This window comes from Hoyosella levis (assembly GCF_026008515.1).
Taxonomy (GTDB): domain Bacteria; phylum Actinomycetota; class Actinomycetes; order Mycobacteriales; family Mycobacteriaceae; genus Lolliginicoccus; species Lolliginicoccus levis.
This window is the reverse complement of sequence record NZ_BQYM01000004.1, coordinates 229,078-285,334: the sequence shown is the minus strand read 5'-3', so window position 1 is coordinate 285,334 and position 56,257 is coordinate 229,078. Positions and strand designations below refer to the sequence as shown.

At 68.1% G+C, this 56,257-nt stretch carries 57 protein-coding genes and 1 pseudogene (2 of these 58 running past the window's edge); 35 read left to right on the top strand and 23 right to left on the bottom strand.

The features are described 5' to 3' along the window. Positions 1–950 carry the 5' portion of an amidase gene (locus QC765_RS06705; protein WP_278313642.1) on the bottom strand. Its footprint begins 508 nt before the window's first position, so only the first 950 of its 1,458 coding nucleotides appear in the window; the start codon lies at positions 948–950; its stop codon lies off the left edge, out of view. Between the two features lie 139 nt (positions 951–1,089). On the opposite strand from QC765_RS06705, the gene lpdA reads away from it, so the two are divergent. After that, a complete protein-coding gene (gene lpdA, locus QC765_RS06700) occupies positions 1,090–2,493 on the top strand; it encodes a dihydrolipoyl dehydrogenase (protein WP_278313641.1) in 1,404 nt (467 codons plus the stop codon). A gap of 203 nt (positions 2,494–2,696) precedes the next feature. On the opposite strand, the gene QC765_RS06695 is transcribed toward lpdA, so the two are convergent. The 9 genes from QC765_RS06695 to ramB form a co-directional block, all read right to left on the bottom strand. Continuing rightward, entirely contained in the window at positions 2,697–3,263 is a 567-nt protein-coding gene (locus tag QC765_RS06695; protein WP_278313640.1) for a carboxymuconolactone decarboxylase family protein, read from the bottom strand. After that, a complete protein-coding gene (locus tag QC765_RS06690; protein WP_278313639.1) occupies positions 3,260–4,141 on the bottom strand; it encodes an SDR family NAD(P)-dependent oxidoreductase in 882 nt (293 codons plus the stop codon). Before QC765_RS06690 ends, QC765_RS06695 begins: the two co-directional genes overlap by 4 nt. A gap of 75 nt (positions 4,142–4,216) precedes the next feature. Then, a complete protein-coding gene (gene urtE, locus QC765_RS06685; RefSeq protein ID WP_278313638.1) occupies positions 4,217–4,909 on the bottom strand; it encodes an urea ABC transporter ATP-binding subunit UrtE in 693 nt (230 codons plus the stop codon). Continuing rightward, entirely contained in the window at positions 4,902–5,699 is a 798-nt protein-coding gene (urtD, locus tag QC765_RS06680) for an urea ABC transporter ATP-binding protein UrtD (protein WP_278313637.1), read from the bottom strand. Before urtD ends, urtE begins: the two co-directional genes overlap by 8 nt. Beyond that, positions 5,696–6,811, bottom strand: coding sequence for an urea ABC transporter permease subunit UrtC (gene urtC, locus QC765_RS06675; RefSeq protein WP_373876699.1), 1,116 nt, complete (start codon positions 6,809–6,811; stop codon positions 5,696–5,698). The genes urtD and urtC overlap by 4 nt, the downstream gene beginning before the upstream one ends. Before the next feature lie 8 nt (positions 6,812–6,819). Next, positions 6,820–7,704, bottom strand: a complete 885-nt coding sequence (urtB, locus tag QC765_RS06670; protein ID WP_278313636.1) for an urea ABC transporter permease subunit UrtB — start codon at positions 7,702–7,704, stop codon at positions 6,820–6,822. 84 nt (positions 7,705–7,788) lie between these two features. Next, a complete protein-coding gene (urtA, locus tag QC765_RS06665) occupies positions 7,789–9,045 on the bottom strand; it encodes an urea ABC transporter substrate-binding protein (protein ID WP_278313635.1) in 1,257 nt (418 codons plus the stop codon). 265 nt (positions 9,046–9,310) lie between these two features. Next, positions 9,311–9,445: a hypothetical protein gene (locus QC765_RS06660; RefSeq protein WP_278313634.1), complete on the bottom strand. Its 135-nt coding sequence runs from the start codon at positions 9,443–9,445 to the stop codon at positions 9,311–9,313. Positions 9,446–9,601: 156 nt separating this feature from the next. Further along, a complete protein-coding gene (ramB, locus tag QC765_RS06655; protein ID WP_278313633.1) occupies positions 9,602–11,074 on the bottom strand; it encodes an acetate metabolism transcriptional regulator RamB in 1,473 nt (490 codons plus the stop codon). 407 nt (positions 11,075–11,481) lie between these two features. Here ramB and aceA point away from each other — a divergent pair, with 407 nt between their 5' ends. The 9 genes and pseudogenes from aceA (at position 11,482) to QC765_RS06610 (ending at position 22,166) form a co-directional block, all read left to right on the top strand. Next, positions 11,482–12,768, top strand: a complete 1,287-nt coding sequence (gene aceA / locus QC765_RS06650; protein WP_278313632.1) for an isocitrate lyase — start codon at positions 11,482–11,484, stop codon at positions 12,766–12,768. Next, positions 12,768–13,694, top strand: coding sequence for a 3-hydroxybutyryl-CoA dehydrogenase (locus QC765_RS06645; protein WP_278313631.1), 927 nt, complete (start codon positions 12,768–12,770; stop codon positions 13,692–13,694). The genes aceA and QC765_RS06645 overlap by 1 nt, the downstream gene beginning before the upstream one ends. 165 nt (positions 13,695–13,859) lie before the next feature. Further along, the gene (gene metE, locus QC765_RS06640) at positions 13,860–16,172 is read left to right on the top strand and encodes a 5-methyltetrahydropteroyltriglutamate--homocysteine S-methyltransferase (RefSeq protein ID WP_278313630.1); all 2,313 of its coding nucleotides are present in this window, start codon (positions 13,860–13,862) and stop codon (positions 16,170–16,172) included. A 368-nt stretch (positions 16,173–16,540) separates the two neighbouring features. Continuing rightward, entirely contained in the window at positions 16,541–17,815 is a 1,275-nt protein-coding gene (locus QC765_RS06635; protein ID WP_278313629.1) for a DUF445 domain-containing protein, read from the top strand. Between the two features lie 126 nt (positions 17,816–17,941). Then, on the top strand, positions 17,942–18,517 hold the full coding sequence (locus tag QC765_RS16480) for a helix-turn-helix domain-containing protein (RefSeq protein WP_373876696.1): 576 nt from the start codon (positions 17,942–17,944) through the stop codon (positions 18,515–18,517). Between the two features lie 75 nt (positions 18,518–18,592). Then, the gene (locus tag QC765_RS06625; RefSeq protein ID WP_278313628.1) at positions 18,593–19,378 is read left to right on the top strand and encodes a hypothetical protein; all 786 of its coding nucleotides are present in this window, start codon (positions 18,593–18,595) and stop codon (positions 19,376–19,378) included. 121 nt (positions 19,379–19,499) lie between these two features. After that, positions 19,500–19,775 (top strand): DUF2516 family protein, encoded by a 276-nt coding sequence (locus QC765_RS06620; protein ID WP_278313627.1) that lies wholly within the window; start codon positions 19,500–19,502, stop codon positions 19,773–19,775. 415 nt (positions 19,776–20,190) lie between these two features. Beyond that, positions 20,191–20,388 (top strand): annotated as a pseudogene (locus QC765_RS16475) (MerR family transcriptional regulator); the annotation flags it as partial. A gap of 740 nt (positions 20,389–21,128) precedes the next feature. Further along, positions 21,129–22,166 (top strand): alpha/beta fold hydrolase, encoded by a 1,038-nt coding sequence (locus tag QC765_RS06610; protein WP_278313625.1) that lies wholly within the window; start codon positions 21,129–21,131, stop codon positions 22,164–22,166. Between the two features lie 37 nt (positions 22,167–22,203). Here the strand turns inward: QC765_RS06610 and purU are convergent, their stop codons facing one another. Continuing rightward, positions 22,204–23,073, bottom strand: a complete 870-nt coding sequence (gene purU / locus QC765_RS06605) for a formyltetrahydrofolate deformylase (RefSeq protein WP_278313663.1) — start codon at positions 23,071–23,073, stop codon at positions 22,204–22,206. A gap of 112 nt (positions 23,074–23,185) precedes the next feature. Between purU and deoC the strand changes: the two genes are divergently transcribed. After that, positions 23,186–23,854 (top strand): deoxyribose-phosphate aldolase, encoded by a 669-nt coding sequence (gene deoC / locus QC765_RS06600; protein ID WP_278313624.1) that lies wholly within the window; start codon positions 23,186–23,188, stop codon positions 23,852–23,854. Between the two features lie 12 nt (positions 23,855–23,866). Here the strand turns inward: deoC and QC765_RS06595 are convergent, their stop codons facing one another. Both QC765_RS06595 and QC765_RS06590 read right to left on the bottom strand, forming a co-directional pair. After that, on the bottom strand, positions 23,867–24,649 hold the full coding sequence (locus QC765_RS06595; protein ID WP_278313623.1) for an LmeA family phospholipid-binding protein: 783 nt from the start codon (positions 24,647–24,649) through the stop codon (positions 23,867–23,869). Between the two features lie 129 nt (positions 24,650–24,778). Beyond that, complete coding sequence (locus tag QC765_RS06590; RefSeq protein ID WP_278313622.1) at positions 24,779–25,282, bottom strand: DUF2505 domain-containing protein; 504 nt, start codon at positions 25,280–25,282, stop codon at positions 24,779–24,781. 83 nt (positions 25,283–25,365) lie between these two features. Here QC765_RS06590 and QC765_RS06585 point away from each other — a divergent pair, with 83 nt between their 5' ends. Beyond that, complete coding sequence (locus QC765_RS06585) at positions 25,366–26,415, top strand: UDP-N-acetylmuramate dehydrogenase (RefSeq protein ID WP_278313621.1); 1,050 nt, start codon at positions 25,366–25,368, stop codon at positions 26,413–26,415. 200 nt (positions 26,416–26,615) lie between these two features. Here the strand turns inward: QC765_RS06585 and QC765_RS06580 are convergent, their stop codons facing one another. After that, positions 26,616–27,362, bottom strand: a complete 747-nt coding sequence (locus QC765_RS06580; protein WP_278313620.1) for an SDR family NAD(P)-dependent oxidoreductase — start codon at positions 27,360–27,362, stop codon at positions 26,616–26,618. Here QC765_RS06580 and QC765_RS06575 point away from each other — a divergent pair. The 7 genes from QC765_RS06575 (at position 27,361) to QC765_RS06545 (ending at position 34,947) form a co-directional block, all read left to right on the top strand. Continuing rightward, a complete protein-coding gene (locus tag QC765_RS06575) occupies positions 27,361–28,245 on the top strand; it encodes an alpha/beta fold hydrolase (RefSeq protein WP_278313619.1) in 885 nt (294 codons plus the stop codon). The two genes, QC765_RS06580 and QC765_RS06575, sit on opposite strands and share 2 nt — an antisense overlap. 130 nt (positions 28,246–28,375) lie before the next feature. Beyond that, positions 28,376–29,689: a D-inositol-3-phosphate glycosyltransferase gene (mshA, locus tag QC765_RS06570; protein WP_278313662.1), complete on the top strand. Its 1,314-nt coding sequence runs from the start codon at positions 28,376–28,378 to the stop codon at positions 29,687–29,689. Positions 29,690–29,773: 84 nt separating this feature from the next. After that, positions 29,774–30,349 (top strand): type III secretion system chaperone family protein, encoded by a 576-nt coding sequence (locus QC765_RS06565; protein WP_278313618.1) that lies wholly within the window; start codon positions 29,774–29,776, stop codon positions 30,347–30,349. A gap of 87 nt (positions 30,350–30,436) precedes the next feature. Then, positions 30,437–32,026: an AMP-binding protein gene (locus tag QC765_RS06560; RefSeq protein WP_278313617.1), complete on the top strand. Its 1,590-nt coding sequence runs from the start codon at positions 30,437–30,439 to the stop codon at positions 32,024–32,026. 108 nt (positions 32,027–32,134) lie between these two features. Further along, positions 32,135–32,881 carry a phosphoglyceromutase gene (locus tag QC765_RS06555; protein ID WP_278313616.1) on the top strand — a complete coding sequence of 249 codons (747 nt, stop codon included), beginning with the start codon at positions 32,135–32,137 and terminating at the stop codon, positions 32,879–32,881. Between the two features lie 180 nt (positions 32,882–33,061). After that, the gene (locus QC765_RS06550; protein WP_278313615.1) at positions 33,062–34,264 is read left to right on the top strand and encodes a sensor histidine kinase; all 1,203 of its coding nucleotides are present in this window, start codon (positions 33,062–33,064) and stop codon (positions 34,262–34,264) included. Continuing rightward, positions 34,261–34,947 carry a response regulator gene (locus tag QC765_RS06545; protein ID WP_192038382.1) on the top strand — a complete coding sequence of 229 codons (687 nt, stop codon included), beginning with the start codon at positions 34,261–34,263 and terminating at the stop codon, positions 34,945–34,947. The genes QC765_RS06550 and QC765_RS06545 overlap by 4 nt, the downstream gene beginning before the upstream one ends. Before the next feature lie 25 nt (positions 34,948–34,972). Here the strand turns inward: QC765_RS06545 and QC765_RS06540 are convergent, their stop codons facing one another. Then, on the bottom strand, positions 34,973–35,809 hold the full coding sequence (locus QC765_RS06540; protein WP_278313614.1) for a DUF3109 family protein: 837 nt from the start codon (positions 35,807–35,809) through the stop codon (positions 34,973–34,975). 33 nt (positions 35,810–35,842) lie between these two features. On the opposite strand from QC765_RS06540, the gene QC765_RS06535 reads away from it, so the two are divergent. From QC765_RS06535 to QC765_RS06505, 7 genes are all read left to right on the top strand, one after another. Continuing rightward, positions 35,843–36,790 (top strand): Ppx/GppA family phosphatase, encoded by a 948-nt coding sequence (locus tag QC765_RS06535; RefSeq protein WP_278313613.1) that lies wholly within the window; start codon positions 35,843–35,845, stop codon positions 36,788–36,790. Further along, positions 36,787–37,686: a sugar phosphate isomerase/epimerase family protein gene (locus QC765_RS06530; protein WP_373876695.1), complete on the top strand. Its 900-nt coding sequence runs from the start codon at positions 36,787–36,789 to the stop codon at positions 37,684–37,686. The genes QC765_RS06535 and QC765_RS06530 overlap by 4 nt, the downstream gene beginning before the upstream one ends. 45 nt (positions 37,687–37,731) lie before the next feature. Then, on the top strand, positions 37,732–38,568 hold the full coding sequence (gene proC / locus QC765_RS06525; protein WP_278313612.1) for a pyrroline-5-carboxylate reductase: 837 nt from the start codon (positions 37,732–37,734) through the stop codon (positions 38,566–38,568). Between the two features lie 233 nt (positions 38,569–38,801). After that, on the top strand, positions 38,802–38,987 hold the full coding sequence (locus tag QC765_RS06520) for a helix-turn-helix domain-containing protein (RefSeq protein WP_278313660.1): 186 nt from the start codon (positions 38,802–38,804) through the stop codon (positions 38,985–38,987). Positions 38,988–39,213: 226 nt separating this feature from the next. Further along, complete coding sequence (locus QC765_RS06515; protein ID WP_003402602.1) at positions 39,214–39,315, top strand: 30S ribosomal protein bS22; 102 nt, start codon at positions 39,214–39,216, stop codon at positions 39,313–39,315. A gap of 180 nt (positions 39,316–39,495) precedes the next feature. Then, entirely contained in the window at positions 39,496–40,653 is a 1,158-nt protein-coding gene (locus QC765_RS06510; RefSeq protein ID WP_373876694.1) for an NAD-dependent epimerase/dehydratase family protein, read from the top strand. Positions 40,654–40,673: 20 nt separating this feature from the next. Then, positions 40,674–41,792, top strand: coding sequence for a lysophospholipid acyltransferase family protein (locus QC765_RS06505; RefSeq protein ID WP_278313611.1), 1,119 nt, complete (start codon positions 40,674–40,676; stop codon positions 41,790–41,792). Positions 41,793–41,848: 56 nt separating this feature from the next. Here QC765_RS06505 and QC765_RS06500 read toward each other — a convergent pair whose 3' ends face one another. Next, a complete protein-coding gene (locus QC765_RS06500) occupies positions 41,849–42,760 on the bottom strand; it encodes an HAD family hydrolase (RefSeq protein ID WP_278313658.1) in 912 nt (303 codons plus the stop codon). A gap of 157 nt (positions 42,761–42,917) precedes the next feature. Here QC765_RS06500 and QC765_RS06495 point away from each other — a divergent pair, with 157 nt between their 5' ends. From QC765_RS06495 to mce1N, 8 genes are all read left to right on the top strand, one after another. Next, positions 42,918–43,208, top strand: a complete 291-nt coding sequence (locus QC765_RS06495) for a glutaredoxin family protein (RefSeq protein ID WP_278313610.1) — start codon at positions 42,918–42,920, stop codon at positions 43,206–43,208. Positions 43,209–43,486: 278 nt separating this feature from the next. Then, positions 43,487–44,845, top strand: a complete 1,359-nt coding sequence (locus tag QC765_RS06490; protein ID WP_278313609.1) for a glutamyl-tRNA reductase — start codon at positions 43,487–43,489, stop codon at positions 44,843–44,845. Next, entirely contained in the window at positions 44,838–45,809 is a 972-nt protein-coding gene (hemC, locus tag QC765_RS06485; protein ID WP_278313608.1) for a hydroxymethylbilane synthase, read from the top strand. The genes QC765_RS06490 and hemC overlap by 8 nt, the downstream gene beginning before the upstream one ends. 53 nt (positions 45,810–45,862) lie before the next feature. Further along, positions 45,863–47,425 (top strand): bifunctional uroporphyrinogen-III C-methyltransferase/uroporphyrinogen-III synthase, encoded by a 1,563-nt coding sequence (locus QC765_RS06480; protein ID WP_278313607.1) that lies wholly within the window; start codon positions 45,863–45,865, stop codon positions 47,423–47,425. 62 nt (positions 47,426–47,487) lie between these two features. Then, positions 47,488–48,468, top strand: a complete 981-nt coding sequence (gene hemB / locus QC765_RS06475) for a porphobilinogen synthase (RefSeq protein WP_278313606.1) — start codon at positions 47,488–47,490, stop codon at positions 48,466–48,468. Further along, positions 48,465–49,079, top strand: a complete 615-nt coding sequence (locus QC765_RS06470) for a hypothetical protein (RefSeq protein ID WP_278313605.1) — start codon at positions 48,465–48,467, stop codon at positions 49,077–49,079. Before hemB ends, QC765_RS06470 begins: the two co-directional genes overlap by 4 nt. Further along, a complete protein-coding gene (locus QC765_RS06465; RefSeq protein WP_278313604.1) occupies positions 49,072–49,482 on the top strand; it encodes a hypothetical protein in 411 nt (136 codons plus the stop codon). Before QC765_RS06470 ends, QC765_RS06465 begins: the two co-directional genes overlap by 8 nt. Beyond that, positions 49,479–49,931, top strand: a complete 453-nt coding sequence (mce1N, locus tag QC765_RS06460) for a transport-regulating membrane protein Mce1N (protein ID WP_278313603.1) — start codon at positions 49,479–49,481, stop codon at positions 49,929–49,931. Before QC765_RS06465 ends, mce1N begins: the two co-directional genes overlap by 4 nt. Here the strand turns inward: mce1N and QC765_RS06455 are convergent. Genes QC765_RS06455 through QC765_RS06430 form a run of 6 tightly spaced genes read right to left on the bottom strand, consistent with a single transcriptional unit; the run spans position 49,899 to position 55,003 of the window. Then, positions 49,899–50,819 carry a 5-oxoprolinase subunit C family protein gene (locus tag QC765_RS06455; RefSeq protein ID WP_278313602.1) on the bottom strand — a complete coding sequence of 307 codons (921 nt, stop codon included), beginning with the start codon at positions 50,817–50,819 and terminating at the stop codon, positions 49,899–49,901. The genes mce1N and QC765_RS06455 overlap by 33 nt on opposite strands. Continuing rightward, entirely contained in the window at positions 50,816–51,442 is a 627-nt protein-coding gene (locus QC765_RS06450; protein ID WP_278313601.1) for a 5-oxoprolinase subunit B family protein, read from the bottom strand. The genes QC765_RS06455 and QC765_RS06450 overlap by 4 nt, the downstream gene beginning before the upstream one ends. 4 nt (positions 51,443–51,446) lie before the next feature. After that, on the bottom strand, positions 51,447–52,205 hold the full coding sequence (locus QC765_RS06445; RefSeq protein WP_278313600.1) for a LamB/YcsF family protein: 759 nt from the start codon (positions 52,203–52,205) through the stop codon (positions 51,447–51,449). A 28-nt stretch (positions 52,206–52,233) separates the two neighbouring features. Further along, positions 52,234–53,085 (bottom strand): metal ABC transporter permease, encoded by an 852-nt coding sequence (locus QC765_RS06440; protein ID WP_278313599.1) that lies wholly within the window; start codon positions 53,083–53,085, stop codon positions 52,234–52,236. Further along, a complete protein-coding gene (locus QC765_RS06435; RefSeq protein WP_278313598.1) occupies positions 53,082–53,918 on the bottom strand; it encodes a metal ABC transporter ATP-binding protein in 837 nt (278 codons plus the stop codon). The genes QC765_RS06440 and QC765_RS06435 overlap by 4 nt, the downstream gene beginning before the upstream one ends. Continuing rightward, entirely contained in the window at positions 53,915–55,003 is a 1,089-nt protein-coding gene (locus QC765_RS06430; RefSeq protein WP_278313597.1) for a metal ABC transporter solute-binding protein, Zn/Mn family, read from the bottom strand. Before QC765_RS06430 ends, QC765_RS06435 begins: the two co-directional genes overlap by 4 nt. A 118-nt stretch (positions 55,004–55,121) precedes the next feature. On the opposite strand from QC765_RS06430, the gene QC765_RS06425 reads away from it, so the two are divergent. Beyond that, positions 55,122–56,210: a LacI family DNA-binding transcriptional regulator gene (locus tag QC765_RS06425; protein WP_278313596.1), complete on the top strand. Its 1,089-nt coding sequence runs from the start codon at positions 55,122–55,124 to the stop codon at positions 56,208–56,210. 11 nt (positions 56,211–56,221) lie between these two features. Here QC765_RS06425 and otsB read toward each other — a convergent pair whose 3' ends face one another. Further along, on the bottom strand, positions 56,222–56,257 hold the 3' end of the coding sequence (otsB, locus tag QC765_RS06420) for a trehalose-phosphatase (protein WP_278313595.1). The gene runs 2,511 nt beyond the window's last position; the window shows 36 of its 2,547 coding nt (coding positions 2,512–2,547); its start codon lies beyond the right edge, outside the window; the stop codon is at positions 56,222–56,224.

Below are 56,257 nucleotides of genomic sequence, written 5' to 3'. Positions count from 1 at the left end.
GGCAGCGACGTCTCGGTCACGATCGCGCCACGCGCTTCGAGGACATTGGCAGCGAGGTAGCGGGCGGTCTCGAGCTCGATCCCAGGCTTCGTGATGGTGGAGTCGATCGCGAGGATGACAGGCATGCCCGCGAGGCCGGCTTGAGCGGGATCGCGCAGCGGCATCAGCCGTGAATGCGGATCATCCCCATCGGGGCCGGCCATCACGGAAAGCGCGGCATGGAGGTCCGTGGCACGCCGGGCCATTGGTCCGAGGAAGAGGTTCCGGCGGGCCTCGCCGTGCGCCATGGGGAAATGGCCGGTGTTGGGCACGAGCCCCACCGATGGCAGGTGGGCGAACACGCCGTTGAAGAACGCGGGTATGCGCAGCGAGCCGCCGAGGTCCGAACCAACGGAGAGCGGGGAGCCGCCACAGCCCACCGCCGCACCATCGCCGCCGGAGGAACCCCCGGCGGTGCGGGTGGGGTCGTAGGGGTTGCTGACGCGTCCGTACAGGGGGTTGTAGGTCTCCATCCAGAAGATGGGGCCAGCGGAATTAGTGACGCCGAGGGGGATCGCTCCGGCCGCGCGGAGCCGGGCGACCGCGGGGGCATCACGCCGCGCCCGGTGGTGCCGGCGATGGGGGAAGCCCGCGGTGTTCGGCATGCCCTCGACGGCGATGAACTCCTTCACCGTGAAGGGCACGCCGAGCAGGGGAGCCGGGCGGGTCACGGCGCTCGCGTCTATCCGGTCGGCCTCGAGCCGGGCCTGGCCGTAGCGGTCGGCGGCGATCGCGTTGAGCGAGCGGTTCCGGTCGAGCACAGTGATGTGCTGGTCAAGCACAGACCGGGCAGCGATGCTGCCGTCAGCAATGGCGGCCGCGATGCGCGTGGCCGACCATTCCGTGGTGCTGGGGGCGGGGTCTCCAGCATCGTGCTCCGCCGCGGTCGGGTTTTGGGCAAGATCGGTCATTGGCCCAGCTCCTCGTCGTTGAGTACTGGTCGTTCCCGGTTTCGCCAGTATGCGCCGCGGGGTACCGGGGAGCGCCGGATTCCGGGGATTCGGCCCCAACGGAGGACAGACCGCGAGCACAGGACTAGGCTCGTACACCGTGGCTGCACATTACGACGTTGTTGTTCTCGGAGCTGGACCTGGTGGATATGTCGCGGCGATCCGCTGCGCCCAGCTAGGTCTCAAGACTGCGATCGTGGAGGAGAAGTACTGGGGCGGAGTGTGCCTGAACGTGGGCTGCATCCCCTCCAAGGCGTTGCTGCGCAATGCGGAGCTCGCGCACCTCCTCGCGAAGGAAGCGAAGCTGTTTGGCATCGAGGGCAACCCCTCGATGGGCTACGGCGCCGCCTTCGACCGGAGCCGCAAGGTGGCCGAGGGTCGTGTCAAGGGCGTGCACTTCCTGATGAAGAAGAACAAGATCACCGAGTACGAGGGGCGCGGCTCCTTCGCCGATGACCGCACCCTCGAGGTCGAGCTCAGCAAGGGCGGCAGCGAGAAGCTGACCTTCGACAACGCCATCATCTCGACGGGTGCAAGCACCCGGATGCTGCCTGGCACCGAGCTGAGCGAGAACGTGGTGACCTACGAGAAGCAGATCCTGACGCGTGATCTGCCGGGCTCGATGCTCATCATTGGTGCTGGCGCGATCGGCATGGAGTTCGGCTACGTGCTGGCCAACTTTGGCGTGGACGTCACGATCGTCGAGTTCCTCGACCGGGCGCTGCCCAACGAGGACCCGGACGTGTCCAAGGAGATCGAGAAGGCCTACAAGAAGCTCGGCGTGACCATGAGGACCGGCGCCGCGGTGCAGAGCCTCGACGATGATGGCTCGAAGGTCACGGTGAAGATCAAGGACAACAAGTCCGAGAAGGTCGAGACCGTCACCGTCGACAAGGTGATGGTAGCCATCGGTTTCGCCCCGATCATCGAGGGATACGGCCTCGATAACACTGGTGTTTCGGTGACCGAGCGCGGTGCCATCGACATCGACGCCCGCATGCGCACCAGCGTCCCGCACATCTATGCGATCGGTGACGTCACCGCCAAGCTGCAGCTCGCCCACGTCGCGGAGGCACAGGGCATCGTCGCTGCCGAGACCATCGCTGGCGCGGAGACCCTTGAGCTCGGCGACTACCGCATGATGCCGCGTGCCACGTTCTGCCAGCCACAGGTCGCCTCGTTCGGCCTCACGGAGCAGCAGGCCAAGGACGAGGGCCACGAGATCAAGGTGGCCACGTTCCCGTTCATGGCCAACGGCAAGGCGCACGGCCTCGGCGACTCCACTGGGTTCGTCAAGCTCATCGCGGACACCAAGTACGGGGAGCTGCTCGGCGGCCACCTCATCGGCCCCGATGTGTCCGAGCTGCTGCCCGAGCTGACGCTCGCCCAGAAGTGGGACCTCACCGTCAACGAGCTCGCTCGCAACGTGCACACCCACCCCACGCTGAGCGAGGCCCTGCAGGAAGCCATCCATGGCCTCGCCGGGCACATGATCAACTTCTGACCCACGCTGTCGACCCACGCTGTCGCGGGAGGGGCTGCCACTGCTGGCGGCTCCTCCCGCTTCGCGTGGGCAGCTTTCTGGCCTCGGATGCTCGTGGCCCCGGAAGCCCAGCGCCTCGGAAGTGTTACCTTCTGCACCCTTCCAAGCCCGCCCTGGGGTACAAAACCGCACACAAGTGGCAGTCTGCGCGATCCTCCCCGGCGCTAGCCGACCTTGGCCTGCCTGCGATCGGCGGGGCGCGTGTCCCGGGGGATGCGCAGCGCACGGATCGTGGTGGCCAGCGAATCGTACTGCCCGACGAGCATGACGATCTCGATGAGCTCGCGCTCGTCGAGGAAGCGAGTGAGGGAGTGCCAGGCGTCGTCGTCGATGTCCTTGGTGCCCACGAGCTGATCCACCGCGACGAGCAGCGCATGGTGCCGGGTCGACCAACCAGGCGCGGCAGGACCTTGCTGCACCCTGGCGATCAGGGCGGGGCTGAGCCCGGCGCGGCGACCGAGGCGCTCGTGATGATCGAGCTCATAGGCGCAGCCGCGCAGGTGGGCGATGCGCAGGATCAGCATCTCCACCTCGTATCGCGGCAGCGATCCGAAAGGCATGAGGCGGGCGGAGAACATCAACCAGGCCCTGAATAGCCCGCGCGCGTGGCCGAGCGTGCTGAACAGGTGGACATCGTCGACCCGCATCGCTCGGCGCGCGAGCCTGGTGAACAACCAGTTGACGGGGCCGAGCTCGGCGAGCCCTCCGGGCGGGATGCGGGGAGTGGTCACGAGGCTGCTCCTCCGGTGCGGTTCTGGCGTGGGCGCTCGGGCTGGACCGTGGTGAGCGGAGCATTCTCGGCGCGGGCGATCTCGAGCGCGGCGGCGGCGTTGCGGCGCATCGCGATCTCCATGATGCGCTGCGTGACCGCGCGCGAATGCATGATCGGGCCTACGTAGCGCGGGGAAACGATGATGCGGGACCGCTTGGCGATGCCACGCTCGAGCGCTCGGATCGCTGGCTCGACCCGCGCCACCTTGAGCATGGGCATGTTCTTGACGAGCTCCGCGGCCGCACGAGTGCCAAATCCGCGTGCGGTCATGTCCGTATCGAGCTCGCCGAAGTAGGCGACGCCGACGGCGCCACCGTGGGGCCGCAGCTCGGCCCGCAGCGCGTCGCCAAGCGCCTCCACGGCAGCCTTGGAGGCACTGTAGGCACCGAGCAGCGGCAAGTGGATGGCCGCAGCGAGCGACGAGACGAGCAGCGCGTAGCCATGCTCGTGGCAGAGGTGCGGGCCGGCGGCGCGGATCGTGTTGTACACGCCGATCACGTTGACATCGAGGGTGTGCAGGAAGACGTCCGGATTGCCACCGATGAGCGGGAGCTGCGCGGCAACGCCGGCATTGGCGATGACAGCATCGAGCCCGCCCAGCTCGTTGACTAGTTCAGCGATGGCCGTCTCCACGGCTTCGGCGTCCGTGACATCGCATTTCCGCCACGGTGCCGCGCAGTCGATCGCGACCTTCTCGAGGAGATCCGGCTCGATGCCGAGCAGCGCGACGCTCGCCCCGTGCGTGGTGAGGGCGCGCGCGAGTGCCGCGCCCAGGCCGCGCGCGCCTCCGGTGATCAGGATCCGCTGGCCCTTGAGGTTGTTCTCCCACTTGCCCATGCCGTTCACGATACGTGTCCGGCAAGGGTTCCTCGGGAGATCTGCCGTGCCCGTGCAGCGAGATCGCCGGCGGGGCTAGATCGCCATGGCCGCGCGGACCTCGCCCGCGGCGCTGGTGCCGCCGTCGCCGGTGGCGGTGATGTGCCCGGCCTCGATCACGTAGTAGTGCTGCGCGGCCCGAAGGGCGAAGCCGATGTGCTGCTCGACGAGCAGCACTCCGAGGTTCCCGCGCTGGGTGAGGGCGAGGATCTTCTCCTCGATCTCTTGCACGACCGAGGGCTGGATCCCCTCGGTGGGCTCGTCGAGGATGAGCATTCGTGGCTCGGTGATCAGGGCGCGCGCGATGGCGAGCTGCTGGCGCTGGCCGCCGGAGAGCAGGCCAGCCTTGCGGGGGAGGAGGGTCGTCAGCGCCGGGAACATGTCGAGCGACTCGTCGATCAGCTCCTTGCCACGTGCCCGTCCATCGGCGACGAGCTGCAGGTTCTCCATGGTGGTGAGCTGCCCGAAGGATTGCTGCCCCTGGGGCACGTAGGCGAGGCCGCGGGCGACACGGCCACTGGGGCGCATGCTGGTCACATCCTCCCCGTCGAGCAGGACTGTTCCCTTGGTCGCCTTGCACAGCCCGACGGCCGCGCGCAGGAGCGTGGTCTTGCCGGCGCCGTTGTGGCCCATGATCGCGACCACTCCGTCCGGGGGAACGGTGATGGAGGCGCCGTGGACGACGGTCGAGCGGCCGTAGCCGGTGTGGACGTCAAGCAGCTCAAGCATGGCGGTTTCCTTCCGCGGAGGCGGCGGTGCCGAGATAGACGGCTTGCACGCGGGGGTCGGCCTGTACCTCGGCGACGCTGCCCTCGCTGAGGACCTGGCCGCCGTGGAGCACGGTGACGGAGGTAGCGAACTGGCGCATGAAGTCCATATCGTGCTCGACGACCACGACGGTGCGCTCGCCTCCGATCCGCTGGAGCAGCTCGCCGGTCTGCTGGCGCTCATCGTGGCTCATCCCGGCGACGGGCTCGTCGAGCAGGAGCACGGTGGCGTCCTGGACGAGCAGCATGCCTATCTCGAGCCACTGCTTCTGCCCATGGGCGAGGATTCCGGAGGGGGTGTCGCGCAGCGCGCCGAGCCCGGTGGTCTCGAGGGCTTCCTCGATGCGGGGGTCGATGGTGGTGCGGGCGCGCAGCCTGGACCAGGGGGAGCGCTTGGCGCCTGCAGCGATGTCTAGGTTCTGCAGGACGGTGAGCTCCTCGAACACGCTCGCGGTCTGGAAGGTGCGTCCCACGCCGAGGCGAGCGATCTTGTGGGCTGGCCTACCGATCAGCTCGACCCCGGATTTCTCCACGGAACCCGTGGTGGGGACAAGGCCGGTGATGGCGTCGACGAGGGTGGTCTTGCCCGCGCCATTGGGGCCGATGAGGAAGCGCAGGTCGCCCTGCATGAGCGTGAGGTCGACGCCCTGGACGGCCTTGAAGCCATCGAAGTCGACGGTGAGCCCGCGCACCTCGAGGTACTCCGAGCTCATGCCGGCCTTTCCGCCGGTGGCTGGGGCGGGGGTGATCATGCGCTGGCCTCCTTCGGCTGGTCCGCTTGCTTGCGGCGTCGCCGCCACACGACGAGCGAGGCGATGCCGCCGGGCAGGAAGCCCACGACAAGGACGAACAGCGCGCCCTGCGCGTAGGTCCAGGCGGACGGGAACTGCTCGGAAAGGGTGGTCTGCGCCCAGGCGATGGCGATCGCGCCGAGCACCGGGCCGAGAAGGGTGGTGCGGCCACCGATGGCCACGCCGATGATGAACGCGATCGAGGCGAGCACGCCCACGTCCTGCGGGGTGATGATGCCGACGATCGGTACGAACAGTGCCCCGGCGATGGAGGCCCACAGGGCGGCGATGACGTAGGCCACGAGCTTGATGTTGGCGGGATCGTAGCCGAGGAAGCGGACCCGTTCCTCCTGGTCACGGACAGCGACGAGGAGCTCGCCGTAGCGGCTGCGCATGACCTGCCAGGTAATCGCCATGATGACGAGCAGCGTTCCGGCCGCGATGAAGTACAGCATCTGCTGATTCGCTGGGTCGCGCAGGTTGAAGCCGAACCAGGTGCGGAAGTAGCTGATGCCGTTGGATCCACCGAGGGTGTTCTGCTGGCTGATGAGCAGGATAGCGAAGGCCGCGGCCAATGCCTGGCTGAGGATGGCGAAGTAGGCGCCCTTGACACGTCGCTTGAAGATGCCGAGTCCGAGCAGCAGCGCGAGGCTGGCCGGAACGAGCACGATCGCGAGCAGGGTCACCAGGGGGCTGGTGAACGGGAGCCAGAAGCCGGGGAGCTCGCGCTGGCCACTGAGCTGCATGAAGTCGGGAAGGGCGCCGGGACCACCCTCGATCGCGGCGTCCGCGAGCTTCATGTGCATGGCCATCATGTAGGCGCCGAGCCCGAAGAACACGCCCTGGCCCAGGGTGAGCATTCCGCCGCGGCCCCAGGCGAGGCCGATGCCGACGGCGACCATGGCGAAGGTGAGGAACTTGGCCAGCAGGCCGAGCCGGAACTCGCTGAGCATCGCCGGGGCGACGACGAGCAGCACGAGCGCGCCCACGCCGAAGCCGAGGAGGGTTGTGTAGCGCGAGAGGAGCGGCCGGGCCGGAGCGGGCGGGGGTGCTTGCTCGCGGGGCGGGCTGATTGTCTGGGTCACGCGAGGCTCCTTGTCTTCACGCTGATCAGGCCCTGTGGGCGGACCTGCAGGAAGATGACGATCACGAAGAACACCAGGACCTTGGCGATGCTCGCGGTGGTGGAGTACTCGAACACCGAGTGCAGCAGGCCGAGCGCGAACGCGGCGATCACCGCGCCCCGGATCTGGCCGAGCCCGCCGGCGATCACGACAAGGAACGCATCCACGATGTAGGACTGCCCGATGGTGGGGCTCGTCGAGCTGATGAGCGTGAGCGCCACGCCCGCGACGCCCGCGAGGCCGGAGCCGATGAAGAACGTGGTGATGTCGGTGCGTCGGCTGGAGATGCCACTGACCTCGGCGAGGTCGCGGTTCTGGACGACCGCGCGCACCCTGCGCCCCATCGGCGTGTACTTGAGCGCGGCGGCGAGGGCGATGACGCAGACGATCGCGAGCAGCAGGATGAAGATGCGCGTCTTGGGGATGACGGTGCCGAGCATCTCGACGCCGCCGCGGAGGAAGTCCGGGGTGACGACGTTGACGGCGGGCGCGCCGAAGATGTCCCGGGCGACCTGCTGGAGGATGAGCCCGACGCCGAACGTGACGAGGAGCGTGTCGAGCGGTCGGTGATACATCCGCTGGAGCAGCGTCATCTCCAGGATGACGCCGAGGATGCCGCCGACGATGAAGCCGAGCGCGAGGGACACCAGCAGTGATGCCCCGGCGCTCGAGAACACTTGCTGCACGACGAAGGCCGTGTAGGAGCCGGCCATGATGAACTCGCCGTGGGCCATGTTGATCACGCCCATCTGCCCGAACGTGAGCGAGAGGCCCAGGGCGATGAGCAGCAGGATCGATCCCATGCTGAGGCCGGTGAAGAGCTGGCTGGTCACGATGTCCATCGCGTTTCCCAGTCCTTCCTGTGAGGGGTGGGGTGGCACGGGAGCGGGCCCGCGCCGTGATGGGCGCGGGCCCGCGAGGCGGGGCTAGTTGCCGCCGAGCCCTTCGGCCCAGTCGTATGAGGTCAGGTAGGGATCGGGATCGATGGGGCCATCGGATTCCCAGACGGTGTCGATGAGGCCTTCCGCGTTGATGACGCCGATGCGGGAGGTCTTGGTGAGGTGGTTGTTCTCGCCGTCGATCACGACGGTGCCCTCGGGCGCATCGAAGGACACGCCACCGGCGGAGTCACGGACCGCGTCGACGTCGAACGATCCTGCTTCCTCGACGCTGGCGCGCCACAGGAACACCGAGGTGTAGGCGGCCTCCATGGGGTCGGAGGTGGGCTTCGACTGCCCGTAGCGATCCTTGTAGGCGGCGACGAACGCGGCATTCTCGGGGGTGTCGACGGTCTGGTAGTAGTTCCAGGCGGTCAGCTGGCCCTCGATGTTGTTGACACCGATGCTCGCGACCTCTTCCTCGGCGATGGACACCGACATCACCGGGGTGCTGGCGGCCTCGAGGCCCACGTTGGCGTACTCGTTGAAGAACGCGACGTTGGCATCGCCGTTGAGGGTGTTGAAGATGGCGTCGGGCTGGGCCGAGCGCACCTTGTTGAGGATGGTGGAGAAGTCCGCGGAGCCGCTGAGCGGCACGTAGTCCTCGCCGAGGACCTCGATGCCGTTGGCGGCGGCGTAGGCCTTGATGATGTCGTTGGCGGTGCGCGGGAAGACGTAGTCGCTGCCCACGAGATAGATCGACGTGATGCCCTGTTCCTTCAGGTAGCCGAGGGCGGGGACGATCTGCTGGTTGGTGGTCGCGCCGCTGTAGAAGATGTTCGGCGATGATTCGAGGCCCTCGTACTGCACGGGGTAGTACAGGAGCGCGTTGTTGGACTCGAAGACCGGCAGCATGGCCTTGCGGCTCGCGGAGGTCCAGCCACCGAACACGGCGGCGACGCAATCATCGCGAACGAGCTTCTCGGCCTTCTCCCGGAACTTCGCGGGATCGGAGGCGCCGTCCTCGCCCACGACCTCGATCTGCTTGCCCATGACGCCGCCATCGGCGTTGATCTGGTCGACCGCGAGCGCGATGGAATCGCGGACGGTGACCTCGCTGATGGCCATGGTGCCGGTCAACGAGTTGAGCGAGCCCACCTTGATGGTGTCGCCGGAAGCATCGACGCAGGATTCAACCGCGGCGAAGGTCGTGTCGTCCCCGGCACGGCTTCCGCATGCCGTGAGCAGGAGTCCGGCCGCCACGATAGCGGTGGGGGCGGCGACCCCGCGCTTGGTAAGCCTCATTCAACGCACCTTTCGTTCCGAGTCACTGGGGCGGGGTGAGCGCGGCGTAGCGAGTGCCGCACCGATCCGGTGAAGGGAACGCTAGGGAGTGGCTGTTTCGGCAACGTGTCTGCTCGTCACGGCGACATGAATCCCGGTTACACAGGGGTAAAACCTGGCATTCGCGGCGCCCCCGGCCTCTGCGGCGGGGCGAGCAGCGAAAGAGGCTGGCGCAGCGACAAAGCGGCGGCCCCCGGGAAGGGGACCGCCGCCTTGAGAAGCTGGATCAGGAGCCGAACATCGAGACCTGCTCCTCGAAGGCGCCGAGGACGACGTCGAGGTTCGCGAAATCACCGCGACCGCCATTGTCCTGGATGAACTGGCCGAAATCAGCGAGCATGCCGATGAAAGTGGCGAGCATGGGGTTCCCCTAGCGTTGAGCGTGAGCCCGGCACCACGCGAATGGCCGGGACTGGTCGGGTCCACCATAGGCGGGGCGGCCGCTGGCGGGATGGCTGGAGGATAAAGATGTGATCGCGATCAATGCTCTATCAGGACACGGCGCGCCCGCTGCTCGTCACAGATGGGGCGCGAACTCCTCATCGGGGATGCGCTCGGTCGGGCCGGGCTGCCCCGAGCCCTGGATCACGTAGGGCGCGATCATGCTGTGGTGCTCGTCGAGATCGACGTCCTTGCCGATGGTGGGGAAGGCCCGCTGCGGGCAGCGTTCCCGCTCGCAGATCCGGCATCCCACGCCGATGGGAGTGGCAATGCCGCCGCTGCCGATATCGAGGCCATCCGAGTAGACGGTGCGGCCCGCGTGGCGAAGCTCGCAGCCGAGCCCGATCGCGAAGGTCTTGCCGGGTTGCCCGTAGCGGGCCGCGCGCCGCTCCACGGTGCGGGCGATCCACAGGTATCGGCGCTTGTCGGGCATCTCCGCGATCTGCCGCATGATCTTGCCGGGATAGGCGAAGGTCTCGTAGACGTTCCACAGCGGGCACGTTCCGCCCGTGGAGGAGAAGTGGAACCCGGTGGCGGACTGCCGCTTGGACATGTTGCCGGCCCGGTCCACGCGCACGAACGAGAAGGGCACTCCGCGCAGGTTGGGACGCTGGAGGGTGGACAGCCGGTGGCAGATCGACTCGAAGCTGACCGCGTAGAACGCGGAGAGCCGCTCGATGTCGTACCGGAAGTCCTCGGCGACCTCGTGGAACTGCTTGTAGGGCAGGATCGTGGCCGCGGCGAAGTACTTGGCGAGGCTGATGCGCGCGAGGCGCTGGGCGGCCTCGGAGCGGAAGTTCCCTTGCTCGACCAGCTCGTCGAGCAGGTCGCCGCGCTCGAGGTAGGCGAGCTCGGTGGCGAACTTGAACACCTGCTGGCCGGAGGAGAGGTGCGTGGAGATCTCGAGCACCCTGGTCTTGGGGTCGAACCGGTGCAGGACGGAGTCGCCGAGGTCGATGCGCTTGCGTATCTGCACGTCATGGGTGGTCTCGAGGCGGCGGGCGATCTCGCGCCGCACGTCGGCATGGTGCATGCGCATGCGGGTGGTGAGTTGCTCGGCGGCGGTATCGAGCTCGTGGAAGTAGTTCTGCCACGAGTAGAAGAAGTCGCGCACCTCCTCGTGCGGCATGCTGATCGTGGCGGACCCGCTGCCGTCGTTGAACCGGTCGGCGGTGGCGGCGGCGAGCTGGGAGGTGGTGTTGCGGTAGCGGCGGTGGAGGTTCACCAGGGACCGGGCGATGAGCGGGTGGGACTGGACGAGGCTGGCGACCTCCTGGGCATCGGCATCCACGCCGACCTCCCCGTCGAGGAGGACCTCGCGGACCTCGGCCATGAGGCGAGTGGTGTCCTGGGACGCGAAGAACGTGGCGTCGACCCCGAACATCTCGGTGATGCGCAGCAGCACGGGCACGGTGAGCGGGCGGACGTCATGCTCGATCTGGTTGAGATAGCTGGGGGAGATGCCCAGCGTCTTGGCGAGCTCGACCTGCGTGAGGCCGCGCTCGGCCCGCAGTTGTCGCAACCGGGCTCCCACGAATGTCTTCGCCACGCTTCCAGGCTAGACAGGAGGGGCCCAGGGTGCGAGGGCGGTCCGCCTGGCAGGTGTGAATGCTCTCACAGCCCGCTGGAGGCTCGGTCGGTGCTGGCGCTGGCCGGGGCGCAGCGGGGCAGATCGCTCACCTGCGCTAACGTAACGCTCGTACGGTTTTTTTCCTGACTGGCCAGCCCTATCTTCGCAAGATTTGCAGAACGCTTGGAAAAGCTAGCCAAGATTGGCACTTGCAAGTGGTAGACCTGCGACTTTAATGTGTGGCATTGTCAGAGAGGTAACAGATCCGATGGGATGCACCGCTGCGAAGCACGGAGCGGCGTGAGGCCCCGTAACAGGGAATTCACGGAGCGGCTTGGCCGCTCGGTCATCGCCAGGACTACAGACACAGAGAAACTGGAGCGTCGATGTCTAACGTCGGTAAGCCACGTACCGCTGCTGAGATTCAGCAGGACTGGGACACCAACCCGCGCTGGAAGGGGATCACCCGCGAGTACACCGCCGAGCAGGTCGCGGAGCTGCAGGGCTCGGTCGTCGAGGACCCCACCCTCGCTCGCCGCGGCGCCGAGATCCTCTGGGAGGGCGTGAACGGCGACGGCTACATCAACGCGCTCGGCGCCCTCACCGGCAACATGGCCGTGCAGCAGGTCCGCGCTGGCCTCAAGGCCATCTACCTCTCCGGCTGGCAGGTCGCCGGTGATGCGAACCTCTCCGGCCACACCTACCCGGACCAGAGCCTCTACCCGGCCAACTCGGTCCCCGCCGTGGTGCGCCGCATCAACAACGCGCTGCTCCGTGCCGACGAGATCTCCCGCGTCGAGGGCGACACCTCCATCGACAACTGGCTCGTGCCGATCGTTGCCGACGGCGAGGCCGGCTTCGGTGGCGCGCTCAACGTCTACGAGCTGCAGAAGGCCATGATCGCCGCCGGCGCCGCTGGCTCCCACTGGGAGGACCAGCTCGCCTCGGAGAAGAAGTGCGGCCACCTCGGTGGCAAGGTGCTCATCCCCACCCAGCAGCACATCCGCACCCTGACCTCGGCACGTCTCGCGGCTGATGTCTCGAACGCGTCCACCCTGGTCATCGCGCGCACCGATGCCGAGGCCGCCACCCTCATCACCTCCGATGTGGACGAGCGCGACAAGCCGTTCATCACCGGCGAGCGCACCGCCGAGGGCTTCTACAACGTCAAGAACGGCATCGAGCCCTGCATCGCCCGCGCGAAGGCATACGCTCCCTACGCCGACATGATCTGGATGGAGACCGGCGTTCCGGACCTCGAGGTCGCCAAGAAGTTCGCCGAGGCTGTCAAGGCTGACTTCCCCGACCAGCTGCTGTCGTACAACTGCTCGCCCTCCTTCAACTGGCGCAAGCACCTCGACGACGCGACCATCGCGAAGTTCCAGCGCGAGCTCGGAGCCATGGGCTTCAAGTTCCAGTTCATCACCCTCGCGGGCTTCCACGCGCTCAACTACTCCATGTTCGACCTGGCCTACGGCTACGCCCGCGAGGGCATGACCGCCTACGTCGACCTGCAGGAGCGCGAGTTCGCGTCCGAGTCGCGTGGCTACACCGCCACCAGGCACCAGCGTGAGGTCGGCGCCGGCTACTTCGACCAGATCGCCACCACGGTCGACCCGAACACCTCCACCGCGGCGCTGAAGGGCTCGACCGAAGAAGGCCAGTTCCACTGATGCCCGGCCAAGCTGACACTCCCGCCTCCAAGGCAGGCGCCGGAGACAAGATCTCGCGTGTAGGTGTTATCGGCGCCGGGCAGATGGGTGCTGGTATCGCAGAGGTGTGCGCCCGCGCACACGTCGACGTGCTGGTGTTCGAGCAGACCCGGGAACTCGCTGCTGCGGGCCGGGCGCGGATCCTCCGATCGCTTGACCGTGGCGTGAGCAGCGGGAAGATCACCGAGCGCGAGCGCGAGCAGGCCGCCTGGCGGCTTCGCTTCACCTCCGATCTCGGTGACTTCGCGGATCGTCAGCTTGTCGTGGAGGCAGTGCTCGAGGACGAGAAGGTCAAGACCGCGATCTTCGCGGAGCTCGACCGGATCGTCACCGACCCGAGGGCCGTCCTCGCCTCGAACACCTCGTCCATCCCGATCATGAAGCTCGGCATGGCCACCAAGCACTCCGAGCGCGTTGTCGGAATGCACTTCTTCAACCCGGTGCCCGTGCTGCCCCTGGTCGAGCTGGTCACCACATTGATGACGAGCACCGAGGTGTCCGAGCGGGCGGATTCCTTCGCCCGCGACGTCCTCGGCAAGCAGGTCGTTCGATCTGCTGACCGCTCCGGCTTCGTGGTCAACGCCCTCCTCGTCCCGTACTTGCTCTCCGCCATTCGCATGGTGGAGTCCGGGTTCGCGACCGTGGAGGACATCGACAAGGCCATCGTCCTCGGTCTCGCGCACCCGATGGGGCCGCTCGCGCTGAGCGACCTCGTGGGACTCGACACGATCAAGGCGATCGCCGACTCGATGTACGAGGAGTTCAAGGAGCCCCTCTACTCGCCGCCGCCACTGCTGCTGCGCATGGTGGAAGCGGGACGAGTGGGCAAGAAGACCGGGCACGGTTTCTACCAGTACCCGGCTTCAGGGCGACCGTCCGCCAAGTAATTCAGGACCAGGCCAAGGGGTGCGGCGCTTTCCTCGCGAAAGTCCGCACCCCTTCCTGTCTCTCCAGCGCGGTTTCGCAGTAGGGTTGCACCGAGCACAGAGTGACCGGCCACGCACTCCTTCCTCGGGGGGCCGGTCAGCGGCGCAGGAAAGGTTTAGGCAGGAATGACCAGTTCCCCTCATATGAGTGACTACCGCTCGAGCATCCTGGGCTATCCACGCATCGGGCCGCGCCGCGAGCTCAAGCGCGCCCTCGACTCCTACTGGCACGGCGGCATCACGCAGGACGAGCTCGTGGCCATCGGCCGGGAACTGCAGGAGCAAACCTGGAGCGAGCTCGCCGCCACCGGCTTGTCCCAAGTGCCGGGGAACACTTTCTCCTACTACGATCACGTGCTCGACACCGCGTTCCTGTTTGGCATGGTCCCAAGCCGGTTCGCCGCGCTGAAGGAACAGCTCAACCCGCTCGACCTGTACTTCACGATGGCTCGGGGCCTGCCCGACAAGCCGCCCCTCGAGCTGGTCAAGTTCATCAGTAGCAACTATTACTACCGCCAGCCGGAGATCGAGCCGGGCATGGAGTTCTCCGTTGATGCCACCAACATCATCGACGAGATCAAGCGTGGCAACGCCTCGGGAATCGAGCTGCGGCCTGTCGTCATGGGACCCGTCACGCTGCTGCTCATGAGCAAGGCTGCCGCCGGCGCGCCCGAGGACTTCGCCCCGCTCGACATGCTCGAGCCCCTGCTGCGCGCCTACGTCGACCTGTGCGAGCAGCTCGTCAAGGCAGGTACCACCTGCGTGCAGCTCGACGAGCCCTACTTCACCCTCGAGCGGACCGACGCTGAGCTGGAGCTCTTCCGCCGCGCGTACGAGGTGCTCGGTTTCGCCGGGCTCAGGCCTCGATTGCTCGTCACGGGCCAGTATGGTGATCTCGGCCCCGCGCTCGACATCCTCGCTGCCTCCAAGGTCGAGGCGATCGGGCTCGACCTCATCGCCGGCCGCCGGGCCCCCGAGGAGCTCGCAGCGGTCCCAGGCCTGCGCCGCAAGCGCATCTACGCGGGCGTGGTCAGCGGTCGCAACGTGTGGAAGACCGACAAGCCCGCCACCCTCGCCTACCTGCGCGAGCTGCAAGCCGTCATCCCCGACATCGTCGTCTCTACCTCCTGCACCCTGCTGCACGTGCCCGTGGACGTGCTCTCCGAGTTCGACCTGCCCGACGCCGTCGCGGACCGCGTCGTGTTCGCGAAGCAGAAGGTCGGCGAGGTCGTCGCCCTTGCTCGTGCCCTCAAGGACGGCGAGCCCGAGAAATGGTCGGAAGCAGGGGAGCTTGCCCCCATCAACCCGGATGAGGCCGTGCGGGCCCGCGTGGCCGCGGTCAAGCCGGAGGACCATGACCGCGCCCCTTGGGCCGAGCGCAAGGATGCCCAGCAGGCGTCGCTGCCGCTGCCGCTCGTGCCCACCACCACCCTTGGCTCCTACCCGCAATCGGGCAAGGTCAAGCAGGCCCGGTACGAGCTCGGCCAGGACCGCCTCAGCTACGAGGAATACGTCGAGATCATCAAGGCCGAGATCGCGGACGCGATCGCCCTGCAGGAGGACATCGGCCTCGACGTGCTCGTGCACGGCGAGATCGAGCGCAACGACATGATCCAGTACTTCGCGGAGCTCCTCGAGGGCTTCGCCGTCACCCGCAATGGCTGGGTGCAGGTATACGGCTCGCGCTGCGTGCGACCACCCATCCTCTACGGCGACGTCTCCCGGCCACGCCCGATGACCCTCGAATGGATCGGCTACGCGCAGTCGCTCACCGACAAGCCCGTCAAGGCCATCCTCACCGGGCCCGTCACGATGCTGGCATTCTCCTTCGTCCGCGAGGACCAGCCGCTGAAGGAGACCGTCAATCAGATCGCGCTGGCCGTGCGCGACGAGACCATCGACCTCGAAGCAGCAGGCATCACCATCCTCCAGGTGGACGAGCCTGCCATCCGTACCTTGCTGCCGCGTCGCCCCGAGGGCCGCGAGGAATACCTCGAATGGGCCGTGGGCGCTTTCAAGCTCGCCACCGCGGGGGTCAAGCCCGAGACGCAGATCCACACCCACATCGGCCTGTCCGGGGTTTCCGCTGTGGTGGAGGCCATCGAGCACCTCGATGCTGATGTCACCTACATCGTTTCCGCCACGCGCAGCCTCTACTGGGTGCTCGATGCGCTCGAGGGAGCGGGCCTCACTCGTGGCGTCGGGCCCGGCGTGTACGAGAGCCGGTCCGCGCGGATCCCCGACATCGATGAGATCGACGAGCTGCTCACCCGCGCGGTGCGAGCCATCGAGCCCGAGCGACTATGGGCCAATCCCGACGGTGGCCTCAAGACCCGGCACCACTGGCAGCTCGAGCCCTCGCTGCGCAACCTCGTCGCCGCAGCCCGCCGCATCCGGCGCCGCGCGGCCAGCGCGGAGGCTGCCCAGCACGCTGGCTAGGCGACGGTCGGGCTCTCGGCGCTGGTGGGCGGTGGGCGCTCTTGACTGGCGCCTCGCCCCGGCGCCGCCCCGGCCGCAAACGCGATAGAAACTGCCGAAATCTCGGCTTGGTTTCTATCGCGTTTGACAGTTTCCGGTGCTTTTGCCCCTTGCGCGGCGGGCCACCACGCGCCCGGCCGTGACCTTCCGGCCACCACGCGCCCGGTCGGCCCCCGCGCCAGTGGAAACTTCTCCGCCACCAAGCGGGAAAAGTTTCCACCAGGAAGGGGCTCGGCCCCGCTGAGCGCGCCACCGCCGCGCGGCAGGCACGTGCTGTCGCCACCAGAATTGAAGGGTCCACTGCACGCGCGCCGCCGCCCTGCGACAGAATGGGCTACGTGCAGCTAATGGACCTCGATGATGATGCCAAGCGACGCGATCTGCGCAGGATGAAGACCTTCGCGCTGGGGTTCCTCCTCATCGCCGCGACGATCTATCTGTACTGCCGATGGCTCGAGTCGATGGACGACACCGCCGAATGGGTGGGCTTCGCCCGTGCCGCTGCCGAGGCCGGGGTGGTCGGCGGCCTCGCGGACTGGTTCGCGGTGACCGCGCTGTTCAAGCGCCCCATGGGCCTGCCGATCCCTCACACCGCGCTGATCAAGAAGAAGAAGGACCAGCTGGGCGAGAGCCTGGGGAGCTTCGTAGGATCCAACTTCCTCTCCCGCGATGTCGTCACGCAGCGGCTCCAGTCCGCGGGCCTGCCCCGTCGCGCGGGCGAGTGGCTCTCCGATCCCGTGCATGCCGAGCGATTGTCGAAGGAAGCGGCGACCTTGCTTCGCGCGCTCGTCGTGGTACTGCGTGATGACGACGTGCAGCAGGTCATCGATCAGACGCTGGTGCGCAAGCTCGCCGATGCGAAGTGGGGACCGCCACTGGGCAAGATCCTCGAGGAGCTGCTCGAGGAGAACCGCCAGCTGCCAGTGATCGAGCTCCTGTGCGACCGCGCGTACCAGTGGGCGCTCGGCTCCCAGGAGACGATCGACCGGGTCGTCACGAAGGACTCGCCGACCTGGACCCCGAAGGTCGTGGACCTCCTTGTCGGGGAGAAGATCCACCGTGAGCTCGTGGAGTTCGCGTGGAAGGTCCGGGCCGATCCGGAGCATGAGGTGCGGCAGGCGATCAACAAGTTCCTGTTCGAGTTCGCCGACGATCTGCAGAACGACGAGGCCACGATCGCGAAGGCCGAGCGCATCAAGGACGAGCTGATGAACCGGCGCGAGGTGACGGGCCTGGCGAGCGCGGCCTGGGCGCTGGTGAAGAAGATGATCCTCGAATCAGTGGATGATCCCGGGAGCACGCTGCGCGTGAAGATCCGCGACTGGATCCTCGATTTCGGCGAGCGGCTCAAGGAGGATGCCGCGCTGCGCGACAAGCTGGATCGATGGATGACCGAGGGCGCGGGGTATGTGATCGACAACTATGCGCATGAGATCACCGGTCTGATCAGCGACACGGTCGCGAAATGGGATGCCGACGAGGCAAGCACCAAGATCGAGTTGCAGGTGGGCCGGGATCTGCAGTTCATCCGCATCAACGGAACGGTGGTCGGCGCGCTCGCAGGGTTCACGATCCATAGCATCACGCACGTGATCTTTGGTTGATCGACACGCTCATATCTGTTATGTGAAAACTCACACGCGGGCCATGAATCGCCATTACGCTGAGTGCTTGCAGGAGTTAGCACGCGTGAGTACGCTCACGCACGTAGCCGGAGTGGAGGAGAATCCATGGCTCAGGCGAGCAGCCCATCCGTCGATAATGGTGGTGCGCCGCGCAACGGGATCGCAGACGATCACGGGGCAGGCAGTGGCACCGGCGCGGCGGCGGATCAAGGCATCGTCGAAGGTGCATCCTCCGAGGATTCCGATCATGCCGACAAGGGCGTCGGTGGTACGTCCGATGAGGAGCAAGGTGCGGATCCATCACGTCAGTCCAATGCCCCTGCAGCTGTACGCGCAGTGAGCAACGCGGCACAGGACATTGGCGGTTTCATCAGGGCCCAGCGCGAGATGGCACAGGTATCCCTGCGGCAGCTCGCTGAACGGGCCGGGGTGAGCAATCCGTATCTCAGCCAGATCGAGCGTGGGCTACGCAAGCCGTCCGCTGAGGTTCTCGGCCAGATCGCGAAAGGCCTGAGGGTTTCTGCCGAGGCGCTATATGTGCGTGCCGGAATTCTGGAACAGCGTGAATCCAGCCCAGTGCGCGACGCGATTCTTGCCGATCCCGTCATCAATGAGCGCCAGAAGCAGGTTCTTCTCGAGATCTATACCTCGTTCTGCCACGAGAACCAGGCCGACGAATAACTAGGGCCCCGCGCCTCGCCGAGGCGTGCATTTCCAGGGCCCGCATGATGCCGACATTCGTGGGGAGCTTCAAACATGACCAAGTCCATTACTACTGTTAAGACGCCGTTGTTCGCAGCGGTCGGCGCGGGAGATATCGCCGCGGAATCGCTGGGCGGAATCGTCAAGGACGCGCGCCGTGCCGCTAGCAGCAGGGCCAGTGACGTCCAGGCTCGCATCGACCGCGCGCGCGGCCGGGTCGTCGCGCTGCAGGAGCAGGTACCGACCGAGCTCGCGGGCCTCCGCGGCCGGGTGGGCTCCACGGACCTGCGCAAGCAGGCCGACACCTACCTGCAGTCGGCGCGCACGGCCTACGGGACGCTCGCGCAGCGTGGCGAGTCGCGGGTGGAGCGGCTCCGCGAGCAGGAGCGCGTGGCTGAGGCCGTCAGCGTCGTCTCGCGGCGTGCCACCGAGGTTCGCGCCCTGGTCAATCGGTTCGGCGCGAAGGCCTCGGACGTGACCTCCCAGACGGCTTCCAGCGCCGGGGTTCTCGCGGACGAGACGAAGGAAACCCTCGCGGCCGTGCCCGACGTCGTGGCGGACGAGGCTGCTGCGGCGCGTGAGTCCGCAGAGGTCGCCGCTGAGAACGTCGTGGCCAAGGTGGAGGATGCTGTCGCGGATGCGGAGCAGAAGGTTGCCGAGGCCGAGGAGAAGGTAGCAGAGGCCGCAGGGTCGGCTGACGGCGATGCGGCAGCTGCGCCCAAGCCAGCGCCCCGTAGGCGTCGTGCCACGTCCAAGCCCGCCGGCACCACTGCGGCGACCCCACGGGCACGCAAGCCTCGGGCTAGCACTGCCGAGAGCAAGGCCGCGCCCGCCGAGTAGGGGAGCGGTAGCGCACATGCGCCCCCGGGGAGGGAGACCGCCCCGGGGGCGCTGTGCGTCGCGCGGGCGGTGAGGGCCGGCGCTGGCTTGCGCGTTGGGCGAGCCACCCTAGACTGGTGGGGTGGAAGGTTTCCTGGTGATGATCCTGACCGCGCTCGCGATCGGCGGCGGGGTGTTTGCGTTGGTGCATGCGGCCCGGCAGCGCCCTGACGCCTATACGGCGACCGACAAGCTCACCAAGCCGACCTGGCTGGCGATCCTGGCAGTGTCGGTCCTGGTGATCTTCGTGTTCTCGGCCTATAGCTTGCTCGGGCTGATCGGGGTCATCGCCATTGGTGTCTATCTGGCTGATGTGCGGCCCAAGGTCGATGAGATCCAGGGCGGTCCGCGCTGGTAGTGGTCGCCGCGACGCGCCCGGCTGAGCAATATTGACAATGCTCATTGTCACAATGGTAATGTGCACACCAGTCTCAACGGCGTGACTACGCAGTATGCCTCGAGCGTCGACGATGATGCTCGCAGCGAGGTATTCCGCCCCTGAGGAAGGGGCTATCCCGGAAGTGAGCTCACTCTCGAGCAGTTAGTGTCCTTCCCCTGGGTGCGGACAACGGAGTCCCGCGCCACCAACTTTGCTCCATCGCCCGCGCGGCCCTCGCTATGGCCAGCGGGAACCGGTGTCGGATCGTGATATCCCGGTGCTCGCAAGCCCGCGGCGCGATTCGTCCGGATCGGTATACTCGCCTGCGAACTGGAGCCCCCGGCGACCTTCCCAAGCGGAATCTCCGGGGAGGCGGGGTAATCGGAAGCGGGAGATGAAAGAGTACCGGATCGACGATCTGGCGCGAGCGGCCGGAATCAACGTCCGCAATGTGCGCGTGTACCAGGATCGTGGGCTCCTGCCGCCGCCCCGCAAGGAGGGGCGCACCGGCTGGTACAACGAATCGCACTTGTCCCGATTGCGCTTGATCACACGGATGCTCGAGCGTGGCTATACGTTCGCCACTATCAGTGAGCTGCTGCTCGCATCCCAGCACGGCATCAGCGTCGACGAGATCCTTGAGTCTGATGACCTCCGCGGGCCGCTGGGCTTCTTTCGTTCCAAGGCCAAGGTGACCCTGGGGGAGCTGCGCAAGGTATTCGGTGACCACGCGCCACCGGCCTTGCTGGAGCGCGGCAAGGATCTGGGTGCCATCTCGGGCGCCGGTGATGCGCTCGCGGTGCGCAGCCCGCGCCTGCTGGAGATCGCCCAGACCCTCATGGACGCGGGAGTTCCGCTCGAGACGATTGTTGAGAACGGGCAACGCGTGCGTGATGACCTCCAGGATGTGGCCCAGCTCTTCGTGGGCACGATCACCGAGACATTCCTGCCCGAGATGACCGAGGCTGGTGGCAGCGAGCTTGACGAGCAGCGCATCGCGGAGCTCGCCGAGGTCGCGCGCAAGCTCCGGCCACTCGCGAACAAGGTGGTCGACATCCTCTTCTCCGAGGTCATGGAGGTGGAGATCAGTCGAACGATCAGTCGCGCGGCGACCGCCCTCAATGAGGATGGCGACGCGGGCGAGGATCCCTTCGCCCACTAGCAGGAAAGTGTGCCGCAGGTCACACTTTTAACACTTTTGCCTGATATGTCAATAAACCTGCGCTACTGCTTGAAATCTGTTCTAGACTGCGAAGGCATTGCCGCTAAGGCCCGCAACGGTGCGGGCCCCAGCACAACGACTGTGCTGCGGAACACGATGAGGTGGAACACGTGAAACTGCCGGTTGTCAGCAGTCTCGTCGGCTCCCTGGGGGCCTTCCGATCCAGCGCGCACCAGATCGCCGAGCGCACCACAGGGATAGCGATGGACGCCGCCGCCATGCAGGCCGCCGCGGACCAGGGCGACCACATCGTCCCGATGATCCCCTCGACCAGCCGCATGATCACCGCGCACGACGGGACCCGGCTCCACGTCCAGATCACCGGACGGCCAGGCAGCCAGCCGATCGTGCTCTCCCATGGCTGGACCTGCAGCTCCACCTACTGGATGCCCCAGATCGAGGCGCTGGCCAGGGAGTTCCGCGTGATCACCTATGATCAGCGCGGTCACGGCAAGAGCGAGATGGGCCGGTTCCCGCTCAGCCCCGACGTTCTCGCCGACGACTTCTCGTCAGTCCTCGATAGCGTCCTCGCACCAGCCGAGCGTGCTGTCGTCGTCGGCCACAGCATGGGCGGAATGACCCTCATGGCATGGGCGGGCAAGCGTCCCCACGAGGTTCCCGAGCGAGCCTCCGCGGCCATGCTGCTGAGCACCGCCTCGGACCGGCTCACCCACGATGAGGCTGTGCTGCCGCCCCTGCTCCGCCCGCTCCCGATGCGGCCCCTGCTGCTCGGTGCCGCGATCGCCGCACCCCTGCCGACCCGGTTCCTTCCCTCGTCCGCCCTGCACTACGCCACCATGGGCACCGCTGCCACCGCGGAGCAGCGCGAGTTCTGCCTGCGCATGGTGCGCGAGTGCGCGCCTCGGGTGCGCGGGCGCTGGGGCGTCGTGCTGGGCAAGCTCGATATCGCCGCGGCGCTCGACAATCTTGCCGTTCCCACCACTGTGGTCGTTGGCACCGCGGATCGGCTCACCCCACCGGTCCACTCGTACCGGCTTCGTGACAAGCTCGACAGCAGTGGCAACCTCGCCGGCTTCATCGAGCTTCCCGATGTTGGCCACATGAGCAGCGTCGAGGCCCCGGAGCCGATCAACGCCGAGATCCGGCGGCTCGCGGGCGTGCCCCAGCGGCTCTGGAACGTCGGCTGAGCTGGCCCAAGGCGCGCGCTCGCCCCGTGCGGAACGGCTAGCTGAAGATCACGGTCTTGCGGCCGTGGACCTGCACACGGCCCTCGAGATGCCAGCGCAGGCCTCGCGCCAGGACGCTCTTCTCGATGTCGCGTCCCTGCCGCACCATGTCGGCAATCGTGTACGAGTGGTCGATGCGCACCACATCCTGCTCGATGATCGGCCCCGCATCCAGCTCGGCCGTCACGTAGTGGCAGGTGGCGCCAATGATCTTCACGCCCCGCTCATGGGCCTGGTGGTACGGCCGCGCGCCCATGAATGACGGCAGGAAGCTGTGGTGGATGTTGATGGCCCGATGCCACCAGTGCTCGCACAGCTCGGCCGGCAGCACCTGCATGAAGCGTGCCAGCACCACCGCATCGGGGGAGTGGGCATCCACGAGGTCCCGCATCGTCTCGAACGCCGCAGTCTTGCCCGCGGCATCAGCCGGGAACGGAACGTGCTGGAACGGAATCCCATGAGCGCGGGCCACAGGCTCGAGATCCCGATGATTGCCGATCACCGCGCACACCTCCGCCGGCAGCTCTCCCGTGGCCGCGCGCCCCAGCAGATCGTGCAGGCAATGCCCCTCCTTGCTGACGAGCAGCACGATCCTCTTGCGCTCGGTCGAGTCATGGATCGACCACTCGGCCTCCGTGCCGAACGTCGCGGCGATCTCGGCGAAGCGCGCGCGGAACTCATCGAGATCCATGCGGATCGACTCGGCGGTGACCGTCTGGCGGGTGAAGAACCACCCGGTGTCGGGGTCAGCATGGTAGGCGGCCTCGACGATCCAGGCCCCTGCTCCTGCGAGGAAGCCGGAGAGCCGCGCGACGATGCCCAAGGCATCGGGGCAGCCGAGGGACAGGGTGAAGCGCCGGCCAGCCATGGCGTTGTTCGAAGTCACACCGCCCAAACTAGCAGTACCACGAGGGTCGATGCGGCTCGCTGCGCCCTGCCGTGCCGCCCTGCGCCGCACCGGTTATGGCAAGCTCGCAGGCATGGACGCACACGACATCCTGACCCGGGGCCAGGTGGCCCAGATGATCGATCACACGCTGCTCAAGCCTGACGCTTCCCCGAGCGATGTCATCGCGCTCATCGACGAGGCGCACGAGCTCGGGGTGCTCGCCGTCTGCGTGTCACCGTCGATGCTGCCAGTAGACAGCGACGGCCTGGTGATCGCCACGGTCGTGGGGTTCCCCTCGGGCAAGCACCACCCGCTGATCAAGGCAGCGGAGGCCCGGCTCGCCGTCGACCAGGGCGCCGACGAGATCGACATGGTCATCGATATCGGTGCTGCCCTGTCCGGGAACAACGACGCGGTGCTGCAGGACATCCTCGCCGTGCGCGAGGGTTGCGGGCCCGATACCGTGCTCAAGGTCATCCTCGAGACCGCCGCGCTCACCGATGAGGCCATCACCGCCGCTTGCCTGGCAGCCCGGACCGCCGGTGCTGATTTCGTGAAGACCTCCACCGGGTTCCATCCCGCGGGGGGCGCCAGCGTCCACGCGGTAGAGCTCATGGCGCGCGCGGTGGGTGGCACGCTCGGCATCAAGGCCAGCGGCGGCATCAGGACCGCGGAGGATGCGCGAGCCATGATCGATGCTGGCGCGACCCGGCTAGGCCTCTCCGCGAGCCGCGCCGTGCTCGATGGCTTTCCCGGCTAGCACGGGAGCGGCTCACATCAGGGAGCAGGCTTCCTCCAGCTCGGCCGGCACCTCCGTCTGGCTGGCATCTGCGCGCTCGATCTCGGCATAGCCACCCTCGAGGCGCAGATCGATGCCTTCCTCGGTGACCGTGAGCTCCCGCGAGGTCATGCCGAGCGGGAAGTCGCTCAGCTCGGCGCCAATCGTGCTGATGATGGCCTGGGGGAGCTCCGAGGGGATGTCGATGCCAAAGATGTTGGCCTTGGTGACCTCCAGGTTGATCGCCTCGTCCACGACGCGCGGCTGCACCGTCACTCCGAGCACCGCGCCCACGACCTGGATATCGAGCGCCTGGTTCTGCTCATCGGGGTTCACCGACGTCACCACGGCGAGGATGCCCTGCTTCTGGAGCGTCGCCAGGATGCCCTGCGCGGTCCAGGTGATGTCGGCGCTGCTGCGCTGCACCGTGTTGGCGATCTCGCCCTCGTCGAGCGACTCGACATCCTCGAGCCGCAGGTTCATCGACATGCCCTCGGCATCGCCGACACTGCCCTCGGTGGTCGTGATCTCCATGTAGGGAGTCTTGCCGTCAAGCATCTGCCACAGCATCGGCTTGCGGCTGAGCTCCACGTCGACATCGGAGCCGATCGACAGGGCCATCGATCCGGCCATGCATCGCGAGACCTTGTTGCGGAGGTAGATCTCGCTGCCCACGGCAACAGCGGCGACACCCACGAACAGGACGAGAACCACGATCAGCGCGGTGCCTCGGGCACGGCGCTTGCGCGGCTTGGGGGAGTTGGTTGCAGTGTTCATCGAGTTTCATTCTGCCGGAGCAACTTGGGGGTTGCCTTGCCAGCGACTGTGGATTGGGTAAGTTTCAGCTCTGGCCGCATGAGAAGGCCCCCGGTGTCCGTCAGGATCCGGGGGCCGGAGCTGGTGGGGCTAGCCCAGGTTCTTGGCGATCCACTTCGCCGTGTAGTCGTCCTCGCCATCGAGGAGGTTCTCGACGCTCGGCAGCAGGAGCTTCTCCAGCTTGCCGCCGACGATCGGGAAGCTCACCCGCGCCTCGATCGTGGACTCGACGACGCAACCGTTGCCATTGGCCCGGACCGAGCGAGGCCCGGAGACGCTGCCCGGTCCGCCCTTCATCTCGCCGTGGAACGTGCCGGACACCGAACCCCCGGTCCGCTCCCAGGACTCCTTGCGGATGATGATCATGTCGTTCTTGATCACCGTCTGCGCGATCGAGGGCAGCTTGCTGCGCGCGATGAACTGCTGGTACTCCACCTCGACGCCCGAATCGGATGCCTCGAAGCCGACCAGGCTGGAATTCGTGCCGCCGATCTCGGCGATCCGATCGTCCCAGTACTGGCGTGACGACAGTGCCTCGTACACCTGTTCCGCGGTGCAGGGCAGTTCTTTTGCGTACTCCGTGCGGCGAGCCATGCTCGGCACGTTACCGTTCTCTTGTGTCTCCAATCCACTCATTGGGCCTCGTGGCGCGACTTGGCGAGGAATTTGGTGCCGAAGTGACCGTCGATACGCCGCTCTCGGCGTACACCACGTTCCGCGTCGGCGGCCCCGCCACGGCCGTAGTCAGTTGCCCCACCACCGAATCCCTTGCCGGGGTGGTGCGACGGCTCGACCAGGAGCAGGTCCCGCTGCTCATCCTCGCTGGCGGCTCCAACCTTCTCATCGCCGACGAGGGCGCCGAGGTCGTGGTCGTCCGGGTCGCGAGCACGCGCCACTGGATCGATGGCAACATCGTGCACGCCGAGGCGGGCGCCAACTGGGACACCGTCGTGACCGCTGCCGTCGCCGCGGGGCTCGGCGGCATCGAATGCCTTTCCGGCATACCGGGATCCACTGGGGCAACGCCCGTGCAGAATGTCGGGGCATACGGCGTCGAGATCGCCTCCGTGCTGCGGCGCGTGGAGCTTCTCGACCGCGCCACCGGCAGCGTGCGCTGGGCCGAGCCCGCGGAGCTGCACCTGTCCTACCGGCACAGCATCCTCAAGAACACCGACACCGCCGTGGTGCTCTCCGTGGAGCTCGAGCTGCTCGATGACGGCCTCAGCGCGCCCATCCGCTATGGCGAGCTCGCGCGCACCCTCGGAGCGGGCGAGGGCGACCGGCTGCCGCCCGCGCAGGTGCGCGAGGCAGTCCTCGGGCTGCGCCGAGGAAAGGGCATGGTGCTCGACAGCAACGACCACGACACGTGGAGCGCCGGCTCGTTCTTCACCAACCCGATCATCCCTGCCTCGGCCCTCGGCGGTGTGCTCGCTGCCGCGCGCGCCCGCCTCGGCGACGACATCGACATGCCACATTTCCCGGCTGATGATGGCTACGTGAAGCTCTCCGCGGGATGGCTCATCGAGAAGGCTGGCTTCACCCGCGGCCACCCGAGCGCCGATGCCCCCGCGCGCCTCTCGACCAAGCACACCCTCGCGCTGACCAACCGGGGGGCCGCCACCGCTGCGGACCTCACCACTCTGGCGCGCGAAGTGCAGCGCGGGGTCGAGGATGCGTTCGGCGTTCGGCTGCATCCCGAGCCGGTGTGCGTGGGCACCACGATCTAGGAGGCTAGTCGGGGCCCAGTTTTCGGGCCCGCTCCTGCTCGGGCTCGCCGACCGAGCTCCCGGTGACAGCGACTCCTCCAGCTGCTAGCTAATGTCACGCCCGGCCTGGCATGTCACGGCGTGTCGCGTGACAATCACCAGCAGATTCTGGGGAGGGCGCCCGGCGAACGGCCTCGTGGTGCACCGCCGCGCACAGGCGCCTAGCCTTCCCGCGCGAACTTGCCCGGCCCGGCCTGCGCGCGGGGCTTGACGGTGACCAGGTCGAGGTTGACATGCGCGGGCCGGGTGGCGACGAAGCCGATGACCTCGGCGACGTCCTCGGCGAGGAGCGGCTGGAACCCCTCGTAGACCTTGGCGGCCTTGGCGTCGTCCCCATCGAAGCGGACGAGCGAGAACTCGGTCTCGACGGCGCCGGGGGCGATCTCGGTGAGCCGGATGGGCTGGCCGAGCAGCTCATCGCGCAGCGTGCGGTGCAGGACGCCCTGCGCGTGCTTGGCGGACGTGTATCCGGAGCCGCCGGGGTAGATCTCGAGCGCGGCGATGGAGGTGACGGTGACGATCAGCCCGTTGCCGGAGGCGAGGAGCGCGGGCATCAGGGCGCGTGTCATGCGCAGCGTGCCGAGCACGTTGGTCTCCCACATCCACCGCCACTTATCGAGGTAGGCATCGAGGACGGATTCGAGTCCCTTGGCGCCGCCCGCATTGTTGACCAGCACATCGGCGCGCGGGAGCTCGCTCGCGAATGCAGTGACGGATGCGTCGTCGGTGACGTCGAGAGGCAGCGCGGTGCCGCCGATCTCCTCAGCGACGGCAGCGAGCCGGTCGGTGCGGCGGGCACCGATGACGACGTGGAAGCCCTGGCGGGCGAGCTCCCGGGCGGTGGCCTCGCCGATGCCCGAGCTGGCACCGGTCACTACTGCTACGCGTGCATCGGCAGGAATGGTCATGCCGCTGATGATAGTGGTGCTGGTGTTGCGCGCTACCGTCGTCACCATGGCACGCATCGATCAGGCCACGAGCAGTGACGGCACTCGCATCGCCTATCGCGTGCACGGCCCGGGCACGGAAGCAGCGGCGCCGCCGATCCTGCTGGTGCACGGCTGGGCGCAGTCGGGGGCGTGCTGGGGGCCCGAAGCGCTGGGCAAGCTCGCCGAGCACCACCGGGTGATCGCGATGGACCTCCGGGGGCATGGTTGCTCGGACGAGCCGGGGACGGGCTACTCGGAACCACAGGCGTGGGCCGATGACGTGGAAGCGGTGCTGGCGCGCGAGGAGGCGACGGGCGCGATCCTGGTGGGCTGGTCCTATGGCGGCCTGGTGCTCTGCGACTATCTCGCCGAGCGCGGCACGCGGCGGGTAGCAGGGGTCGTGCTGGTGGCCGCGATCACGAGCCTGGGCAGGGGCCGGCCCGGCGCGGCGACCGGCCCGGCCATGAAGCGTGTCATCCCCGGCGCGCTGTCGGAGGATCCGGGCGTGGCGGCCCAGGCTTTCCTCGATTTCGGCCCGGCGCTGATCCCACCTGGCTGCGATGCAAGGGGCGCGGTGGAGCAGGCCCTCGTCGGCGCGAGCCTGTGCACCCCGCCGAGCGTGCGGGGCGCGCTGTTCCGCCGCGACGTCGATCATGATGCAACGCTCCGCGGGCTCGGCGTCCCGGTTCTGTTCCTGCATGGCACCGCGGACGAGGTCGTGGATATTGGGGCCGCGCGGCATGGATGCGATCTCGTGCCGCGCGCCAGCCATAGCTGGTGGGAGGGCGCTGGGCACGCGCCGTTCCTGGAGGCCCCGGATCGGTTCGTGGAAGAAATCGAGGCGTTCGCGGGTTCCTGCTAGGGGGCGGGCGCAGTTTTTCCATGCACGACGGACTTAGGGCAGGATTGATCGAGTGGATTCTCGACGGGCAGGCCTCGATGGCGGCGAGCGATTATCGCGGGAAGCCGCCAGCGGGACGCTTCCGCGACGCATCGCGGTGATCTCGGTGCATACCTCGCCGCTGGCGCAGCCCGGCACCGGCGATGCCGGCGGGATGAACGTGTATGTGCTGGAGACGTCCAAGGAGCTCGCGCGTCGCGGCATCGCCGTCGATATCTTCACCCGCGCCACCTCGTCGTCGGACCCGCACCTGGTGGAGGCCTCGCCCGGGGTGACGGTCCGCAATGTGGTGGCGGGACCGTTCGAGGGCCTCGGCAAGTCAGACCTGCCTAGCCAGATGTGCCCGTTCACCGCTGCGGTGCTCCGCGAGGAAGCAGCCAACGAGCCCGGCCACTTCGACCTGATCCATTCGCACTACTGGCTCTCGGGCCAGGTCGGCTGGCTGGCGCGGGACAGGTGGCGAGTGCCCCTGGTGCATACCGCGCACACCCTGGCGGCGGTGAAGAACGCGTCGCTGGCCGAGGGGGACGCGCCCGAGCCGCTGGCCCGGCAGGCCGGGGAGCAGCAGCTCGTTGACGTCTCCGACCGGCTGGTGGTCAATACGATCGAGGAGTCGCGGCAGCTGCAGCGGTACTACGGCGCGCGGCCCGGCAAGATCGATATCGCGGCGCCCGGTGCTGACCTCGTCCGCTACACGCCCGGCCCCGCTGGTGCTGCCCGTGATCGGCTTGGCATCGACCGGGGCGAGAAGGTCGTGGCGTTCGTGGGGCGGATCCAGCCGCTCAAGGCTCCTGATGTGATGCTGCGGGCGGCCGCGGCCGTGCTGGCTGGCGCGCCGACCATGCCGGTGCGGGTGCTGATCGTCGGTGGCGCATCGGGCAGCGGCCAGCATGGCTATGACCTCGTGGCCCTGGCGCGCGAGCTTGGCATCGAGGACCGCGTGACGTTCCTTCCGCCGCAGCCTCCCGCCGACCTCGCGGAGGTGTACCGGGCCGCGGACGTGGTGGCGGTGCCCAGCTACTCGGAGTCGTTCGGGCTGGTTGCGCTGGAGGCGCAGGCCTGCGGGACGCCCGTGATCGCTGCGGATGTGGGCGGGCTCGGGGTGGCCGTCGCGGACGGTGTGACCGGGGCGCTGGTGCCCGGGCATGGCGTGGCGGAGTGGTCGGCCGCGCTATCGCGGTTGCTCGCTGATGATGGATTGCGCGCGCGCCTCGCGGCCGCGGCACCGCGCCACGCGGCGGGATTCTCCTGGTCGCACACGGCCGATGCGCTCATCGATTGCTATGCGCGCGCCTTGCGCGAGCACGGCGGCCCGGGGGTGTCTCCGCGGCGGGCGGGCGCCCCGGCCGAGCGCGTGCTGCGCAGCAAGCGGAACCGCGGTCGCATCGTGATCGGTGGCGGCTAGCGGCCCGCAGCGTTGCGTCATCGGTGACCCGTGGCACTCTGGTAGGTGGGGCGCGGTACCGATCGCACAAGGAGAGGCCACCACATGTCTGATCAGATCGCACGATCGACGCAGGTCATCGAGGACACCCTGCGGGAGCGCGACCTTCCGGTGGAGCGGCGCGGGGAAGCGCACTTCGTCGTGGAGCTGCCGGGCACCAAGAAGCTCAAGACGGCCTGCCTGCTCACGCCCTCGGTGCACGGCGTGCGCATCGAGGCGTTCGTATGCCGCCACCCGGACGAGAACGAGCCGGCGGTGCACCAGTACCTGCTGCAGCGCAACCGGCGGCTGTACGGCGTCGCCTACACCGTGGACCGCTCTGGCGACATCTATCTCGTCGGTCGCATGGCGCACCATGCTGTCACCCCCGAGGAGATCGACCGGCTCCTCGGCCAGGTGCTCGAGGCCGCTGACGGTGACTTCAATGTGCTTCTCGAGATGGGGTTCATCACCGCGATCCGGCGCGAATGGCGCTGGCGCGTCTCGCGCGGGGAGTCGCTGGCCAACCTGAAGGCATTCGAGCACCTGATCAGGGACGAGGATGTCGAGCCACTCCCGGGCGAAGCGGCTGCCCCGGCCTCCACGGTGGGATCAGCGGGCGAGCATCGGGCGTCATCCTGAGGCGTGCCCGGCAAGGCGCGTAGCGCTCCTGCCGCAAGGCGCCCGGTGATACCGTGATGCCGATCACCGTCTAGCGACAGGAGCATCATGAGCTTCCGCAGTCCCTTCCCTGACGTCGAGATCCCCGATACCGGAATCTACGATTTCTTGTTCGGCAGCATCACGGACGCGGAGCTCGAGATCCCCGCGTTCATCGACGGGCCATCCGGCCAGGTCACCACGTATGGCCAGCTGATCGCCCACATCAATGGCGTGGCGGGTGCGCTCGCGGCCCGAGGCGTGAAGCCCGGCGATGTCGTGGCCCTGCACTCGCCCAACGTGCCCGCGTTCGGTGCGGTGTTCCATGGCATCCTGCGCGCTGGCGCCACCGCGACGACGATCAATGCCCTCTACACCGGTGACGACATCGCCAAGCAGCTCAACGACTCGGGCGCGGTATTCCTGTTCACGGTCTCGCCGCTGCTCGAGCAGGCGCGCGCGGGCGCGGAGCAGGCGGGGCTCGATGCGTCGCGCGTCGTGGTGCTCGATGGCGCCGAGGGCTTCGCGTCGCTGCGCGATCTGCTTGGCGAGCTCGCCCCGGCGCCGCGGGTGGAGATCGATCCGGCCGAGCATCTCGCGGTGCTGCCGTACTCCTCGGGCACTACGGGCCGCCCGAAGGGCGTGATGCTGACCCACCGCAACCTCGTGGCAAACGTGTCGCAGGCGAGCGGGCTGCTCGGCGAGGGGCCGCAGCGCAGCCTTGCGGTACTGCCGTTCTTCCACATCTATGGCATGACGGTGCTGCTGAACCTCGCGCTGCGCAATCGCTCCACGCTGGTGACGATGCCTCGGTTCGATCTCGCTGAGTTCCTGCGGATCACCTCGGAGAACAAGTGCACCCAGATCTTCATCGCTCCGCCGATCGCCGTGGCGCTCGCCAAGCATCCCGCAGTGGACGACGTGGACCTGTCGAGCGTGGAGCTGGTCTTCTCGGGAGCGGCGCCGCTGGATGCGAACCTGGGTCATGCCGTGGCCAAGCGGCTGGGCTGCATCGTCCGCCAGGGCTACGGGATGAGCGAGATGAGCCCGGTGAGTCATCTGATCCCGCTCGACCGTGATGACGTGCCACTGGACTCGGTGGGCTTCACGGTTCCGAACATGGAGTGCAAGCTCGTTGACCCGGAGAGCGGGGACGAGATCCCGGTTCCCGCGGAAGGCACGAGCGAGCCCGGCGAACTGTGGTGCAAGGGGCCCAACATCATGAAGGGCTATCTCGGCAACGACGAGGCCACCGCGGAGACCATCATGGACGATGGCTTCATGCGCACCGGTGATATGGCGACGGTGAGCGCGGACGGCGTCGTCACGATCGTCGATCGGCTCAAGGAGCTCATCAAGTACAAGGGCTACCAGGTGCCGCCCGCCGAGCTCGAGGCGCTGCTGCTCAGCCATCCGCAGATCGCCGATGCCGCCGTGATCGGTGTGATCGATGCGGAGGGCGAGGAAGTGCCGAAGGCGTATGTCGTGGCGCAGGAGGGCGCGGAGCTCACCGCTGATGCCGTGATGGAGTTCGTCGCGGAGAAGGTCTCCCCGTACAAGAAGGTGCGCGCGGTGGAGTTCATCGACGCCGTGCCGAAGTCGGCCGCGGGGAAGATCCTCCGCAAGGACCTGCGCGCGCGGGAGTCCGCCGCCAGCTAGTGAGCCAGGCAGCCCGGCGGTCGCGGGGGAGTGGTCGCGAGCGGTTCGCGTGCCGCGAAGTTCCATGACCCCGCGACCCGGGCCGGAGCGCCGTGCAAGGATGAGGGAATGAGTATCGGAACCCTCGTGCTGCTGCGCCACGGCGAGAGCGAATGGAACGCGCTGAACCTGTTCACCGGCTGGGTGGACGTCCACCTCACCGAGAAGGGGATGGGCGAGGCCAAGCGGGCCGGCGAGCTCCTTGTCGAGCATGGCGTGCTCCCGGATGTCCTCTATACCTCGTTGCTGCGGCGCGCGATCACTACGGCGAACGTCGCGCTCGATGCCGCGGACCGGCACTGGATCCCGGTGCACCGGGACTGGCGGCTCAACGAGCGCCACTATGGCGCCCTGCAGGGCAAGAACAAGGCCCAGGTGAAGGCCGAGTATGGCGAGGACCAGTTCATGGAGTGGCGGCGCAGCTACGACACGCCGCCCCCGCCCATCGAGGTGGGCAGCGAGTACAGCCAGGACCAGGATCCGCGGTACGCGGAGCTCGACGATGCCCCGCTCACCGAGTGCCTCCAGCATGTGGTGACGCGGCTCGTGCCGTACTGGGAGTCCACCATCGCGGCCGAGCTGCGGGCGGGCAAGACTGTGCTGGTAGCGGCGCACGGCAACTCGCTGCGGGCCCTGGTCAAGCACCTTGATGGCGTCTCCGACACCGAGATCGCCCAGCTGAACATCCCCACCGGCATCCCGCTGGTGTACCGGTTCGATGGCGATGACCTCTCGCCGGCCAACGCGGGCGGCACCTACCTCGATCCCGAGGCCGCTGCCGCGGGCGCCGCGGCGGTAGCAGCCCAAGGCAAGTAGTTCCAGGGGTCCAGGGCGGTGTGGCGCCGCTGGCACTCACGGCACCACACCGCCCCCGGGCGCGAGCAACATTGCGCGAGCGTGAACAGGAAAGGAATTTCGACCGCGTCGATTGTGACGTGCGTTGAAATGGCTCCACGATATTAGGGTGTTTGTTCATTCCTCCGTACCATTCGAAACGTGACGATCCTCCAGGCTGTGCTGCTCGCGCTCTGCGCCGCGGGCATTGGTGGAATTGCCGGATCACTGGTCAACGCCCGGCTGCAGCGCCGCGCCGCCGCGAACCCGCACGAGCCCGAGACGCTCACGGTCTCCCAGGTCCTCGACCTCGTGGTCTCCTCCTCGCCGATCGGGATCGCCGTGGTTGATTCCCAGCAGCGCGTGGTGCTGTCCAACGTGCGGGTTGAGGAGCTCGGGGTGGTGCGCAACCATTTGCTTGATGATCGCGCCTGGGCCGCGGTGCAGCAGGTCATCGCTACCGGGGACAGCGTCGATTTTGATATGTCCGCCAAGGCCCGGCCCCTCGCGCGCCGTGCCGTGGCGGTGCGCGGCCGGGCCCACCTGCTTCATGCTGCCGAGCCGCGCATCGCGGTGGTCTACGCGGAGGACGACTCCGAGCAGGTCCGCATGGAGGCCACCCGGCGTGACTTCGTCGCCAACGTCAGCCACGAGCTCAAGACACCGGTGGGAGCGATCAGCCTCCTCGCCGAGGCGCTGCTCGAGTCCGCTGACGATCCCGAATCGGTGCATCATTTCGGCGAACGCATGCTGCACGAGTCCAACCGGCTCGGCAGCATGGTCAGCGAACTGATCGCGCTCTCGCGATTGCAGGGCGCCGAGAAGCTCCCGGATCTCGAGGTCGTGGATGTCGACGAGATCGTCAAGGAAGCCCTGGAGCGGGCCGCGGTGTCCGCGGAGGCGGCCGACATCACCATCACCACCGACTTCCCGAGCGGGCTCGAGGTCCTCGGCGATCGCACCCTGCTGGTGACAGCACTGTCGAACCTGCTGTCCAATGCCATCTCGTACTCGCCGTCCAATACGCCGGTGACGATCAGCCGGAACATGCGCGACGGCAATGTCGAGATCAGCGTGACCGACCGGGGGATCGGCATAGCGCCGGAATACCACGAGCGGGTGTTCGAGCGATTTTTCCGGGTGGACAAGGCCCGCTCGCGGGCGACCGGGGGCACCGGGCTCGGGCTCGCTATCGTCAAGCATGTCGCGGCCAATCACAACGGCTCGATCCGCATGTGGAGCCGTCCCGGAACCGGATCGACCTTCACCCTGGTGCTGCCTGCCTACGTCGAGTCCGATGAGGAAACCGAACCGCTTGCTGCTGGGAAAGCCCCAGTGGATCTCAGAGAGGAAACACGCCGGTGACAAGAGTGCTGATCGTGGAGGACGAGGAATCGCTGGCCGATCCGCTCGCGTTCCTGCTCCGGAAGGAAGGGTTCGAGGTCACGATCGCCACGGACGGTCCTGCCGCGCTGGACACCTTCGATGATGACGGGGCGGACATCGTCCTGCTCGACATCATGCTGCCCGGCATGAGCGGCACCGAGGTGTGCAAGCAGCTGAGGTCGCGCTCGGCGGTGCCGGTGATCATGGTGACCGCGCGCGATAGCGAGATCGACAAGGTCGTGGGCCTCGAGATCGGCGCCGACGACTACGTCACCAAGCCCTACTCGTCGCGCGAGCTGATCGCCCGCATCCGCGCGGTCCTGCGCCGTGGCGCTGAGCCAGAGGCCGAGCTGGCATCCGACACCGTGCTCGAGGCCGGGCCGGTGCGCATGGACGTCGAGCGGCACATCGTGCAGGTCAGCGGCGACACCATCACACTGCCGCTCAAGGAGTTCGACCTCCTCGAGTACTTGCTCCGCAATAGTGGCCGGGTGCTCACCCGTGGCCAGCTCATCGATCGGGTCTGGGGCGCCGACTACGTCGGCGATACGAAGACGCTCGATGTGCACGTCAAGCGGTTGCGGTCGAAGATCGAGCAGGATCCCGCGAAGCCGCGCCACCTCGTCACCGTGCGCGGCCTCGGCTACAAGCTCGAGCCCTAGCGCGCCGCGCGGCCAGCGCCGTCGCTCAGCTGCCCCCTGCCGCCTCGGCGCGGGCGGTGGCGGGATGCACGGCGATCAGCCCGAGGCCCTCCCGGCGGCGGCACATCACCGCGAGGGCGTCGTACGCCTCATTACCGATGAGTGCCCGCAGCTCGGCGGACATGGATCGCCAGACGGCCTCGGTGCCGATATGGGCATCAGGCGATGAGGTGCACCACCAGGTCAGGTCAGCTCCGCCGGGGCCCCAGCCACGCCGGTCGTACTCGGTGATCGTGGTGCGCAGGATCTGCTCTCCATCGGGCCGCTCCACCCACTCCTGCGTGCGCCGGATGGGAAGCTGCCAGCACACGTCCGGCTTGACGGCCACGAGTTCCTCGCCGGTGCGCACCGCCATGTGGTGCAGCGCGCAGCCCACGCCACCGCGGAATCCTGGCCTATTGAGGAAGATGCAGGCGCCATCATGCCGACGGGTGCGCAGCGCCTCCTCCCCGTCGAGCTCATCGAGCTCGTAGATGTCGAGCTCGCCGGAGGCTGGATGGTGCGCCTCGGCCATCAGTTCCCAATCGTTCTCGGTCAGTCGGCTCGCCGCGGCGGCCACGCGGTCCCGGTCCTCGTCGTCGGCGAGGAACGCGCCGTGGCTGCAGCAGCCATCATTGCCGCGTCCCTCGATGATCCCCTGGCAGCTCGGGGTGCCGAAGACGCACGTCCAGCGCGACAACAGCCAGGTGAGGTCCGCGGCGATGACATGCTCGGGATCGCCGGGATCAGTGAGCTCGATCCATTCGCGCGGGAAATCGGGCTCGACCTCCTCGGCGGGCAGGATGGGCGCGGCGTCGTGGGCCGAAGTGTTGGGCTGGTGCACAAGGCTCGACGGTAGCGGTCTAACGTGGAGGATGTGCGCCTAGGGGTCCTCGATGTCGGAAGCAACACGGTTCATCTGCTGATGGTGGATGCACACCGGGGTGGTCACCCAACCCCGATGAGCTCCACCAAGGCTGCCCTGCGCCTCGCCGAGCAGATCGACAAGAACGGCGATCTGACGAGGAAGTGCGCGGACAGCCTGGTGGAGACGATCGCTGAGTTCTCCGGGATCGCGCGATCCTCGGGCTGCGAGGAGATGATGGCGTTCGCCACCTCGGCGGTGCGCGACGCGGGCAACTCCGATGCCGTGCTCGCGCGCGTGCTCGAGGAGACCGGCGTGACGCTGGAGGTGCTGCCCGGCGAGGACGAGGCGCGACTGACTTTCCTCGCGGTTCGCCGCTGGTACGGCTGGAGCGCTGGCCGGATCCTCAACCTCGATATCGGTGGCGGTTCCCTGGAGATCTGCAGCGGCATCGATGAGGACCCGGACGTGGCGCTCTCGCTGCAGCTCGGAGCTGGCAGGCTGACGCGGGAGTGGATGCCGGAGGACCCGCCGGACCGGCGCCGGATCTCTGTCCTGCGGGACTGGCTCGACGCCGAGCTCGCTGATGCCGCCAAGCAGGTCAAGGAGTCGGGCAAGGCTGACCTCGCGGTCGCGACGTCGAAGACCTTCCGGTCGCTGGCCCGGCTCACCGGTGCCGCGCCCTCCTCGGCCGGACCACGGGTGCGGCGTACCCTCACCGCGACGGGCCTGCGGCAGATCATCGCGTTCATCTCCCGCATGACCGCCTCGGACCGGGCGGAGCTCGAGGGCGTGAGCTCGGACCGGGCATCGCAGATCGTCGCGGGCGCGCTGGTCGCCGAGGCCAGCATGCGAGCACTCGGGGTGGAGAGCGTGGACATCTGTCCGTGGGCGCTGCGGGAGGGGCTCATCCTGCGCAAGCTCGACACCGATCTCGGCCATGGAGCGAAAGGCGAGTGAGAACTGTGAGTAGTCGGCACAAGGTCCGGGTCGGTCTGTCCACTGCCTCGGTGTATCCGCAGAACACCGAGGCGGGGTTCCGCTACGCGGCCGAGACCGGCTATGACGGTGTCGAGGTGATGGTGTGGATGGAGGCCTCCAGCCAGGATATGTCCGCCCTGGCCTCGCTCTCCCGCAAGTACAGCGTCCCGATCCTGTCGGTGCACGCGCCGTGCTTGCTGATCTCCCAGCGCGTGTGGGGCACTGATCCGGTGGCCAAGCTGGACCGCTCCGCGCAGCTCGCCTCGGATCTCGGTGCGGAGACCGTCGTGGTGCACCCGCCGTTCCGCTGGCAGCGTCGCTACGCCGAGGGCTTCGCCGAGCAGACCTGGAACCTGGAGCGCACCACGGGGGTGAACCTCGCGGTCGAGAACATGTTCCCGATGCGCGCGGACCGCTTGTTCGGCCGCAAGGAGCGCTCCGCTGCCCGCATGCGTGACCGCGGCGGCCCGGGCCGGGGGCTCACGGCGTTCGCGCCGTCCTTCGATCCCACGGACATCGAGCATCTCCACTACACGCTCGATCTCTCGCACACAGCTACAGCCGGAACCGACGCGATGGCCCTCGCGGGCCGCATGGGGGAGCGGCTGGCGCATATCCACCTCGCGGACGGCCGGGGAGCCTCCATCGATGAGCACCTGCTGCCGGGGCATGGCAACCAGCCGTGCGCGGAGCTGTGCCAGCAGCTCGCCGCGCAGCGCTTTGCCGGTCAGGTGATCCTGGAGATCTCGACGAAGCACGCGCGCACCGTTCCGGAGCGGTCGCTGCTGCTCACCGAGGCATTGCAGTTCGCGCGCAAGCACCTCGACCCGGCGGCCGAGCCAGCCGTGCAGGAACAGCCCTCGGGGAACCGATGACCGGGGTGCTCGCATCGGTCGGCTGATCGTGGCACGCTACTCGCTATGACGAGCATTGCAGTACTGGGCGGTGGCCGGATCGGTGAGGCTTTCCTCGCGGGGTCCCTGGCGTCGGGGACCGAGCCTCGCGATGTCGTGGTGTCCGAGAAGTCGAAAGAGCGGGCGAATGAGCTCAGCCGACGGTATGGCGTGCGCTCGATGTCCGTGCGCGACGCGGGCGAGTCGGCCGAGACGCTGGTGATCGCCGTCAAGCCTGGCGACGCCGCGGCGGTTCTCGCCGATCTCGTGGAGGTGATCGAGGTCAGCGAGACGGACAAGCTCGTCGTTTCGCTCGCGGCCGGGCTGACGACGGAATGGTTCGAATCGCAGCTCCCCGCCGGAACAGCCGTGGTGCGGGTGATGCCCAACACGCCGATGCTGGTCAACAAGGGCATGTGCGTGGTCGCGGGTGGTCGCTACGCCACCGAGGAGCACTTGTCGGCCGTGGCGGCGATGCTCGAGTCGGTCGGCCGGGTCCAGGTGATGCCGGAGTCGTCGATGGATGCCGTCACCGCGGTATCAGGATCCGGCCCCGCGTACTTCTTCCTCATGGTCGAGGCAATGGTCGATTCGGCGGTGACGATGGGCCTGCCGCGGGCCGCCGCGCTCGAGCTCGTGGTGCAGACGATGGTGGGAGCGGGGGAAATGCTGGTCGCGGAGGAGAAGAACACCGGCTCGTTGCCGCTGTCGGTGGCCTCGGACCTGCGCTACGCGGTGACTTCTCCCGGCGGCACGACGGCCGCCGCGCTCGCGGAGCTCGAGCGGCAGGGGTTCCGGGGCGCGGTGCTGCAAGCGCTCGGGGCCGCGCGCGCACGCTCGGAGCAGCTCGGGGACCGCAACTGAGGCCTGGCTGGCAGCGGGGCAGGATGCTGCGGGTCCGATTTGTGCCCTATTTGGGCCCACACGTCGCATCAGACACACGTGTCCCGGTAAGCTCGGGGGGACACGCGCGTGTCAACACTGCCGGAGGGGAAGCCGGTGGCGCGCAGCGTGCCGGAGGTGAAACCAGTATGACCACAGATTTGCCACCCGCGGGGGCCGCGGGACAAGGGCGTGACGAGAACGTGACCCAATCGATGTTTGGCTCGACGCAGTTCCTCACCGTTGCCGAGGTCGCCACGCTCATGCGTGTCTCCAAGATGACGGTGTACCGGCTCGTGCATAGCGGCGAGCTGCCAGCTGTGCGGGTAGGGCGGTCCTTCCGGGTCCACGCCAAGACCGTCCACGACTACTTGCAGACCGCATACTTCGACGTGAGCTGATCGGTCCGGCGGGCGGGGAATCGCCCCAGGACCCGCTCGGTTACCAGGTCGCGGTGGATCACCGGTAATATGGTCCTTCGGCGCGTCGGCCGTCGTGCGATCAATGCCGGGTGTTGTGCAGCTGGTGCTTATCCGGCTTCCCGCCCGCGTCCTGGTCGGCAGGTGGCGTGATGCGTGCCAAGGCCTGTCCAGAGAATTTGTCAAGCAGAACTTAAGGGGCACCCATATGGGCTCAGTGATCAAGAAGCGGCGCAAGCGCATGTCGAAGAAGAAGCACCGGAAGCTTCTTCGTCGCACCCGGGTGCAGCGCAGAAAACTTGGCAAGTAGCGGGGGCTAGACCGTTTCCCTCGAGACGGTCTATTATCTCCGCAAGCTGATCGATGCCCAACGTGCCCGCCACGATCATGACGTGGCGGGCACGGGTTTTTTCCGCATCGATCCGGACATGATGCGGTCGCGGTCCCGCAGCAGCATTGTTGGCATCCTCGATCGCGCACTAGGGTAGGAATGGTGAGCACGAAAGTGGAGGAGCAGCAGGTCGTGACGGAGAACCGTGACGATGGGTCCCCCACGGATGCCGTCGGGAGCAGCGAGCCCGGTCGCGACAGCGCCGGGACCAAGCCATCCGATGCACCGCGTGTCGTCCTGGTCACCGGCGCCAGCAGGTTCCTTGGCGGATTCCTCACCGCGCGGCTCGCGCAGAACCCTGACATCGAGCGGGTCATCGCGGTCGATGCGGTACCGCCATCCAAGGACATGCGCCGCCGGATGGGTCGCGCCGATTTCGTCCGGGCGGACATCCGCAACCCGCTGATCGCCAAGGTCGTGCGCAACGCCGAGGTCGATACCGTCGTTCATCTGTCCATGTCCTCGCACCCCGCCAGTAGCGGTGGCCGCGCAGCGACCAAGGAGATGAACGTCATTGGCGCGATGCAACTGCTCGCCGCCTGCCAGAAGTCCGACCACGTGCAGCGCGTGATCCTCAAGTCCTCCTGGTCCATCTATGGCTCGAGCGCCAAGGATCCGGCGATGTTCACCGAGGAGATGAGCGCCCGCAAGCCGCCCAAGGGCGGGTTCGCGCGGGACTGCCTCGACGTCGAGGGCTATACCCGGTCGCTCGGGCGCCGCCGCCCCGATATCGCCACGACGATCCTCCGGCTCGCGCCGATCATCGGCCCCAGGCTCGAGACCGATCTGACCAGCTACCTGCTGCAGCCGATCGTGCCCACGATCCTCGGGCGCGATCCGCGCCTGCAGATGATCCACGAGGAGGATGCGCTCGCTTCGTTCGAGCGCGCCACGGTCGCTGGTGCCCAGGGCACCTACAACATCGCCGCGGACGGCGTCATCGCCCTGTCGCAGGCCATCCGGCGCGCCGGGGGCGTGCAGGCGCCGCTCGTGCCCCCGATGTTCCCCCTCGTCTCCGGTCTCCAGAAGCGGCTAGGCATGCATGACTATGCGGGCGACCAGCGGGACTACCTGGTATTCGGCTGCGGGCTCGACACCATGCGGATGCGCGAGAAGCTCGGGTTCCATCCACGATGGACCACAATGCAGGCATTCGACGATTTCCTCCGCAGCCGGAAATCGTCCCGGATCATCGATCCGGAGTCCGTCCGCCGGCTTGAATCGAAGGTTGTCGCCGCGGCAGCGCGGTGGGCATGACGCAAAGGGAGAGCACAGGCATGGCCAAGGTGATTCCACTCCACGGTGACGCGTTCCAGCGCCGATCCGCCGGGTCTGCCGCGACGCAGGACGTCTCCGACAATGACCTCATCCAGCATCACCCCCCGGTGCCGTCCGGGGACGGCGACACGTCGGCAGGGCAGGACGAGACGACCGGCGCCGACCTCACCGCGGAAGAGTTCGAGGACCAGCGCTCCCCGGGCGAGCCCGGCGGGGAGGCCGCGGATACCGGCCACTTCGCCCTGCCGATCCCGATCCCGCTCGGTGGTGTCCGGAACAAGATCGCGATGCAGGTCTCGGATACCGCCGCGTTCCTGCGCCGACGCATCACCGGCGACTACGAGATCGATGAGTTCGGCTACGACGAGCATCTCAACGACAACGTCCTGCTGCCGCTGCTTCGCCCCATGTACGACAAGTGGTTCCGGGTCGATGTCACCGGCATTCACAACCTCCCCGAGCGGGGCGCCGCGCTCATCGTCGCCAACCACGCCGGCGTGGTGCCCATCGACGGGCTGATGACCTCGGTAGCGGTGCACGATCGCACCCCTGGCCATCGCCCCATGCGGATGCTCGCCGCCGATCTGGTGTTCGATATGCCAGGGGTCTCCACGGTCGCGCGCAAGGCGGGGCACACGCTTGCCTGCAACCCCGACGCTGAGCGGCTGCTGCGCAACGGCGAGCTCACCGCGGTGTTCCCCGAGGGGTTCAAGGGCGTCGGCAAGCCGTACTCCGATCGCTACAAGCTGCAGCGGTTCGGGCGTGGCGGGTTCGTGTCCGCCGCGCTGCGGACGGGCGCGCCGATCATCCCGTGCTCCATCGTGGGCTCCGAGGAGATCTACCCGAAGATCGGCGACTTCAAGGCGCTCGCGCGGCTTCTTGGCCTGCCTTATTTCCCGATCACTCCGCTTTTCCCGCTGCTTGGCCCGGTCGGCATGATCCCGCTGCCCACCAAGTGGCACATCGTGTTCGGCGAGCCCATCGACACCTCGGAGTATGACGCCGCTGCCGCCGAGGATCCGATGGTCGTCTTCGACCTCACCGACCAGGTGCGCGAGACCATCCAGCAGACCCTCTACCGGGTGCTCGCCAACCGGCGAAACATCTTCCTCGGATAGCTCTACAGCGCTGTCAACGGCCTCGGCCAGTGGCTGCCCAGGGCCAGAGCCCAGCGTCAGGGCTCGGCGCGGCGGCTCGCGATCGCGGCGACCGTGCCGCCGAGCGCGCCGAGCGCGAGCGCGGTCGGGATCCCGACCTTCGCTGCCTTGCGGCCCGTTCGGAAGTCGCGGATCTCCCAGCTCCGGTCCCGGGCCACCACGCGCAGGTCCGAGTCCGGGTTGATCGCGACGGCGGTGCCCACCGCAGTGAGCATGGGCAGGTCGTTGAAGCTATCCGAGTAGGCCGTGCAGCGGCGCAGGTTCAGCCCCTCGCGCGCAGCGAGGCCACGGATCGCGTGCGCCTTGCCGCGGCCGTGCAGCAGGTCTCCGACGAGACGGCCGGTGAACTTGCCGTCCTTGCTCTCGAGCACGGTGCCGAGCGCCCCGGTCAGGCCGAGCCTCTTGGCGATCACCTGGGCGAGCTCCACGGGTGTGGCGGTGACCAGCCAGACCTGCTGCCCGGCGTCGAGGTGCATCTGCGCGAGCGCGCGGGTGCCGGGCCAGATCTTGTCAGCGATCAGCTCGTCATAGATCTCCTCGCCGAGCTGGGTGAACTCGGCGGTCGAGCGGCCCGCGATGAAGGACAGGGCCTTCTCCTTGCCGCTTGCCACGTCCCGGCTGTTCTCCTTGCCGGTGATCCGGAACTTCAGCTGGGTCCAGCCGGCGCCGGCCATATCGCGCACCGAGATGTAGTCACGGGCAGCGAGCCCGCGGATGAAGTGGATCGAGGAAGCGCCGGCGACCATCGTGTTGTCGACGTCGAAGAACGCAGCTGCAGTGAGGTCGCGGGGGACCGCGCGGTCGCGGGCATCCTGGGCTGCCTCGTAGAGCGCGTGGGCCATCTCCGCGCTGGCCTCGCCCGCGATGTTGAGGCGCTTCTCGGCGATGCTCATGCCGAATGGCCGGTGCGCCTCCCAACGGCTCCGCATCCAATCCGAGCCAGTGCTGAAGAACCCTGTACGGTCCGGCACGTCCCAACCTCCCGATTCGCAGCCTCTGTCCAACACACTAGACGTCTCCACGTTGCCACACACGCCAATGCCTGCGTGGCGGACGGGGCTTGGGCCGCGCGCCTATGCTCGGGGTGTGGGCATTGATGATTCCGGGGCAGAGGGAGTGGCGGGGGAGCGGGCGGCGGTGTTGTTGCTCGGCCGGGCGGGGTGCTCGGCGTGCGCGGCGGCGAGGTCTGTTCTCGCCGAGATGCTCGCGCCGCTCGGCATGGCGTTCGAGGAAGTCGATATCGATGAGGCCGCGGCGCGGGATCCGGAACTGCGCGAGGAGTTCGGGGATCGCGTGCCGGTGGTGCTCGTGAATGGCGTGGAACACAGTTACGGCGGGGTGGATGTGGACCGACTGCGCGCCGACCTGGCGATGTGAGGGTGCCCTTAATCAGTTGGGGCTGGTCAGGGCACTTCGGTGACTTGGAAACGGCGATCATCAACCGTTACCGTTAGACAAACAGTGCGACGGGTTTACTGTGGTTAACAGCATATCCACTGGCTGGCAAGGAGCCTTCGACGTGAGGGAACAGATCACCCCCTGGCAGCGTGCGCGCCACCAGGGAGAGGGAACATCGCTATCGTTCCCACCACTCGACGGCACCAGTGTGTGGCCCGCAGGGCCTCGTCCACGGAACGCGGGCCGGTGATGCTGCTGTGAGTATTCTGCTCCTTGGTGTGTCCCATCACAGTGCTCCGGTGCCGATCCTCGAGCGGGTCGCGTTCGCCGAGGCTGATCGCCCCAAGATGCTCGACGCCATTATGCTCTCGCCGCACGTCTCCGAGGCGATGGTCATCTCCACCTGCAACCGCGTGGAGATCTACGCCGTGGTCGACGCCTTCCACGGCGGGCTCAATGACATCACGAGGTTGCTATCCGAGCATTCCGGCCTGGATATCAATGTCCTCTCGCGCCACGCCTACGTGCACTACAGCGAAGCGGCCGTGGAGCACCTGTTCACCGTGGCAAGCGGGCTTGATTCCATCGTCGTTGGCGAGCAGCAGATCCTCGGGCAGGTCCGCACCGCCTACGCGGAATCCGACGAGCACCAGGCCGCTGGGCGGGTAGTGCATGAGCTCGCGCAGCACGCCCTGCGCGTGGGCAAGCGCGTCCATACCGAGACGGGCATTGATTCCGCGGGCGCGTCCGTGGTCTCCGTCGCGCTCGACCGCGCCCAGAAGCTACAGGGCAGCCTCGCTGGACGCAGTGCCGCCGTCATCGGCGCCGGTGCCATGGCTGGACTGGCTGTCGCGCACCTCTCCCGCGCTGGCATCGCTCGCCTCCAGATCGTCAACCGCACGCTCGACAAGGCCGCGAACCTTGCCGCGACCGCCCGCGAGAATGGCGTGGAAGCCACTGCCTCCGACCTCTCCGGGCTCATTGATGCCATTGCTTCGGCCGATGTGCTTGTTACCTGCACGGGAGCGGTGGGCTCGGTAGTCGAGCTCGGCGATGCCCACCAGGCGATGGCCCGCCGCATGGACCACGACCTCGTCATCTGCGACCTCGGGCTGCCGCGTGATGTCGAGCCCGCGATCGCTGGCCTTCCCCGGGTCCACCTGCTCGATATGGAGACGCTGCGGCGCGATCCCGGCGCCGGGGCAGCGGTCGGGGACGCGGAGGCCGCGCACTCCATCGTGGCCGATGAGCTCGCCGCCTACCTGGGCAACCAGCGGCTCGCGCAGGTCACGCCCACGGTGACCGCGCTGCGCCGCCGCGCGGCCGAGGTGGTGGAGGCCGAGCTGATGCGCCTGGACTCGAAGATCCCCGCCCTCGACGATGCGCACCGCGACGAGATCGCCAACACCGTGCGCCGCGTTGTCGACAAGCTGCTCCACGCGCCCACCGTCCGGGTCAAGCAGCTCGCGTCCTCGCCCGATGGGGGCAACTACGCCGAGGCGCTGCGGGAGCTGTTCGAGCTGACGCCAGCCACCACGGCCGCGGTCACCGCCATGACGCATGAGGTTCCCGCGGCAGGCTTCGAGCAGGCGGTACGGGGCCACGACGATGAGTGAATCGCATCGGCCGCTCCGCATCGGTACAAGGGGCAGCGTTCTCGCCCTCACCCAGGCGGGCACCGTCCGTGATGCCCTGATCGCTGGCGGCCACCCTGCGGAGCTCGTGGTCGTCCGCACCGCCGGGGACGCCTCCGCGGAACCCGTGGAGAAGATCGGTGTCGGCGTGTTCACCGCCGCCGTCCGCGACGCGCTCGCTTCCGGCGAGGTAGATGTCGCCGTCCACTCCTACAAGGACCTGCCCACCGCGGTTGACCCCCGGTTCGTCATCGCTGCGGTGCCGCCGCGCGAGGATCCCCGCGATGCCCTGGTGGCGCGGGACAACCTAGTGCTGGGCGAGCTGCCGCACGGCTCCCGGGTGGGCACGTCCGCCCCTCGGCGGGCATCCCAGCTGCGCGCCCTGGGCCTGGGTCTCGAGATCGTTCCGCTGCGCGGCAACATCGACACCCGTATTGGCCGCGTCACCTCGGGCGAGCTCGACGCCGTCGTGCTGGCCCGTGCTGGCATCGCCCGGGTCGATCGCCTCGACGAGGTCTCCGAGTCCCTGGACCCGGTGCAGATGCTGCCCGCGCCCGCGCAGGGCGCGCTCGCCGTGGAATGCCGGAGCAGCGATACCGACATCATCGCCGCGGTCGCCGCGCAGGATGACCCGGAGGCCCGTGCCGTGGTCGCTGCGGAGCGCGCGGTGCTTGCCGAGCTCGAGGCGGGCTGCACCGCGCCCGTCGGCGCGCTCGCCGTGATCGCGGAATCACTCGACGATGACGGCACCGTCCACCTCGAGCTCTTCCTGCGTGCCTGCGTGGTGGCGCTCGACGGTTCCGAGGTGATCCGTTCCTCGCGAACTGGCGCTTTGCACCAAGCCGTGCAAACCGGCCAAGAACTTGCCCGCGAACTGCTTGACTTAGGCGCACGGGACATCATGCCTGCCACGCGGGAGGCGGATCCTGATCCGCCCGGGCAGTGATCCCCGCAGCCAGCCCCGTGACACACCATTGCGACCTGACTGGAGTTTCGCCGATGAGCCGAGCACGCAAGAGCACACCTGGCCGGATCCTCTTTGTCGGATCCGGGCCAGGGGATCCGGCTCTGCTGACCCTGCGCGCGAAGCAGGTCCTCGAGTCGACGGCGGTCGCTTTTGTCGATGCTGACGTCAGCGAGGCCGTAGTCGGCCTCGTCGGGGAGTGCTTGTGCACCGGCACCGACGACTCCCCATCGCTCGACGTCAAGCCTGCTCTCGGGGAGCCCGCGGAAGTCGCGCGCACGCTCGTCGCCGAGGCCCGCAAGGGCCACGATGTGGTGCGGCTCGTCGCCGGCGATCCGATGACCACTGATTCGGTGCTCGCCGAGATCACTGCGGTGGCCAGGACCCAGGTGCAGTTCGAGGTCGTGCCGGGGCTCGCCCCGGGCTGTGTCGTTCCCGCATATGCGGGCATGCCGCTGGGCGCCGGGCACACCGTGGCCGACGTGCGTTGCAATGTCGATTGGTCCGCGCTCGCCGCCGCCCCCGGCCCGCTGGTGCTCCACGCCACCTCCAGCCATCTCGCGGAGGTCGCCAGCGCGCTCGTCGAGCATGGCCTCGCGCCCCAGACCCCCGCGGCCATCACCATCAGCGGTACCACCTGCAAGCAGCGCACCGTCGAGGCCACCCTCGCAACCCTCAACACGGCCGGGGCAGACCTGCAGGGAGCCTTGATCGTCACCGTCGGCAAGGTTGTTGCTGCCCGCGGCAAGATGTCCTGGTGGGAGACCCGCGACCTGTATGGCTGGACCGTCCTGGTGCCGCGCACCAAGCACCAGGCGGGGGAGATGAGCGAGCGGCTCGTCGACTTCGGCGCGATCCCCATCGAGGTGCCCACGATCTCGGTGGAGCCCCCGCGCAGCCCCGCGCAGATGGAGCGCGCCGTCAAGGGCCTCGTCGACGGCCGGTACCAGTGGGTCGTCTTCACCTCGACCAACGCGGTCAAGGCCGTGTGGGAGAAGTTCGAGGAGTTCGGTCTCGACGCCCGGGCATTCTCTGGAGTAAAGATCGCCTGCGTGGGCGAGGCCACCGCCGAGAAGGTGCGGGCCTTCGGCATCACCCCCGAGCTCGTTCCCTCGGGGGAGCAGTCCAGCCTCGGGCTGCTCGCGGACTTCCCGCCCTACGACGACGTCCTCGATCCCGTCGATCGGGTGCTGCTCCCGCGCGCTGACATCGCCACCGAGACGCTGGCCGAGGGTCTTCGCGAGCGCGGCTGGGAGATCGACGATGTCACCGCTTACCGCACTGTCCGTGCCGCCCCGCCGTCCGCCGAGATCCGCGAGATGATCAAGACCGGTGGCTTCGACGCGGTTCTGTTCACGTCTTCCTCCACCGTTCGCAACCTCGTCGGCATCGCCGGAAAGCCCCATCAGCGCACCATCGTGGCCTGCATCGGGCCGAAGACCGCGGAGACCGCGATCGAGTTCGGCCTGCGCGTGGATGTTCAGCCGGAGACCGCGCAGGTAGGCGCGCTCGTCGATGCGCTCGCTGCCCACGCGTCCTACTTGCGGGCCGAGGGGCTGCTGCCGCCGCCGCGCAAGAGGTCCCGCGCGCGCCGCTGAGGTAGGCTGCTGACGATCGGGCGGCCCCCCGTCCTGCGACCCTCGATGCCGAGGAAAGGCTCATGTTTCCTACGGACCGTCCGCGGCGACTGCGGACCACCCCTGCCCTGCGCCGGCTCGTTGCCGAGCATGACGTGGACCCGCGCCAGCTGGTGCTGCCGATGTTCGTCGCTGACGGACTGACCGAGCCGCGCCCCATCGCGTCCATGCCCGGCGTGGTGCAGCACACCCTCGAGACCGCGCGCCGCGCTGCCGCGGAGGCCACCGAGGCGGGAGTGGGCGGGCTCATGCTCTTCGGGGTGCCCGAGCCCACGGACAAGGACGCCGATGGCAGCGCGGGATGCGACCCCAGCGGCATCCTCAACCGATCCTTGGGCCAGCTGCGTACCGACCTCGGCGACAGCACGGTCCTGATGGCCGACACCTGCCTCGACGAGTTCACCGACCACGGCCACTGCGGGGTCCTCGACGAGCAAGGACGCGTGGACAACGACGCCACGCTCGAGCATTACGCACGCCTCGCCGTCGCCCAGGCCAGCGCCGGGGCGCACATCGTCTCGCCCAGCGGAATGATGGACGGGCAGGTTGGGCGCATCCGTGGCGCGCTCGACGACGCGGGTCACCAGGACGTAGCGATCCTCGCCTACTCGGCGAAATACGCATCAGCGCTGTATGGCCCGTTCCGCGAGGCCGTAGGTTCCTCCCTCAAGGGCACTCGGGCGAGCTACCAGCAGGACCCCGCGAACGCGCGCGAATCACTTCGAGAGGTCACCCTCGATCTCGCCGAAGGCGCTGACATGGTGATGGTCAAGCCCGCGATGATGTACCTCGACATCATTCGCGACGTCGCTGCCGCGTCGACGGTTCCCGTCGCCGCGTACCAGGTATCTGGCGAGTACTCGATGATCAGCGCCGCCGCCGAGCGCGGCTGGATCGACAAGGACCGCGCCATCCTTGAATCGTTGCTCAGCATTCACCGCGCCGGCGCCGGGATCATCCTCACCTACTGGGCCACCGAGGCCGCGAGGATGCTGCGGTCATGACCCACGATCCCTCGCCGCCACCCGGCCCGCCGAGCCGCGACCCCTGGCAGCCGCCGCCCCGGCACGCGCAGCGCCCGGCACCCGCGGGCGGGCACACCGGCAAGCGTGGCGGGAAGCGGCGCGTCCCCCCGCACGATGTCGTCACCGCCTACCAGGTGTGGCTCATCATCATCCTGCTCGGCGCGCTTGCCATCCCCTTCCGCCTGGCCCGCATGGGGCAGGACATCGACACCCTCGCCGAGCGGATCCTCGAGCAGTCGGAGCAGCAGTCAGCGGACCTCGAGCTCACCCTCGAGCAGGCCCGGATCTTCTCCTGGGTCGCTATCGGCATGCTGGGGCTCGTCCTGCTGTTGCTGCTAGGCGTCATCCTTTTCGCGGCGCGCGCGATGCTGCGCGGCAAGCAATGGGGCCGCGTCGGCCTGTCCGCGCTCGCCATCGTCTTCGTCCTCCTCGCCATCCCGGTGTTCTTCGCCGCACGCGGCGAGGGCGTCCTCGTGTTCATCGATTCGGGGATCAGCCTCGTGCAGGCAGTGTTCGGGGTAGGCGCGCTCATCGCGATGCACCGGGCCGAGTCCACCCGCTACTTCCTGGGGGAGGACATCAATGGGTGATCAGCCCGTCCGGCCCACGGTCGTCACGGCCGCCTACTGGCTATGGTTCGCCGCGTCCGCCGTGCTCGTGCTGATGGGCCTCGCCTGGTTGTTCGTCGACATCGAGACACTGCGCAGCGAGCAGCCCGACCTGCAGGAACCAGGCAGGCTGCGCGACCTCCTCCGGATGTTCGGTGGCATCGCGCTCGCCGCCGGGATATTCATCGCCTACGTTGCCGGACGGGTCCGCAAGGGCGAACCACGGTTCCGCCGGGCCCTTGTCGCGTTCTCCATCATGATCATCCTGTACGAGGCCGCCACGTTCCCCCTCGCCGGGATGTTTGCCCTGCTGGTGATCGTGCCCCTCGCCGCCGCCTGCTTTCTCGTGTACCGGCCCACGGCCCAGCCCTGGTTCGTGGAATGACCGGGCTCGCGCTGCCATTCGAGGAGCAGGGCGCGCGCTGGCGGACCCTGCTCATCGTGCCGATCGGATGCGTGACCGGCATCGTCATCGAGGCGTTCATGCCGGGGCCCGTGCACTGGCTGGGCTGGGCCATCGCCGTGGTGCTGGTGGCGCTCGTCTTCGCGTGGCAGATCGCTGCCGCCCGCGCCCACGTCAGCGTGTATTGCGACGAGCGGATCCTGCGGCAAGGCACCGAGGTCATCGAGATCGGCACCATCGCGGAAGTGCTGCCTGCCGCGGTAGGCCATGAGGAGCCCGACTGGTGGTCGGCGCGCGCGCTGGGCGAGCTCCCGACGGTGCCGCGGCGCCGCAACGGGATCGGGCTCCGGCTGCGCGACGGCAGCACCGTGCAGGCGTGGGCTCGCGATGACGAATCGCTACGGAGCATCCTCGCCGACCTCGTTGGCTGAGCTGCCGGGCCCACGCTGCCCGCTTGCCACGGCATTGAACCGCACCTGGTCGCCGGGGCGGAGCTGGCCCACCGCATCAACATCGAGAACCACGCCGATCACGGGATAGCCGCCGGTGACGGGATGATCCCGCAGGAATACCACCGGTTGCCCCGAAGGCGGCACCTGGATGGCACCGGGCATCATGCCCTCGCTGGGCAGCTCGTTCTCCCGGGCCCGCTCAAGGGGCTCCGGACACTCCAGCCGGACCCCCGCCCGGCTTGCCTCCGCGGTCACCTCGAACATGCTGCCGCACAGCACTGCCCATGCTTCCGGGGTGAACCAGTCGTCGCGCGGGCCACGCAGTACCGGCAGGTGCACGGGCCCCGCGCGAGGCGGGACGATCAAGGGCGGCAGCAGTGTCGCCGCCGGCCAGGAAGCGCTGCCATCGCCGAGCTCCAGCAGGTCCCCGGCCGCGAGCGGGGGAGGCCCGAGGCCCGAGAGGGTGTCGGTGCTGCGGCTGCCGAGCACGCGGGCACCGCGGAACCCGCCCCGCGCCGCGAGGTAGGAGCGGCAGCCTGATTCCGGTGCCTCCACCTCCAGGTGATCGCCGGGCTCGAGCCACAGCAGGTGGTGCGCGGCGTGCGCCCTGCCGTTGATGCGGGATCCTGCCGCCGCGCCGGTGATCGCGCAGCACACGGTGCGCAGCGCCCGGGCCTCGAAGCCGCCGAGGGTGATCTCGATGCACGCCATGCCGGGCTGGTTGCCCACGAGCCTGTTCGCGGCCCGGTAGGCGCCGAGGTCCGCGGCGCCCGACCAGGTGACGCCCTGGGCTGAGTAGCCGGGGCGGCCCTCGTCCTGCAGCAGCGCGAGCGGGCCTGTGGCGGTGACCTCGAGCGCCGCCGTCATGGCTCGGCCTGCTCGAAGCGCACGCGCATTCCGGGGCGCAGCAGCGCGGGCGGATCGCGCTCAGGGTCCCACAGGATCGCGTCGGTCGTGCCGATGAGGTTCCAGCCGCCGGGGGAGGAGCGCGGGTAGATGCCACTGAACTGCCCGGCGAGGCCCACGCTGCCGGCGGGCACCCGGGTGCGGGGGGATTCGCGGCGCGGCACGGCGAGCGGGTTGTCATCGCGGGAGAGGTAGGCGAACCCGGGCGCGAACCCGCCGAACGCCACGAGCCAGGGCTGCCGGGTATGGGCGGCGATGATCTGGTCACGGTCGAGGCCGGTGTGCTCGGCGACGTCGGAAAGGTCGGGGCCGTCGTAGCGGACCTCGATGGTGACCGTGGTGGGCTCGCTGGGGTCGTGCGCGGCGGGGGAGAGGTCGGTGAGCAGCGCGCTGATCTCCGCGCGGGGTAGCGGAGCGCCGGGCCTCGCCCGCACGAGCAGGGTCGTGGCGGCGGGCACGAGATCGGCCACGCCAGGAAGCTGGGCCTGGAGCAGGCTCGCGTAGGCGGCGTGCACGGTGGCGAGATCGGCGAGCTCGATCAGGAGCGCGTCCTGGCCCATCTCGAGGATCCGCGGGGTCGCCATGGGCTCAGCAGAAGGGTCGCACGTCGATGCCCTGGCCTGTGAGCGCTTCGCGCACTGTCTGGGCGATGCCGACGGCTCCCTGGGTATCGCCATGCACGCAGAGCGATTCCGCGCTGATGGCTACGGGCTTGCCATTGATGCTGGTGATCGTGCCGTCGTGGACCAGCTGGAGGGCGCGGTCAGCGATGGCGGCGGGCTCGTGGAGCACGGAGCCCTCCTCCCGGCGCGAGACGAGCGTGCCGTCGTCGTGGTAGGCGCGGTCGGCGAAGGCCTCGGTGACGGCGCGCAGCCCGGCATCGCGCGCGTGCTCGTGCAGCGCGGACCCTGGCAGGCACAGCACGGGAAGGCTGGGATCGTAGCGGGTGACCGCGGCGATGACGGCACGCGCCTGGTCCTCATGGTGGACGACCGCGTTGTAGAGCGCGCCGTGCGGCTTGACGTATCGAACGCGGCTGCCGGATGCGCGAGCGAGGCCATCGAGCGCGCCGAGCTGGTAGAGCACGTCGGCCTCGAGGTCGGGGGGCGCGATGTCGATGAACCGGCGGCCGAACCCGGCGAGGTCGGGGTAGCTGACCTGGGCGCCGATGATGACGCCGCTGGCCGCTGCGGCGGCGCACGTGTCGAGGAGGGTGCGGGCGTCGCCGGCGTGGAAGCCGCATGCGACATTGGCGCTCGTGACCACGCCGAGCATGGCCGAGTCGTCACCGAGGGTCCAGGTGCCGTAGCTCTCGCCGAGGTCGCAATTGAGGTCGATCGCGGGCATGCCTCTACCGTGCCACATCGCGCGGGGATCAGGGCGCGGCTGCGGTGCGAGATCCGATCATCCGGCACACCACGTAGATGAGGAACGCGATGCTGGTGACGAACACGGACACGGGCACCCCGGGCGCGAGCGACAGAACCAGTCCGCCGACGGCGGCGGTGAGCGCGAACACGAGGGTGAGCAGGGTCAGGATGGCCGGGCTCGCGGTCACCCGGCTCGCGGCGGCCGCGGGGGTGACGAGCAGGGCGAGCACGAGCAGGGCGCCGACGATCTGCACGCCGATGGAGACGGTGAGTCCCACGAGGATCGCGAAGACGATCGAGAGCGCCTGGACGGGGACCCCGCGCGCGGCAGCGACCTCGGGATCCATGCTGGCGAACAGCAGCGGCCGGTAGACGACGGCGAGGAGGATGAGCACGATCGCGGCGGTGGCGAGCAGCAGCCGCAGCCCGATGCTATTGACGGTGACGACCTGGCCGACGAGGAGGGCGAACTGGTTCACGGTGCGGTCGGGGTTCAGCCACAGGAACAGCACGGCGAGCCCGAGACCGAAGGACAGGATCACCCCGATGATGGCATCGCGCTCGCGGGAGCGGAGCCCGAGGATGCCAAAGAGCAGCGCCGCGGAGAGCGAGCCGATGATGGCGCCGTAGCCGACGGAGATGCCGAGCAGCAGGCCTCCGGCCGCGCCCATCACGGAGAGCTCGCTGGTGCCGTGGACGGCGAAGGACATCTGGCGGGTGATGATCAGAGGCCCGATGAGCCCGGCGAGCACGGCGAGGATCGCGCTGGCGAGCAGCGCGTGCTGGACGAACGAGCGGGAGAGAAGATCTGCGGTGGTCGAGAAATCGACGAGCTGGGCGAGGAAGGTGGACATCATTGCTCCGCGTGGTGCTCGTGGCCCGCGCGCCCGAGCACGTCGATCGTGTCGCCGGTGCCGATCACGACGAGGCGATCGCGCACGGAGATGACCTCGACCTCGGTGCGGTAGAGGTCCGAGAGGACCTCCGAGGTCATGACCTGCTCTGGCGGACCGACGCGGAACCGGCCCTCGACGAAGTACACGACCGTATCGACCATGGGGAGGACGGGATTGATCTCGTGGGTCACGAATAGCACGGCGGTATCGGCGAGGTGGCGGCGCGCGTCGATGAGCTCGGCGACGCGGCGCTGGCTGGCGAGGTCGAGGCTGAGCAGGGGCTCATCGCAGAGCAGCACGCCGGGGTCGGAGACGAGCGCTTGCGCCACGCGCAGGCGTTGCTGCTCGCCGCCGGAGAGCTGGCCGACGGGCATGTCCGCGTAGTCGGCCGCGCCGACCGCGGCGATGGCCTCCTCGACGCGCTCGGCCTTCTCCCGCCGCTTCCGGCCAGGGAGGGGCAGGCCCCACCGGTGGCCGTCGTAGCCGAGGCCAACGAGATCGCGGCCGCGCAGGCCGAGCCCGCGGTCGAGCGTCTTCTGCTGCGGGATGTAGCCGATGCGGGGGTCGCCGACGCGGACGTTCGCGCCGAACGCATGGGCTGTGCCCGAGCTGAGCGGCTGCACGCCGAGCAGTACCTTCAGCAGCGACGTCTTGCCGGAGCCATTGGGGCCGAGGACGGCGACGAACTCGCCGGGCCGCACCGTCAGGTCGAGGTGCTCCCAGATGGTGCGGTTGCCGTAGCGCAGCTGGGCCGCCCTGAGCTCGATGACGTCATCGAGCTGGTGATCGGTCATTCCTGGTCCAGTGCTTCCACGACGGCATCGAGGATCGAATCCATCCACTCAAGGTAGCTCATGCCCGCGGGCACGGCCTCGGTGACGGCAACGATGGGGGTGCCGCTGGCCTCGGCGCGATCACGCATGATGCGGGTGGTGGGGGACTCCCGGGTCGCGTTGTACATCAGCACCGCGGCCTCCTGGTCATCGAGTAGATCGCTGAAGGCAGCGGTGACGCGGGCGGCCGGGTCGGTGCCGTTCTCGACGGCGAGCACGAACTCGCGCGGCGCGATATCGACCAGCCCGAGCTCGTCGAGCAGGTATTCGGTGAGCGGCTCGGTCTGCGCGACCTCGGTGCCCTCGTGCGCGGCGCGGATGCTGGCCGCGCGGTCCTCGATGATTCCGATCTGCTCAGTGAACGCGGCGGCGTTGGCCTGGTATGCCTCGGCGCCGGCCGGGTTCATCTCGCTGAGCTCCCCGGCGAGGCGGTCAGCGACAGCGCTCATGGTGTGGAGGTCGAACCAGATGTGCTCGTTGACCGGGCCGTGCTCGTGGCCGTCGTCGTGGCCGTGCGCACCCTCGGGAGCGTCGTGGCTGTCTTCGCCATGACTATCCCCAGCTTCGTGGTCACCCTCGTCGTGCGCATCGTGATCGTCGTGATCCGCATCATCAGGCGTCGCGCCTTGATCGTGTCCATCGTGGTCACCAGTATGCCCCGGGTCGGCCTCGTGGTCATGCTCGAGGTGGATGTCGTAGGCATTGATGCTGCGGGGAGCGGGGCTCGTGGACTCGAGCGCATCGGCGATGAACTGGTCATAGCCGCCGCCGTTGTGCAGGACGAGGTCGGCGTCCTGGATGGTGGCGATATCGCGGGGGGAGGTCTCGTAGTGGTGGGGGTCCATGGCGGGATCGCTGACGAGGGCGTCGATGGTGAAGTCCTCGCCGCCGATGAGCTCCGCGATGCTGGCCCAGGTGGCGGTGCTGGTGACGATGGTGGTCCCGGTGGTGGACGGTTCATCGGCCGACGCTCCGCACGCGGCGAGGCCGAGCGAGGCTAGCGCGAGCGAGGCAGTGGCAGCACCGATGCGGGTGTGGGCGCGCACGGTTCCCCCTTGTTATCCGAAATGGTTATGGTTTCCATGTCAGTCTACGGGTGACGGGGCCAGTACGAAAACTCGAATCCATGCAATGCCCCGCGCAACCCCGATAACGTCCACCACTATGTCCCGAACCCCCCGGCCACGACGACGGGTCACGCTCGCTTCCCTCGCCGCGGAGCTCAAGGTATCGCGCACCACCGTGTCCAACGCCTATAACCGCCCTGACCAGCTCTCCCCCGAGCTGCGCGAGCGCGTGCTCAACGCTGCCAAGGAGCTTGGCTACTCCGGCCCCGACCCTGTCGCGCGCTCCCTGCGGACCCGCCGTGCCGACACCATCGGGCTGCTGCTCGACCAGCCGCTGAGCTACTCGTTCCGCGACCCCGCCGCCGTGGACTTCGTCGCGGGACTCGCCAATGCCTGCGACGCCGCGGGGCGGGCCCTGCTCATCGTGCCCGCGGCCCCCGAGCACGAGCCCGGTGCCGCCGCGGATGTCGTCAACAAGGCCAGTGTCGACGGCTTCGTCGCCTACTCGGTCGCCGAGGACGATCCCTATCTCGACGCCGCGATGGAACGCCACCTCCCCCTTGTCGTCTGCGACCAGCCGGCCGGGATAGAGGGCACCGTCCGCATCGGCATCGACGACCACGCCGCCATGCTCGGGCTAGCCGGAATCGTGCTAGGCCTCGGGCATCGCCGCATCGGCGTGCTCGCGATGCGCCTCGGCGAGAACAGGCGTGACGGCATTACCACGCTCGACGCAGCCCTGGCCTCCCGGTACAGCGTCCAGCGCGACCGCATCCAGGCCATCGCCGACGCTGCCGCGCAGCAGCCGCACGAGGTGGCCCTGACGATCATCGAGACCGCCAGCCACACCCGGGAGGCGGGGGCGCGCGCCGCCCGGGCAGCATTCGAGCAGGACCCCGGAATCACCGCGTTGCTCTGCACCACTGACGTGCTTGCTCTCGGCGCGATGACGTGGGCTGCCGAGCACGGTATCGGCATCCCCGACGACCTGAGCGTCACCGGGTTCGACGGCACCGCCGATGCCATGCAGGCCGACCTCACCACCGTCGTCCAGCCGTCGGAGGAGAAGGGCCAGCGGGCCGGTGAGATCCTCATGGCCCTCGCCACCAGCCACGACAGCCGCGAGGAACTGCTGCCCACCACCATCCACCGTGGCTCCACCATTGCCGCGCCACGGCAGCGCTGATCGAGCGACGCCTACTGGGACAGCAGGGCCGCGCAGCGCAGCAACCC

What these genes read in the sequence shown, in the direction of transcription:
- QC765_RS06690 (WP_278313639.1), bottom strand. Translation starts at nt 4,141, where the DNA reads ATGGGCAAGTGGGAGAACAACCTCAAGGGCCAGCGGATCCTGATCACC.
- urtE (WP_278313638.1), bottom strand. Translation starts at nt 4,909, where the DNA reads ATGCTTGAGCTGCTTGACGTCCACACCGGCTACGGCCGCTCGACCGTC.
- urtD (WP_278313637.1), bottom strand. Translation starts at nt 5,699, where the DNA reads ATGATCACCCCCGCCCCAGCCACCGGCGGAAAGGCCGGCATGAGCTCG.
- urtB (WP_278313636.1), bottom strand. Translation starts at nt 7,704, where the DNA reads ATGGACATCGTGACCAGCCAGCTCTTCACCGGCCTCAGCATGGGATCG.
- urtA (WP_278313635.1), bottom strand. Translation starts at nt 9,045, where the DNA reads ATGAGGCTTACCAAGCGCGGGGTCGCCGCCCCCACCGCTATCGTGGCG.
- QC765_RS06660 (WP_278313634.1), bottom strand. Translation starts at nt 9,445, where the DNA reads ATGCTCGCCACTTTCATCGGCATGCTCGCTGATTTCGGCCAGTTCATC.
- aceA (WP_278313632.1), top strand. Translation starts at nt 11,482, where the DNA reads ATGTCTAACGTCGGTAAGCCACGTACCGCTGCTGAGATTCAGCAGGAC.
- QC765_RS06645 (WP_278313631.1), top strand. Translation starts at nt 12,768, where the DNA reads ATGCCCGGCCAAGCTGACACTCCCGCCTCCAAGGCAGGCGCCGGAGAC.
- metE (WP_278313630.1), top strand. Translation starts at nt 13,860, where the DNA reads ATGACCAGTTCCCCTCATATGAGTGACTACCGCTCGAGCATCCTGGGC.
- QC765_RS06635 (WP_278313629.1), top strand. Translation starts at nt 16,541, where the DNA reads ATGGGCTACGTGCAGCTAATGGACCTCGATGATGATGCCAAGCGACGC.
- QC765_RS16480 (WP_373876696.1), top strand. Translation starts at nt 17,942, where the DNA reads ATGGCTCAGGCGAGCAGCCCATCCGTCGATAATGGTGGTGCGCCGCGC.
- QC765_RS06625 (WP_278313628.1), top strand. Translation starts at nt 18,593, where the DNA reads ATGACCAAGTCCATTACTACTGTTAAGACGCCGTTGTTCGCAGCGGTC.
- purU (WP_278313663.1), bottom strand. Translation starts at nt 23,073, where the DNA reads ATGGCTGGCCGGCGCTTCACCCTGTCCCTCGGCTGCCCCGATGCCTTG.
- deoC (WP_278313624.1), top strand. Translation starts at nt 23,186, where the DNA reads ATGGACGCACACGACATCCTGACCCGGGGCCAGGTGGCCCAGATGATC.
- QC765_RS06595 (WP_278313623.1), bottom strand. Translation starts at nt 24,649, where the DNA reads ATGAACACTGCAACCAACTCCCCCAAGCCGCGCAAGCGCCGTGCCCGA.
- QC765_RS06590 (WP_278313622.1), bottom strand. Translation starts at nt 25,282, where the DNA reads ATGGCTCGCCGCACGGAGTACGCAAAAGAACTGCCCTGCACCGCGGAA.
- QC765_RS06575 (WP_278313619.1), top strand. Translation starts at nt 27,361, where the DNA reads ATGCCGCTGATGATAGTGGTGCTGGTGTTGCGCGCTACCGTCGTCACC.
- QC765_RS06580 (WP_278313620.1), bottom strand. Translation starts at nt 27,362, where the DNA reads ATGACCATTCCTGCCGATGCACGCGTAGCAGTAGTGACCGGTGCCAGC.
- QC765_RS06565 (WP_278313618.1), top strand. Translation starts at nt 29,774, where the DNA reads ATGTCTGATCAGATCGCACGATCGACGCAGGTCATCGAGGACACCCTG.
- QC765_RS06560 (WP_278313617.1), top strand. Translation starts at nt 30,437, where the DNA reads ATGAGCTTCCGCAGTCCCTTCCCTGACGTCGAGATCCCCGATACCGGA.
- QC765_RS06555 (WP_278313616.1), top strand. Translation starts at nt 32,135, where the DNA reads ATGAGTATCGGAACCCTCGTGCTGCTGCGCCACGGCGAGAGCGAATGG.
- proC (WP_278313612.1), top strand. Translation starts at nt 37,732, where the DNA reads ATGACGAGCATTGCAGTACTGGGCGGTGGCCGGATCGGTGAGGCTTTC.
- QC765_RS06520 (WP_278313660.1), top strand. Translation starts at nt 38,802, where the DNA reads ATGTTTGGCTCGACGCAGTTCCTCACCGTTGCCGAGGTCGCCACGCTC.
- QC765_RS06515 (WP_003402602.1), top strand. Translation starts at nt 39,214, where the DNA reads ATGGGCTCAGTGATCAAGAAGCGGCGCAAGCGCATGTCGAAGAAGAAG.
- QC765_RS06510 (WP_373876694.1), top strand. Translation starts at nt 39,496, where the DNA reads ATGGTGAGCACGAAAGTGGAGGAGCAGCAGGTCGTGACGGAGAACCGT.
- QC765_RS06505 (WP_278313611.1), top strand. Translation starts at nt 40,674, where the DNA reads ATGGCCAAGGTGATTCCACTCCACGGTGACGCGTTCCAGCGCCGATCC.
- QC765_RS06500 (WP_278313658.1), bottom strand. Translation starts at nt 42,760, where the DNA reads ATGCGGAGCCGTTGGGAGGCGCACCGGCCATTCGGCATGAGCATCGCC.
- hemC (WP_278313608.1), top strand. Translation starts at nt 44,838, where the DNA reads ATGAGTGAATCGCATCGGCCGCTCCGCATCGGTACAAGGGGCAGCGTT.
- QC765_RS06480 (WP_278313607.1), top strand. Translation starts at nt 45,863, where the DNA reads ATGAGCCGAGCACGCAAGAGCACACCTGGCCGGATCCTCTTTGTCGGA.
- hemB (WP_278313606.1), top strand. Translation starts at nt 47,488, where the DNA reads ATGTTTCCTACGGACCGTCCGCGGCGACTGCGGACCACCCCTGCCCTG.
- QC765_RS06470 (WP_278313605.1), top strand. Translation starts at nt 48,465, where the DNA reads ATGACCCACGATCCCTCGCCGCCACCCGGCCCGCCGAGCCGCGACCCC.
- QC765_RS06465 (WP_278313604.1), top strand. Translation starts at nt 49,072, where the DNA reads ATGGGTGATCAGCCCGTCCGGCCCACGGTCGTCACGGCCGCCTACTGG.
- mce1N (WP_278313603.1), top strand. Translation starts at nt 49,479, where the DNA reads ATGACCGGGCTCGCGCTGCCATTCGAGGAGCAGGGCGCGCGCTGGCGG.
- QC765_RS06455 (WP_278313602.1), bottom strand. Translation starts at nt 50,819, where the DNA reads ATGACGGCGGCGCTCGAGGTCACCGCCACAGGCCCGCTCGCGCTGCTG.
- QC765_RS06450 (WP_278313601.1), bottom strand. Translation starts at nt 51,442, where the DNA reads ATGGCGACCCCGCGGATCCTCGAGATGGGCCAGGACGCGCTCCTGATC.
- QC765_RS06445 (WP_278313600.1), bottom strand. Translation starts at nt 52,205, where the DNA reads ATGCCCGCGATCGACCTCAATTGCGACCTCGGCGAGAGCTACGGCACC.
- QC765_RS06440 (WP_278313599.1), bottom strand. Translation starts at nt 53,085, where the DNA reads ATGATGTCCACCTTCCTCGCCCAGCTCGTCGATTTCTCGACCACCGCA.
- QC765_RS06435 (WP_278313598.1), bottom strand. Translation starts at nt 53,918, where the DNA reads ATGACCGATCACCAGCTCGATGACGTCATCGAGCTCAGGGCGGCCCAG.
- QC765_RS06425 (WP_278313596.1), top strand. Translation starts at nt 55,122, where the DNA reads ATGTCCCGAACCCCCCGGCCACGACGACGGGTCACGCTCGCTTCCCTC.